Below are 57671 nucleotides of genomic sequence, written 5' to 3' on the forward strand. Positions count from 1 at the left end.
ACGGGGTTGTGCATCATGCACTGGCTTTTAACACACTGTTGAGTTCTCAAGAAACGGACGCGTACTCCCCAACCTGCGAGAGGCGCACATTTCGTCTTCCCAAGTGTATCAGATCCGCCCGATCCTTGTCAAATCGGCCGATCCGGTACGTTCCGGGCAACCCTGCTAACTTACCTGAACTTCTGACTCATGTCCAATCACGCGCGGACACAGCCCGAAGTTCGGGAGAGATCACTGGGTTTTGCCGGGCTAACTTGCCCCGCGTTGAAGACTCTAGCAGTCCTGGTGCGGGGGAAGACCCAACTTCGGTAACGAATAGGTCTTCCCCCGGTGTGTCTCGCTCAAACACCCAAGCCGGCGAGCTGCGCCTCGAGCCGCACGATGTCGGCCGCCGACTGCTCTGCACGCCCCCTGACCTTGGCGACGACGTCCTCGGGCGCCTTGGCCATGAACTGCTCGTTGCCGAGCTTGGCGGCGACCTGGGCCGCCTCCTTGCGCGCGACCGCCAGATCCTTCTCCAGCCGCTTGCGTTCGGCCGCCACGTCGATGGCGCCGGCAGTGTCGATCTCCACGGTCACCCCGCCGACGGTGAAGCGGGCAGTGGCGGAAAAGGCGTCAGACGGTTCAGTGAGCCGCAGGAGTGAGCGGATGGCCCCTTCCTGCCCCGCGAGAGCCGTGCCGGTCAGTCCGAGCCGCGCGGCCACCTTCTGGCCGGGCTTCAGCCCCTGATCCGAACGGAACCTGCGCACCTCCGTCACCAGCTCCTGCAGGGCGACGATCTCCGCCTCGGCCGCCGGATCGGTCCGGGCGGCATCGACCTGCGGCCACGCTGCCACGGCGACGGACTCGCCGCCCGTGACGGCTCGCCACAGCTCCTCGGTCACGAACGGCACCAGCGGGTGCATCAGCCGCAGCAGCGTGTCGAGCACGTGACCCAGCACCAGCCGCGTGTGCTCCAGCCCCTCACCGAGCTGGATCTTGGCCAGCTCCAGGTACCAGTCGCAGACCTCGTCCCACGCGAAGTGGTAGAGCAGATCGGACGCCTTGGCGAACTCGAACTCCTCGAAGGCCGCGTCGGCCGTGGAGATCACGCTCTGGAGCCGCGACAGGATCCACCGGTCGGCCGCCGTCAGGTCCAGGCCGTCGAGGGGGCCGGTAGTCGCGCCGTTCATCAGCGCGAAGCGGGTGGCGTTCCAGATCTTGTTGCAGAAGTTGCGCGAGCCGCCCGCCCACTCCTCGCTCACCGCGACGTCGGCCCCGGGGTTGGCGCCGCGCAGCAGCGTGAAGCGCGTGGCGTCGGCGCCGAAGCGCTCGATCCAGTCGAGCGGGTCGACCACGTTGCCGAACGACTTGGACATCTTCTTGCCGTATTGGTCGCGGACCATGCCGTGCAGCGCGACCGTGCGGAAAGGCGGCTCGCCGTCCATGGCGTACAGGCCGAACATCATCATGCGCGCGACCCAGAAGAACAGGATGTCGTAGCCGGTGACCAGCACGGAGGTCGGGTAGAAGCGCGCGAGCTCCGGTGTCGCGTCCGGCCAGCCGAGCGTGGAGAACGGCCACAGGCCCGAGGAGAACCAGGTGTCGAGCACGTCGGCGTCCTGGACGTAGCCGGCGGGCGGATCCTGGTCGGGGCCAACGCACACGACCTCGCCGGCCGGGCCGTACCAGACCGGGATGCGATGCCCCCACCACAGCTGGCGCGAGATGCACCAGTCGTGCATGTCGTCGACCCAGTCGAAGTAGCGCTTGGCCAGCTCGGGCGGGTGGATGCGGGTGCGGCCGTCGCGCACCGCGTCGCCGGCGGCCTTGGCCAGCGGCGAGACGTTGACGAACCACTGCAGCGACAGTCTCGGCTCGACCACCGTCTTGCAGCGCGAGCAGTGGCCGACCGAGTGGACGTAGGGGCGCTTCTCGGCGACGATCCGGCCCTCGGCGCGCAGCGCGGCGACCACGGCGGGTCGTGCCTCGAACCGGTCGAGCCCCTCGAACGGTCCGTGCGCGGTGATCACGCCGCGCTCGTCCATGATGGTCAGCGACGGCAGCGAATGCCGACGGCCGATCTCGAAGTCGTTGGGGTCGTGGGCCGGCGTCACCTTGACCGCGCCGGTGCCGAAGGCCGGATCGACGTGCTCGTCGGCGACCACGGGGATCTGCCGGCCGGTGAACGGCACCTCGACGAGCGTGCCGACCAGGTGGGCGTAGCGCTCGTCGGAGGGGTGCACGGCCACGGCGGTGTCGCCGAGCATGGTCTCCGCGCGGGTGGTCGCCACCACGATCTCGTCGGAGTAGCGGATGGAGACGAGTTCGCCGTCGTCCTCGCTGTGTTCGACCTCGATGTCGGACAGCGCGGTGAGGCAGCGGGGGCACCAGTTGATGATGCGTTCAGCCCGGTAGATCAGGCCGTCGTCGAAGAGCCGCTTGAAGATGGTCTGGACGGCCCGCGAGAGGCCGGTGTCCATGGTGAAGCGCTCGCGCTCCCAGTCGACGCCGTCGCCGAGCTTGCGCATCTGGCCGAGGATCCGGCCGCCGGACTCCTCCTTCCACTGCCAGACGCGCTCCACGAACGCCTCACGCCCAAGGTCGTGGCGCGACAGGCCCTCCTTGGCCAGCTCGCGCTCGACGACGTTCTGGGTGGCGATGCCCGCGTGGTCCATGCCGGGCAGCCACAGCGTCTCGCGGCCCTGCATGCGGGCCCGGCGGGTGAGCGCGTCCTGGATGGAGTGGTCGAGCGCGTGCCCGATGTGCAGGACGCCGGTCACGTTGGGCGGGGGGAGGACGATGCTGTACGGCTCGCGCGGGCTGCCCGGGTCTGCGTGGAAATAGCCTTCGGATACCCAGCGCTCGTAGCTCCGGGTCTCGACGTCGGCCGGGGTGTACTGGGTGGGCAGCTCTGGCGTTGTCACAGTGACCAATTCTAGGGAGGTGGTGGAAAGCGAAACGCCCCAGGGAGTTCGTCTCCGCGGGGCGCTTGCCGTAAGGGAAGGATCAGGCGGACTTTTCCCGCGGCGTGCGCTGCTGTTTCGCGGCGAGCTGGTCGCGGGGTACGAGCGTCGGGATGGCGTGTTCGAGCACCGACTCGCGGGTGATGACCACCCGGGCGACGTCCTGGCGCGACGGCACCTCGTACATCACCGACTGGAGCACCTCTTCGAGGATGGCACGCAGGCCGCGCGCGCCGGTGCCGCGCAGGATCGCCTGGTCGGCGATGGCCTCGAGCGCGCCGTCGGTGAACTCCAGCTCCACGCCGTCGAGCTCGAGCAGCTTGCGGTATTGCTTGACCAGCGCGTTGCGCGGCTCGGTGAGGATCTGGATGAGCGCCTCGCGGTCGAGGTTGTGCACCGAGGTGATGACCGGCAGACGGCCGACGAACTCGGGGATCATGCCGAACTTCAACAGGTCCTCCGGCATCACGTCGGAGAAGATGTCGGCCATGTCGACTTCTTCCTTCGACCGGATGATGGCGTTGAAGCCGATGCCCTTCTTGCCGATGCGCGACTCGATGATCTTTTCCAGACCGGCGAAGGCGCCGCCACAGATGAACAGCACGTTCGTCGTGTCGATCTGGATGAACTCCTGGTGGGGGTGCTTACGCCCGCCCTGCGGCGGCACGCTCGCGGTCGTGCCCTCCAGGATCTTGAGCAGCGCCTGCTGGACGCCCTCACCGGAGACGTCGCGAGTGATCGACGGGTTCTCGCTCTTGCGAGCGATCTTGTCGACCTCGTCGATGTAGATGATGCCGGTCTCGGCCTTCTTGACGTCGTAGTCGGCGGCCTGGATGAGCTTGAGCAGGATGTTCTCGACATCCTCGCCGACGTAGCCCGCCTCGGTGAGCGCGGTGGCGTCGGCGATGGCGAAGGGCACGTTGAGCATCTTCGCCAGCGTCTGCGCAAGCAGCGTCTTGCCCGAGCCCGTGGGGCCGAGCAGCAGGATGTTGCTCTTGGCCAGCTCTAGACCGTCGTCTCTACCTCGGTCGCCGGACTGCACCCGCTTGTAGTGGTTGTAGACCGCCACCGAGAGCGCCTTCTTCGCCTTGTCCTGACCGATGACATAGGCGTCGAGGAACTCGTAGATCTCCCTCGGCTTGGGCAGGTTGTCCCACTTGAGCTCAGAGGACTCCGAGAGCTCCTCTTCGATGATCTCGTTGCAGAGATCGATGCACTCATCGCAGATGTAGACGCCTGGACCGGCAATGAGCTTCTTGACTTGCTTCTGGCTCTTCCCGCAGAAAGAGCACTTCAGCAGGTCTCCCCCGTCGCCGATGCGTGCCACCCCAGATACTCCTTTGCGTGGGACCGCCCTGCTCCCGCGATCCGTATCCTCCGGACCGGGTCCGAACCGCTCAGGTTTCGACGTTACCGTCTTCTGGGCCCTCAGTGAGCCCCCTGGCGGCGAGTCGCACCGGAACGTGCCCTATTGGGCAGCGCTCCGGTGCGTCACATCTCATCAGGAAGCGACGGCCTGAGCTCGTTTCTTCCGCGACGGGATGATGTCGTCGATCAGACCATACGCCTTTGCCTCGTCCGCGTTGAGAATTTTGTCGCGTTCGATGTCCTTTCGGACTTCCGCAGGGCGCTTTCCGGAGTGCTTCGCCACGATCTCCTCCAGGAGGGAGCGCATGCGAAGGATCTCGCGGGCCTGGATCTCGATGTCGCTTCCCTGGCCGCCGCCCTCGGTGGACGGCTGGTGGATGAGCACCCTGGCGTTGGGAAGCGCGAACCGCTTGCCGGGAGTCCCGCCGGCCAGCAGCACGGCCGCGGCGGAGGCGGCCTGCCCCAGGCAGACGGTCTGGATCTCCGGCCGGACGAACTGCATCGTGTCGTAAATCGCCGTCATGGCGGTGAAGGAGCCACCCGGCGAGTTGATGTAGATGCTGATGTCACGGTCGGGATCGAGCGACTCCAGCGTCAGCAGCTGAGCCATCACGTCGTTGGCCGACGCGTCGTCGATCTGCACTCCGAGGAAGATGATGCGGTCCTCGAAGAGCTTGTTGTACGGATTCATCTCCTTCACGCCATAGGACGTGCGTTCGACGAAGGAGGGGAGAACGTACCGGCTTTCGATGTTCACTTCAACTCCCCTAGGAGACGGCGCCTTGCGAGGGCACCTGCCTCGCGCTGCGCACGACGTTGTCGATGAAGCCGTAGTCCTTGGCCTCTTCGGCCGTGAACCAGCGGTCTCGATCGGAGTCGGCCTCGATCTGGTCGAGCGACTGGCCCGTGTGCTGCGCGATCCGCTCGGCCAGGGTCTTCTTCACGTAGAGCATCTGCTCCGCCTGGATGGCGATGTCGGCGGCGGTGCCGCCGATGCCACCGGACGGCTGGTGCATCATGATGCGCGCGTGGGGCAGCGCGTAGCGCTTGCCTCTCGCGCCCGCCGACAGCAGGAACTGCCCCATGGAGGCGGCCAGCCCCATGGCGACCGTGGCCACGTCGTTGGGCACATATTCCATCATGTCGTAGATGGCCATGCCGGCGGTCACCGACCCGCCAGGCGAGTTGATGTAGAGCCAGATGTCACGGTCGGGATCGTCGGCCGCGAGCAGCAACAGCTCGGCACAGATGCGGTTGGCGATCTCGTCGTTGACCTCCTGCCCCAGCACGATGATGCGCTCGCGCAGCAGGCGCTGGTAAAGCTGGTCCTCAAGCCGGAAGGACGAGCCGTTCTCACGGCCTCGCGACTCAGGCTGATAGAAGGTCGGCGGGCTGGTCACAGCGTCACCTTCCGATGCGTCGTAATCGATTGGCTTTGCTTGTGACCCTAACGCGCGGGGCACACAGCTCATGCCCGGTCCGCCTACTGTTCGCTGACGGCGCAGGTAAGGCCGCCCAGAGCAGCGCGAAGCCCCCGAACCGTCCGGATCGGGGGCTTGGTGCCGTTTCTGGGGCTAGGCGTCGGCCTTCTCCTCGGCCGCCGGCTCGTCGGCCGGCTCCTCGGTGGGCTCCTCGCCGTTGATCTCGGTGTAGATGGCCTTGAGGTCGACCTCGTTGCCGTCGGTGTCGACCACCTTGGCGGCGTCGCCGATGACGGACTTGGCCTTGTCACGGACGATCTCGACCATCGCCAGCGTCAGCTGGTCGTTGTCGGCCAGGTGCTGGGCCAGCTGGTTGGGCTGGACGCCCATCTCCATGGCGCGGCGGACGACGAAGTTGGTCAGCTCCTGCTCGGAGACGCCCAGGTCCTCGCTCTTGACGATCTTGTCGAGGACGAACCCGACCTTGATGGCCTTGGCGGAGCTGCTGTCGAACTCGGCGAAGCGCTCCTCCTCGGTCGTCTGGTAGAGGCGGAAGAAGGCATCGCGGCTGAGCCCGCTCTCGGCGATCTGGTGCTCGAGGTTGTGCTTGCGGGCGTCGACCTCGGCCTTGAGCGCGCTGTCGGGGATCGGCATCTCGATCTTGTCGAGCAGCGAGTCGAGGGCCTTCTCGCGGGCCTGGACGACCTGGTCGACCAGCTTGTTGCGGCGGGCCTGCTCGCGGATGCTGTCCTTCAGCTCGGCGAGCGTGTCGAACTCGCTGGCCAGCTGGGCGAACTCGTCGTCGAGCTCGGGCAGGACCTTCTCCTTGACCGTCTTGACGTTGATGATGACGTCGGCTTCCTCACCGGCGTTCTCACCACCGACCAGCTCGGTCTTGAAGGTCTTCTCGTCGCCCGCGGACATGCCCGCGAGGGCGTCGTCGAGACCCTGCAGCACGGAGCCGGCGCCGACCTCGTAGGAGACCTCGTTGGCCTGCTGCTCCTCGATGTTGGCACCGTCGATCTCGGCACGCAGGTCCATGACGACGAAGTCGCCGGCGGCGGCCGCGCGCTCGACGCCGGTCAGCGTGGCGAAGCGCTGGCGCAGCGCGTCGAGCTGGCCGTCGATGTCCGCGTCGGCGACCTCGGCGGAGTCGACCGTGACCTCGATGCCCGCGTATTCGGGGACCTCGAAGGCGGGCCGGACGTCGACTTCGGCGGTGAACTCGACCTGCTCGCCATCCTCGATCTTGGTGATCTCGATGTCGGGCTGGCTGACCGGGAAGAGGTCGACCTCGTCGACGGCCTGACCGTACAGCTTGGGCACCGCGTCGTTGAGAGTCTCCTCCAGCACCACCGCGCGGCCGAAGCGCTGCTCGATGATGCGGGCCGGAACCTTGCCAGGGCGGAACCCGGGGACGCGCACCTGCTGCGCGACCTTCTTGTACGCCGCATCCAGGCTCGGGCGCAGCTCTTCGAACGGCACCTCGACAGTGAGCTTCACCCTGGTCGGGCTGAGCTCCTCGACAGCGGTCTTCACGGGGTGGTCTCCTTGATCAAGCTTCGAGTGATCGCGGGCGCGTCCAGATTTGGTACGGCTCACGCGCCGCGCCCACATGAGCGGCGCTGGGCATGCTCCGCCTTGGCGGGATCCAAGCGCCGTTCGCCAGTCTAGGGTAGATGCGTACCCAACAACGACGTGACGACCCTCAGAACTCCTCGGCGATCACCCGCAGGAGCTCGATGGTCTCGTCCGGCGTCGTGCTGACGGCGCAGAGCCGCTCCATCACCTCGGTGTAGCGGTCGACGTCCTCGCGTTTGTCCAGGTAGAGGGCGCTGGCGAGTTGCTCGACGTACACCACGTCCGGCAGGTCGTGGTCGGGGAAGCGCAGGACGCTGAACGCGCCGCCCTCGGCGCTGTGGCCCCCGAAGCTGAACGGCATGACCTGGATGGTGATGTTGGGCTGGCGCATCAGATCGATGAGGTGCTCGAGCTGGGCTCGCATCACCTCGGCGCCGCCGATGGGGCGGCGCAGCGCGGCCTCGTCGATGACCGCCCAGAAGACCGGGCCGTCGGGCCGGTCGAACATGCGCTGGCGTTCGAGGCGGAGGTCCACCCTGCGGGCGATCTCCTCGGCGCCGATGCCGGCCGAGCCGGCCGTGACGACCGCCCGGGCGTATTCCTTGGTCTGTAACAACCCCGGAACGAACTGGACCTCGTAGGTCCTGATCCTGGCCGCGGCCTCTTCGAGGCCGACGTAGGCCTGGAACCACGTGGGCAGGATGTCGTTGAACCGGTGCCACCATCCGGGCTCGTTCGCCGTGGCCACCAGGTCGAGTACGGCTGCGCGCGCCTGGGTGTCCACCACCCCGTAAAGGGTCAGCAAATCAGCCACGTCGCGCTCCTTGAAGCCGACGCGTCCCAGCTCCATGCGGCTGATCTTGGATTCGGAGCCCCTGATGAGGTGGCCTGCCTCCTCGCGGGTGACGCCCTTCCCCTCCCTGAGCCTGCGCAGCTGGGAGCCCAGGAGGATGCGCAGCGCCGTAGGGCCGGAACCCGGCTGGTTCTGCGTCACTCTGCCTCCTATCAAGGTCCGCACACACAGTGACACCACATTGCCGGGTATGACAAGGTCTCAACCTGGTGTCCGATTCGGATACCCCTACCCGTAGCCGCTCATGCTGCTGCACATTGCACATGCACGTGCATTTGGGTCTTGCAGCGGCCGGGGATCGTGATCCATGATGGCCTAGTGCATATTGGGCCAAACATGCACGAACCCAGGAACAATCGGGAGGTATCGGCGGGATGGTGGAGGACCCTTTGGCCACTGCCGATTGCCTGCAGATCACCCGTGAAGTGGGGTTCGACAGCCTGTTGAGCTCGGGCAAGCCGTACACGACCTCGTGTCCGCTGCCCTTCCAGGCCGACTCCGTGAAGACCGCCAGGGACGTGACCCGTTCCACGTTACGCGGCTGGGGCCTGCCGGAGCTGGGCGATGACGCCGCGCTGGTCGTCTCCGAGTTGGTGACGAACGCGGTCAGGTACGCGATGTACGCGCGTGGCCGGCGGGAGATCCAGCTGCTGCTGATGCGGGTCGCCCCCCACGTGCTGCTGGCCGTGGCCGACCCGAGCGACAAGATCCCCACGCCCAAGGAGCCCGACTTCATCTCCGAGAACGGGCGCGGCCTTTATATAGTCGAGACCTACAGCCAATGCTGGGGCTGGGACCCGCTGGCTCGGGGCGGCAAAGCCGTGTGGGCCCTCTTCCGTACCGACTCCTGATTTATTACTCTTTCTTGGAGTGAAGGGGAGTACCTCCGAACACGCCTGATCGTCATGACGGCCCGCGCGGCCCGGTCAGGTGGGCCCTGTGTGGCGAGGGAGACCTTCCGGCCCAACGTCGTCGGCTGGAGGTTCCAAGGTGCGCATGCTCATCCCCATGGCCCTGCTCGCGGCCATCTACTCCGCCGTTCTGGCCGGTCTGGTCCTGATCGGGATTCCGGTCCTGTACGTCGCCCTCGGGGCGGCCCTCATCCTGCTCGTGCAGTGGTGGTACACCGAGGTACTGGCGCGGCGGATGACCCGGGCCCGGTACGTCACGGCCGAGCAGGAGCCCGAACTGCATGCCGTACTCGATCGGCTCTGCGCGCTGAGCGACGTGGCCAAGCCGCGGCTGGCGATCAGCCCCTCTCCCGCCCCGAACGCCTACACGGTCGGCCGCTCGCGGCGCAGCGCGACGATCATCGTCACCGAAGGGCTGCGCGCCCGCCTGGAGGCCGACGAGCTGACGGCGGTGCTCGCCCACGAGATCGCGCACATCCAGCACCGGGACGTGGCGGTGATGACGCTGGCGAGCTCGTTCGCGATCGCGCTGGCGGCGTTCGCCAAGGGCACAGGGCGAGCCGCGGTGGAGGCTCCGGGGCTGTTCTTCGAGGAGTTCCCCTTCGGGCTGTTCGTCGGGCTGGCGATCCTGACGGGCGGGGCCGCCGCGGGGCTGGCCAGTTACCTCGCGCACCTGCCGCTGCGCTGGCTCAGCCGCTCCAGGGAGCTGGCCGCCGACCGCGCCGCCGCCGACCTGCTCGGCCAGCCGGGACTGCTCGCCTCGGCGCTGCTCAAGGTGCACGCGGAGGACGGCATCCCGCTGACCGACCTGCGGCGCGGGGTGCCGGCGTTGGGGCTGGTGGCCTGCCGTACGAAGAAGGGCTCCCTGATGGCCACGCACCCGCACGTGCACGTACGGGTGCGGCGGCTCATGGGGTAGTTCCTATTACTGGGCGGTCGGCGTGGTCGGCGAGTCGAGCCAGTCGTCGACCAGGGCGGTGAAGTCGTCGCCCGTCCGCTCGTTCAGCCACCTCACGAACGATGCCCGGTCCTGCGTGGTCCCCTTGTGCTCCTGCACCCAGGCACGCAGGGTCGCGAAGAACCGCTCGTCCCCGAGCCGCTTGCGGATCTCGTGCAGCATCACCGCGGGACCGTAGTACACGTTGCTCGCCCCGAACGCGCTCGCCTGGTAATGCCCGGGCGGCCCGAACTGGTTGCGCAGCCTCCCGTCGAGCGCCCGAGCGTCTTTGAGGTAGCTCTCCAGCTTCGAGCCGCCGTGCTCGGCGTACCACGCCCACTCGAAGTACATCGCGAAGCCCTCGTTCAGCCAGACGTCTCGCCAGGTCCGAGGCGTGACCGCGTCGCCGAACCACTGGTGCGCCATCTCGTGCGCCACCACGTTGGCGGTGAGGAATTCGGGGGCCAGCGTCACCATCTGCTGGGTCTCCATCCCAGAGTCGCTGGTGACGACCACACCCGCGCTGTTGAAGGGGTAGGGACCCAGCCGCTTCTCCAGCCAGCGCAGGATCGCCGGCGTCTGCCGTACGACGGGGAGGTACTCCTTCCGGTCACCCCGGCGCAGCCAGTACGTGATCGGGATCCCGCGCGGCCCCTTGGCGTCGAAGCGCTGGTAGCGGTCGACGGCGAGCAGCGTGACGTAACTGGCCACCGACTCGGTCGACCGCCAGAGGTAGGTGTTCCCCTTACGGCCTTCGAAGCGTCCGTGCGCCACCGCGGCCCACCCGCGCGGCACTGTGACCGCCACGTCGTAGCGAGCTTCGTCGGACGGGTGGTCGTTCACGGGGAACCAGGTGAAGGCCCCGTACGGCTCCTGCAGCGCCCATGCCGACCCGTCGGCGGCCGAGCGCAAGCCGAGCTTGCTCGTGTCCGATCGGTACTGCCCCGTGCGTACAGGCTTGGGAACCCCGTGATAGCGGACGGACACCTCGACCCGCTTGCCCGCCGCCACCGGCGAACCCAGTGGAATGACCAGGCGGTCGCCCGGGTGCCGGGCCTTGACCGTCTTCCCGGCGACCGTCACCCCGTCCACGCGCAACGCGCGGCCGAAGTCGAGCGAGATCTTGTCCAGCTTCTTGACGGCTCTGACGGTGAGCCGGGCCGTACCGGTGAGCAGGCGCTTGGACGGCTTCCAGTCCAGCTTCAGCCCGTAGTGGAGAACGTCGATCGCGGGGTTGCCGTAGGCGGGGTAGACCGGGTCCGCCACCGGCTCCGAGAGCCCCTTGTCGGGAGCGCCCGGCACGGCTACCGCCGCGGTGAGTAAGAGGGAAATGATCGAATGCACCGCGCCACGGTAGTACGTCATGCTTTATGGCGATATAGAACTCCTGGTAAGCGTCATTTCCCTCAGCTCTTGTCGTAGACCCCGGCGGACCACGTTCCAGGCCTGGCTCCCAGGTCGGCGGCCAATTCCAGGGCGACGTCGTACCTGATCAGCTCCTGGGCCGCGTACCTGCCGTTGCAGGTCCCCTTCCGCTTGTCGGGCACGGCGCAACCGTCCAGTGACGCCTGTCCGATGAGCTCGGTGGGAGGGAAGACCCATACGCGGATGGACTGGCGTCCGTTCAACCATCCGGAGGGAAGCGACCGCCGGTTGTAGGTGTGCCGGGCCGTGCCGCCCTGGCACCGGCTGACCTGCCCCGCGCGGCTGCCCCTGACGGCCGTGACCACCCACGACCGCGGGTTCGCACAGATGACGGCCACGGTGGTGGCGTGGCTGGTCGGCTTGATCTGGAGGTCATGTCCGGTCGCGGACATCGAGTTCATCACAGCCGCGACCCTGGTCAGGCCGTCCAGAGTGGCCGGCGGATCGGGCACGCGCGCCGGTAGCGCGGAGGCCGCGCTCGACGGGCCGGCCGACGTGACGAACTGGGCCGCCGGTGCGGGCGCCAGGGGCGTCACCGCCCCCGGCAGCACCCACACCACGGCGGTCGCGGCGGCCCCCGCCAGCACCGCGCCCACGCTCCACCGGGCGAACCGGCCGCGCCTGCCTCTCCGTACGATCTCGGCCACGTCCATGTCCCCTCCGGGTCCGTACGTCGTACGCTCGGCGAGCAGCTCGCGCAGGTCGTCTTCGGTATGGTTCATTGCTCCACCTCCATCAGCTGGATCGTCGGATGCACCCGCAGCCGCGTCAGCGCCCGCCCGAGCTGGGTCTTCACCGTGCCCAGAGAGCAGCCGAGCACGTCGGCGCACTGCGGCAGCGTCAGGTCCTCGAAGTAGTGCAGGACGATGACCGCCCGCTGACGGTCCGACAGCCCTCTGATCGCCGTCCAGAGCGCGTCCTTCTCACCGAGCTCGCGGGCGAAGTCGCCGCGGGCGGTCGCGTCGGGGAGCGACTCGGTGGGCACCTCGCCGCGCCATCGTCTGCGCCACCAGGAGGCGTGCGTGTTGGTCAGGATGCGGTAGACGTACGGGTCGGGATCGCCCTTGATGCGGCGCCACGCCTGCCATGCCCTGGCCAGCGTGGTCTGCACCAGGTCATCAGCTGTGCTCCAGTCGCCCGTGAGCACGTAGGCGATACGGCGCAGCCGACCCGACCGGGCTGTCACATACTCCGCGAATCCATCCATCACCGGTCATTACTCTCTGGGGGCCTGAACCGGATGACAGCCGCGGCAGGGATTTCTGGCCGCGCCTCCAATATTCGTGGCCATCCCGGCTCCCAGGGCGGAGGCGGCCGACTACCAGGCGTCTACACGGATTGGTGCTGACGAGTGCCGGTCACCAAAATTGGTAGATCTTTCTACACATAGTTCCCCTTATATGACTTTTCCGACATCGCCTTGACCTGGTCTTTCACTCTCGACAGAGTCCCCCGCCGCCTCTTTAGAGGCACTTGACCTGCGGAAACGGCAAGGTACTCTCGCCCTACCACAAGCTTCCGGTTTAGCCACAGCAGTCCATAGTCATAACTCTTGTCAGGATCTGTATGGGTAAATCCGGCCTCGTCCCGGAGGTCCCACACTTCCATGACGCACCAAACTGCCCCGACCGCTCCACAGGCAGCCGATGACCACGCGAGCCAATCGGCGGGCCGGCCCTCTCAGCTGCCGCCTTCGGACACCGAAGGCCGCCAGGACTCTCATGGGAACCACCAGGGCACTCAGGAGAAGCCGACCGGGCCAACGAGCCCCGACCAAGACGGCACCAGCCGAAACGGCTCCCACCAGGAGGGCGTCGATTTGTCACCGACAGCGACCCGTCCTGCGCCTGAACCAACCCGGGCCTCGGACACGCCGCCATCCGCGACCGCACCGGCGCCGTCCTCCGACACACCCACGACCGCCGCCCCTCAGCCAACCTCCGACGCACCCACAGCCACCTCGACATCCGACACGCCTTCCCCCACGCCCACCCCCACTGCGTCGGACTCGTCCTCCCCCACTGCCACCCCTACGCCGTCTGACTCACCGTCATCCACCCCCACCGCGTTCGATTCGTCATCAGCCACCCCCACCGCCACAACATCCGACTCGCCCTCGTCCACGAGTACCGCCACGACGTCCGCCTCGCCATCAGCCGCGGCCACCTCCGAAGCCGAGCCGACCGCCACCTCCACCGATGCGACGACCACCACTTCGTCCTCGCCCGCACCAACCACACCCTCCACAACCGAGCTCGCCGTTGCGGAGGACACCGCTGCCACGCCGACGACGTCCAGCACCATGGCTCAAACAGCCCTCCCCACACACCTCAACGCCGCGATCACCAACCCACTGCCGAGCTTGTCGACTCCAACGATGATCACCTCGGCCGTGGTGGTCGTGGCGGCCCTGCTGGCTGTGCTCGCAGTGCTCGTGGCCAAGGCCCGCCGCGGGACCCGCTTGGCCACCGCCGGATACGCGGAACCCATCCCATTCACGCCCGACCCTGACCACAGCACCGCCGAGCCCGACGAGGGCGACCAGTGGAGGCGGCAACTCCTGGAAGCCATCGAGGCCGCCGCCTCCGACCAACAGGAAAATGTTCTACCCGGCGCACCCTACGGACAGGAGGACCCGCGACCCGAGACCAGTTCGCCCAGACTCGGCTCCGGCACGGACCCTCAGGAGACCGCCGCCTGGACTCCGCCCTTCGAGCCCCTCAATCCCCCCGGCCCCCTGGAGTCGCTCTTCAACTCCGAACCAAGCAATAGCGTCGTCAACCTCCCGGAGGCCTCCCCGTTCGACCCCTTCGCCCCGGCCGAGAGCGACCCCGAGTCGGATTACCACGGACGCAGGCGGCGCAGCGAACACCCCGCCACCGATGAGGGTGCCGACGACGACACCCCGCCGGGAGACAGCGGCCACTCCACCCCGTAGCCGGCGGCGAAGGCGCCCAGCCGGGACACCCGCGCTGGGCGGCCACCGCCTGCTCGACGATCGGGAATACGTCAGCGCTGCCCCTCCGATGCCTCCGTGCGCGGCTGTGCCGCGCTCAGTACGCGCCAGAGGGGACACGAAGCCCGGAGCCCCACGAGGACCCTCACGCTGCCCGCAAGATACGTGAACGTCCTGCTGGAGCTGCGGGCCGCATGGATCAGTTAGCAAGGAGACTCATGGTCGGAGCACGGTCCGGTGTTCGTGTCCGCCGCAGGGGGGGTGAGGTGCCTCGCGGATTCCGGACAGTCGGCCGCGGTAGGCGATCGCCTCGGGGATGCACGCCTTTCACGTCGGCGGCGCGTTGGTGCAGCCGACGCGCGTGGTCGCCTTCCTCGGACGACAGGAGCCACGAGATCCGGCCCGTGTCCAGGTCCACCGCTGAGCACGCGCATGCCTAACACAGCCGCTTGGTCATGCACCGCCGCTGCCACCGCGCCGACCGTAGGTATGGCCCTATACCAGGCTCAATGAAGTTGCCGAGATTTGCCCCGTTCGGCATGGCTTCTAGTGGCTTCGTGCTCGCTCGCCAACTACGGCCAGGGTGTGCAGTCGATCCCACGCCCGCAGATACTTTGCGATCTCGGTGGGGTCGGTGATCGTCAGGTAGCCGGAGACCAGCTCTACGGTCACCGATTCCCCGTCGGTGACGTCGGACGACGAACCTTGCGAGGGATGATGCCGAGGGATACCGATGGCCGACGCATCGTTCGGCGGCTCGCCTGGAGACGATGACGATCTTGGTTAAGTTGATCTTTTTTTATAGATCCTTTACTGCTATCTTCTGTCCTAAATGTCAGCTATTCGGGTGTTCCGCGCTGTCCAATGCGGAACACACACATGCCTACAGGCAGGAGAGCGCACCTAGTGACGCAAGACTTAGCGTGACGCAAGACTTAGCGAGAAGTGGCTTAGCCCATCTATCGAATGGGAAGCAGGTGCGAGGACCCCTCGCACGGGCGGTGACCGCCGGCATCGCGACCGCTATGGTCGTCAGCCTCACCTCCTCCCCCGCGTGGGCCGACGAGCCGACACCCGCACGCAACCCGGCCAAGACCGAAACTGCTGCTTCCAAGGGCGACGCCACCCCGACCGTCGACGAGATCATCGAAGCTGCCAAGAAGAAGGCCAGCAAGTCCGGCAAGCGCGTCGAGATCCCGGAGCGCGATACCGAGACGACGACGCTGTTCGCCAACCCCGATGGTAAAACCCTGCGTATGGAGATGCACACGCAGCCCATCCGGGTAAAGAAGTCCAGTGGAGACGGTTTCACGCCGATCGACACCACGCTGGTCGAGAAGAACGGTGCCATCAAGCCCAAAACTGTCAAGGGTGACCTGACCCTGTCAGCGGGCAACGACACACTCGTGGCGAAAAGCAAGGATGCCCAGGGCACAGCGGAGATCTCTGCGCCGAAGAAGCTGCCTGTGCCTACACTCGATGGCAGCAGCGCTACCTACCCTTCGTTATACGGCGACGGTATCGATCTCGTGGTCACCGCCACTCCTAATGGTTTTCGGCAGAAGATCGTCCTTCGCAAGCGAGTCACGGGACCGGTCAGCTTCCGAGTCCGGGCGACGCCGCCGAAGGGTAAGACCCTTACCAGTGACGCCTCTGGCCAACCGGTGCTGCTCGCCGAGGACGGCAAGACCAAGACGGCACTGCCTTCCGCCCTGCTGCTGGACGCCGTGGCTGCAGACCCGAACGGCGCGGTCGACGCCGGAAGGGTTGGTAAGGCGACCGTCAGTGTGGAAGCGGACAATGAGACCCTGGTCTACGCCCCAGACAACGCGTTCCTCGCCGACACCACCGTCGCCTACCCGGTGACGCTGGCCGCACTCGACAGCGACTGGTGGGAGCCGGAACTCGGGAACGACACCTTCGTCAACAACAAGGACTATCCAGACGGCTACGCCAACAGCGGCCTGGACCGCCTCCTTGTCGGGAAGTCCAATTCTGGCACCGTCCGCTGGCGCGGCTATATCCGCTTCGCCGAGATCCCGGAGGACTCCCCACTGCGGGGCGGGACGGTCGACAACGCCGACCTAGTCCTGTGGAACTACCTGTCCAACGACTGCGGCCTGTACGTCGGATCGGGAATCACTGCCTACCGCGTCACCTCACGTTGGGACGTCTCAACGCTCACGTGGAGCAACCAGCCTCCGGTTACCACAGAAGGGGCCGACACGGAGTACGGCGCCTACAGCACCGACTGCACCGGCTCCATGAACTACGCCAACGATCTCATCCACTCAGTGGACGACATCGTGCAGGCGTGGGCGGGGGGAGAGCCCAACTACGGTTTCCAGCTCACTGCGGGAAGCGAGTCCGACCTGACCAACTGGCGCAGGTACCGGTCGAAGGAACAGACCGACGGCTACCCCGCGCACGGTCCACAGCTCACGGTGGACTTCACGCCCCCAGTGACTACGCGGACGCTCCTGTACTGGTCGGAAAGCGGTCCCGCGCGGAGGTCCGCTCCTTCTCCTCAAGAGGCGCTATCGCTGGCTCAGGGCTATTACCCCAATGTGCCGGATCTCCCCGCGCTCACCGATGACGAGGCCGTCCAACTGGAGACCGAGCGCGGCAGTCCATACCTAGTCGGGCCCGAGCAACTCCAGCCGCTGGAGGGCGAGGACTGGAGCCAGCCGGATCCGTTGGGGGACGAGAGGGCGCCCCGGGTGACCAGCGTCACCCCGGTTGAGGGAACGACCGATGCGCCCGCCTCCACCAAGGTGACGGCCACGTTCGACGAGCCCGTCACCGGCGCAGTGATCTCGGTTGAGGACCCGACCGGCTCTTCGGTGCCGGGCACGGCCGAGATGGACGCCACCGGCAAGACGCTGACGTTCGCCCCCGAGCAGCACCTGAAGGTCGGCGCAGCGTATAAGGCCGAGGTTCGCGACGCGAGGGACGCCTCCTCCAATCGAATGGACGACTACCCGTGGTCCTTCTCCATCGGCGGCCTGGCGGCGAGCTGGACGTTCGAGGAGGGAATGGGTACGTCCACCTCCGACTCCTCAGGTAACGGCCACACGGCGACGCTGAACAAGACAGCGTCCTGGATAGCCGGGAGGAGCGGAAACGCCATTTCGAACGCACCCACCCAGGCGCTCGACACCGCCTCGAAGAAGGCCGCACGCCAAGGAAAGGCCATCGAAGTCACCGACGCGACGTCCGCCACCAGCGTCACGTACGCGATGCCGGACGGATCGTTCAAGACGGAGATCACGGCAGGTCCGGTACGGACCAGGCGCGGCGGCGCATGGGTACCCATCGACACCACGCTGACGGCCCAGGACGGCAGATTGACACCGAAAGTGATCGCCGATGGTGTGGCGGTTGAGCTATCTGCCGGTGGCACGGATGCGTTTGTCAAAATGACAGCCGATGGGAAGTCCTACGCGCTGCGCTGGCCGACGCCGCTGCCCAAGCCGACCATCAAGGGAAGCGTTGCCACCTACACTGATGCCGCCGGTGTAGGTGCTGACCTGGTGGTCGCCGTCTTGCCGACCGGGTTCCGGCATGATGTGCTGCTGCGCCAGCGGCCCGCCAAGCCGCTGGAACTGCGGATCGGCGTCGAAGACGATGGTCTGACCCTGACCGAGGGCAAGGGCGGACGGCTACTACTGAAAGGAAAGGACAACAAGCTTCTTGCTTCGGCCCCGCAACCGCTCATGTGGGACGGCAGCGCCGAGGGCCGTCTCCCGCTAGCCAAACACGCCAAGGTCACCACTGAGGTCGTCACCAAGGACGGCCGGACAGAACTCGTGCTCAAGCCAGACTACCGATTCCTGTCCGACCCTGCCACCACCTACCCCGTGCGGGTGGATCCGACAACGACGCTGCCATTCAACACCGACATCGAGGTGAACTCCGACAGCGACGCAGACTTCCCCGCCGACCCGACCGGCCAGTACCTGCAGGTCGGCACGCGGGCTGGCGGCTACAAGTACCGGGTGCACCTGAAGTTCGACACAGCGACCCTGCCCGGCTCGACGGTCACCGACGCCAAGCTGTCGATGAACACTATCGAGGCCCCCAGCTGTGGTGCCACGGTCAGCACGGGCATCCAGGTCGCCCGCCTGACTAGCGCCTGGGATCCGGACAACGTGCACTGGGTCAACAAGCCCACGCTTACCACCGAGGACGCCTCGACCAACACCAAGGGCGTCAACCAGGAGTGCGCGACCTGGCCGGACTCGATGGAGTGGAATGTCACCGGCATCGCCCAGGACTGGGCCGCCGGAGTCGCCAACCACGGCCTGGTGCTGAAATCGCCCGGCGAGAACAACGTCAACAACTACCGGGTGTTCACCGCCTCCGAAGACACCGACTTCAACGTTCCGCCGAAGCTGACCATCACCAGTTCTGGCCCGGCATCCGCGCCGACCGTCAGCGGACCGGCCATCACCCCGGCTCAGAATGTCAATGGCGCCACGGTGACCAGTTCGCTCACCCCGCAGTTGGCCGCCACCGTCGCTGACACCACCGCGGGCGCGCTGACCGGCCAGTTCGAGGTGGAGCATGATCCTTCCGCGTCCGGGCAAGGCGCTGGCCAGATTTGGACCGGCACCTCGGCCGCGGCCGCCTCTGGCAGCCAGGCCATGGTGGCCCTCCCGACGGGAAAGCTTGCCGATGGTTGGAAGATCCGCTGGCGGGTCCGTGCTGCCAATGCAGCTGCCGGGACTACCTCGGCATGGTCAGGCTGGCAGATCGCGACGGTGGACGTGCCGAACCCAACCGTCGGCCTGTTCCAAACCACGCCGTCGCAGGTAGTTGACGGTCAGATGGTCGCCAGCAGTCTGACGCCTGCCTTGCACACCACCGTGACCGACCCGGCCGCGCAGCCGGTGCGGGCCGAGTTCGAAGTCGAGCATGACCCGGCCGCCACCGGACAAGGCACTGGTCAAATCTGGACGGGCGGCGTGGACAACGTCGCTTCCGGGAGCCAGGCCAGCCTCGCCATTCCCAGCGGCAAACTGACCGACGGGTGGAAAATCCGCTGGCGTGCCCGCGCTGTTAATACGGGCACCACGGTCAGCTCGCCGTGGTCGGAGTGGCAAAGCCTGACGATCGACGTTCCCGACCCGGTCTCCCAGCCGGCGGTGACGGCACTGCAGGTCAATCCGTCCCAGGTAGTCGACGGTAAGATCGTTACGAGCACACTTACCCCGAGCCTGCTGGGGCAGGTCACTGACGCGGCTGAGGGCATGCTGCGGGCCGAGTTCGAAGTCGAGCATGACCCGGCCGCCACCGGACAAGGCACTGGTCAAATCTGGACGGGCGGCGTGGACAACGTCGCTTCCGGGAGCCAGGCCAGCCTCGCCATTCCCAGCGGCAAACTGACCGACGGGTGGAAAATCCGCTGGCGCGCCCGCGCTGTCTCGGCCACGGCAGCATCAGCCTGGTCGGACTGGCGACAGTTGGATGTCAGTCTGCCCAAGCCGACCGTTGGTGGGCTGGGACTCGAGCCGTCTGCCGTGGTTGACGGCAAGACCCTGGTCACCAGTCTGACCCCGACGGTGAAGGCCATCGTGACGAACCCGGCCGGGCAACCCGTCCGGGCCGAATTCGAGTTTGAGCATGACCCCGCGACGACCGAGCAGGGCAGCGGCCAAATCTGGACCGGCGGCGTCGACAACGTCGCTACTGGCACCCAGGCGAGCATCACCCTCCCTGACGGGAAGCTCGCCAACGGGTGGAAGATACGCTGGCGTGCTCGCGCCGTGGCGGCGGCGTCCACCTCCGCCTGGTCGGACTGGCAGACGGCCACGGTTGACCTAGTCGAGCCAGGCGAGGAACCACTCGCGACCACGGATGGCTCGGTGATTCACACCGACCAGAGCTTCACCGTCGCCGCGTGGCTACGGTGGGCCGACAAGGATGGCGACTACAGCGTCCTCGAACAGAAGGGCACCCACCAGGCCCCCTTCCGCCTCGGCAACACCTCTGACCATGGGCTGGTCTTCACGTTGACCAGCGCTGACAGCCCGGATGCGACGAGCGAGGGCGCGCTGTCCGACGTCAAACCGCCACTCAACGAATGGTTCCACCTCGTGGGCGCCTACGACGCCACTACCAAGACGGCTTCGTTGTATCTCAACGGCCAGCTCATCAAGACAACCCCGATCAGCTTCTCCGCCTGGCGCAGTGGCTCGGCGCTGAGCCTGGGCGCCAGCATGCGCGGCGATCTCGACGACACTCGCGCCTACCAGCAGGCGCTGACCGCTGAACAGGTAGGCGAGCTGGTGAATCCGCAATCCACCGACACAAGCGCCAAGAGCGCGAAAGCCGAAGCCCATGTTCCCACGGCCCAAGCCGCAGCTGACTTCAACTATGAGCACATGACGCTCGAACAGTGTGAGGCCGAACGTGACGCCCGGGTCGGGGAGAGCGGCACCTGGAACACCGGCAGGGGATGGGACAAGCTCGCGCCGTATGGCGGCTGCTGGAGCCGACATATGCTGTTCGTCATCCACGAGAAGACCGAGAAGTATCAAAAGTCATGTAACTGCAAGGTCTCAGTGGAGAATGTCGACGAATTCCTTAACTTCGATATGACGGTAGTCATGCACACCTACCTCGGCGACAGCACCGGGACCGCGGTCATAGGCGGGGCCGGGAGCGGCAGAGGACCCCGCGACATCAAGGTGTGGACCAGGGTAAACAATTTCTGGACCGAGGATGACGACTTCTTTGACGCCCTTCTCGGCCTGGACAACACCGACCCTGAGGAACTCGACAACACACTCAAGCTCGAGCTTGAGGTCACCGGTGGATCAACAGCGTGTTCGACCATCTACTCCTCCGGCGACAACGGCGGGCTCACGCGTACCGCGAGAATGAAAAAATGGATAGATGACGGAGACGATGTCTTCATCTTCCATTCACAGAACGGAAGCCCAAGCCGTTGCACCATCATGCCCTGGTTCATCTACAACAACCCGCTGATGCCAGGAAATCACGACCAGCAAGTGGTCGCGGGATGGGGCGAAGGCACCTGGCTGACCACGGGAAATCAAAAGCTGCGGGACAGTGCGCCGAGGGCACGCTGCGACAACATCCCGATGGGATCTGTGGCCGGAAATTACCATGGTGGTTGCGTTTTCTACGGTTCCAGCCGCGTTTATCGCATGTCGACCTCTAATTTCAATAACGGCGCCGTGGCCAGGCATATCAACACGGCATTCACCAGGCCGCAAGACACCGTGCCGTTTAAAACCGATGGCCCCAAGCACATCCCAGGAAACTGGAACGCCAGCCACTCCACCCCGGAAGGAAAAGCCCTAGAACGTATCTACACCAACACGCAGAGGTATAGGCAGAATGTCGCGGCGAAGGACACCGTTTGCGATGAGTTCTTCGACGACCGTCCGCGGAAGAAGACTGGAGAGATGGACGAATCGAGGTGGGAACAATGCGATGAATTCCCGTTCGCGTCCACGAAGCAAGGAGCCGGGTTCGACCATCCCGACTACGGCAAGAACAATTTCTCCGTGTACAGCGTTCTAGGTAGCCAGAACACGAGCGCTGGAAATGACCTCGGCATCTTCTACGCGAGATATCGTGTCTTGTCCAGCAACCAGTTCTGGGTTGCCATTCAGTGACAGACAGTGCGGGCGCCGCCGCAGTGGCGGCGCCCGCGCGCCGTGACCAGGAGGACGGGATGAGGCGCTCGGAGCGGCTGTGGCACCTGGCATACAAGTACGGCATGGGGGAGTCGTTCACCGGGATGTGGGTGGAAGGCCTAGAGACCGCAGAGGTCGCCAGGCGCATAAGCGCCGATACTGCGGCGAAAGAAAAGTGCCGGTGGGCGGACCTGCTCAAAGGCGTGAATATCGGCAGCGGAGTGGGAGTCGCCTGGGTCGGTCGCCTCAATGACAACTGGACGCAGATCCTCCAGAGAGGCGTTGAGTCCCTCGACGTCTTGCCGGCCCTATCGGCGGGCAACCGCCGAGCCCTTCTCGTGAGCTGGAACGTGAACGCTGTCGGAGATCTCGTCTATGCGATCGACGGCAACTATGCCACGGCGTTCAGCGTGACCCGGCCGGGCCGGCGCCGAGGTTCCGACCCCCACGCGCTCGACTTGTACGCGGAAGGGCTGCAGTTCGACGCCCAGGACTCATCCTGGGAGAACGACCCGGACCTACCCGCGGGATGGATGGAGTACTCCGCCTGGGAGGAGGCGCGACTGGAGGGAGACATTCCCGAAGACGACTACGAAGATATGCGACCGGAGTGGATGGATCTCCTGGAGTTCGCCGTCAACGGCTACAGTCCACCGCTGGCCACCTGCATCACGTCAGCGTTGGCTCTTGTGGGGCGGATCACCGGGCGAGAGCTGGACGAGGCATGGATGAACGGAGTCCATACCCGATTCCTCATAACCAGGCGTTAGACCACGAAGGGCCCCAAACCCGGACCATGGCTGTGAGGTGCGGCGATGTTCTGGTTTTCGTGGTCGAGCAACGGTCAGGGTTGGCAGGTCCGAGGCTTGTTACGCTGTGCCTTCCCCGCCGAGTGGACACAACGCGAACTGCGCCACAGCTTCATCTCGCTGCTCTCGGACAACGGCACCCAGCTTGAGGAGATCTCCCGCCTCGTCGTCCATAACAGCACGGCCGTGGCCGAGGCCGTCTACTGCAAGCAGATCCGACCCGTCCTCCAGGCCGGTGCCGGAGCCATGGATCGCGTCTTCGCGGTGCGGCGTGGAGCCGTAGTCACTCTGAAGGCCCCTTCCGATCATGGAAGGGGCCTTCAGAGTGGTCGGGGCGACAGGATTTGAACCTGCGACTTCTTGCTCCCAAAGCAAGCGCGCTGCCAAGCTGCGCCACGCCCCGTCTCGCCGGGTACGCACGCGCTCCGTGACTCCGGTACGCTTACGCCCTGACGACCGGATGAAGTCTAGACCAGACTTCGACCGGTTCGCGCGGACGTAGCTCAATGGTAGAGCCCTAGTCTTCCAAACTAGCTACGCGGGTTCGATTCCCGTCGTCCGCTCTCACGACGAAAGGCCAGGTCATCCCGTACGGGGAGCCTGGCCTTTGTGATCTTCGTTCTGTTTTGGCCATTGTGCGGCCGATCGCTTCCTCGGCTCGGTCTCGGGCACTTGCGCGATGGCCCGGTCGCGCTCCTGCGACCGGGCGCCACGTCCAGGCAGACGGGAAGCGTCAGGCAGGGGGCAGGGACGGGGTGCCGCGGGAAGACCCCGCGAGACGGTCTTGGACTTGACGCCGGTGACGAGCGGGAATCTGGTGGGCGTTCATCGACCGTTGCAACAGAGCGGAATCGAACCCGTGCGCGCCCATGTGGTCGAGGAGCGGGTCGTATCGATCGGCCCGGTCTCGTAGGAGCTCCGTGACCAACCGGAGTTCCAGCCGGACTACCGGCACCTGGTGAGAGCCGCAGGTGACCAGGACGTAATGCTGCCATGGGCCGCTGCCCGCACATTCCCAACCGTCCGAATCGACTTGCCGCTCGACGGTGCTGAGCTCCACTTCGACGCCATTCACCGCGAACCTGGTGAAGTATTGCGAAGATTCGGGGAGCCATGAGGCGGCATATAGGCAGGGGAACGAGGAGAGTGCCGCGGCGAACGTTTCTACGTCTTCTCGGCTGCCGAGCAGGATGTCGATGTCCCCGGCACGGAGTGGGACGCCTTGCAGGAGTGCGGCGCTTGTGCCGCACACGCGATACGCCAGGTTGCTGTCCGCGGCTCCGAGCGCGTCGAGGGCCATGTCTAATGTCGTGGTTACGTCCGTCAAGGTCAGTGATCTTGTTCTGTCGCCCATGCAAAGCAACGTAGCCATCAGGCGAGTGGGCGCGTCAGGCCTCCCGCGTACGCGATCTGCGCCAGAGGATCTTGTGGTGGTTTCGGCTGTTATCGCACTTCGTGAGCCAAGCTCGGTTACGCTCTTGATCTCGGTACCGGGCGTGCCCGATAGGGAGGCCGCATGGCGGACAAAGGGATCACGACGATAGGCCGGTGCTACGGCTGCAAGCGCACCTTCGGCTACGACCCGGAACGCGTCACGATGTTCCTGGTCGACCTCGACACCTCAGCTCCCGCCGGTACCCAGCGTGAGCCCACGCCGGAAGCCCTGGCTCGGTCGCGACGGGAACCTGTGTGCCCCGATTGCGTGCGCCGAGGGCGGCACGCCAGGCAGGACGACGGGCCCACGTGGCCACGCGGCACCGCCTGAAGGCTCCCCATGGTCACGCGGCACCGCCTGAGCGGCCCCAGCCACCGCCTGGGCGGTCCCAGGCCCACCTGAGCAGTCCCGCAACCGCCCGAGTGACCCCGGAAACGCCCCAGCGGTCCCGGCGCCGGCTGAGCGGTCACGGGACGAGCGCTTGGGCTTGGGTTGAGTTGCGGGACGAGCGCTCAGGGGTGGGTTGAGTCGCGGAGTGAGCGCGTAGGCTCGGGTTGATGCGTGCGCGAGCGATCTCCCGAGAGGCCCTGGTCGAGGAGCTGGCCGAGCGGATCGCGGGCCTGCCGCGCGACTCCTACGCGCGGGTCGCCGTCGACGGAGCGCCGCCCGCCCATCCCGAACGGCTGGCGGACGAGCTGGTCGCGCCGCTCAGAGCGCGGGGCAGGGCCGTGTTGCGGGTGTCCGCCGCCGATTTCCTGCGGCCCGCGTCTCTCAGGCTCGAGTATGGCCGGACGGACCCCGACGCCTTCTACGACGACTGGCTCGACACCGGGGGGTTGACCCGGGAGGTGCTCGGGCCGCTGGGAGCTCAGGGGACCGGCAAGGTGCTGCCGGCGCTCTGGGACAGCCGAGCCGATCGCGCGTACCGCCTGCCGTACCAAACCCTGCCTCAGGGGGCTGTGCTGCTGCTCGACGGGACGCTGCTGCTGGGCCGCGGGCTGCCGTTCGAGGTGAGTGCGCATCTGTGGCTGTCCGAGGGGGCGCTGGGGCGGATGACCGGGGCGGACGAGCGGTGGCGGCTGCCCGCCTACGCGCGCTACGAGCGGGAGGCCGAGCCGCTGCGGGCCGCCGACGTGGCGGTGCGCGCCGACCATCCCGCGCGTATGGCGGTCCTGATTGAGGGCGAGCGGTAACCGGCGCACACTGAGGTGGTGACTCTCAGCAACTGGTACAACATCGTTCCAGATCTGCCCGCGCCGCCGCCTCCGCCGTTGCATCCGGGCACGCGGCAGCCGGTGGGACCCGATGATCTGGCGCCGCTGTTCCCGATGGAGCTGATCGGCCAGGAGGTGAGCACCGAGCGGTACATCGCCATTCCCCAGGAGGTGCTCGATGTCTACCGGCTCTGGCGGCCGACCCCGCTGATCCGGGCACGCCGGCTGGAGAAGGCGCTCGGCACGCCCGCGCGGATCTACTACAAGTACGAGGGCGTCTCGCCCGCCGGGTCGCACAAGCCGAACACCGCCGTCCCCCAGGCGTACTACAACGCCCGCGAAGGCGTACGGCTGCTCACCACGGAGACCGGAGCGGGACAGTGGGGGTCGGCGCTGGCGTTCGCGTGTGCGCAGTTCGATCTGGAGTGCCAGATCTGGATGGTCCGCGCCTCCTACGACCAGAAGCCCTATCGGCGCTCACTTATGCAGGTGTACGGCGCGACGGTGTACCCCAGCCCCTCGACCGTGACCGGGGCGGGCAGCAAGGTGCTGGCCGACGACCCCGGCTCGCCCGGCAGCCTCGGCATCGCGATCAGCGAGGCGGTCGAGGTGGCCGGCGCGAACCCGGATGCCCGCTACGCGCTCGGTTCGGTACTGAACCACGTGCTCATGCACCAGACCGTCATCGGCGAGGAGGCGCTGGCCCAGCTGGAGGAGATGCCGGACCTGATCATCGGCTGCACCGGAGGCGGCTCGAACTTCGCCGGGCTCACCTTCCCGTTCCTGCGCGAGAAGCTGGCCGGCAACCTCGACGTCACGCTGCGCGCCGTCGAGCCCGAGGCGTGCCCGTCGTTCACGCGGGGCGTCTACGCCTACGACTTCGGCGACGCGGCGGGCTTCACGCCGCTGCTCAAGATGCACACGCTGGGTCACGGGTTCGTGCCCGATCCGATCCACGCGGGCGGGCTGCGTTATCACGGTATGTCGCCGTTGCTGTCGCACATGTACGAACTGGGCCTGTTCGAGGCGGTGACCAAGTCACAGACCGAGTGCTTCGAGGCCGGTGTGCGCTTCGCCCGTACCGAGGGCATCGTCCCGGCGCCCGAGCCGACGCACGCGCTGGCCGAGACCATCGCCGAGGCGCTGCGGTGCAGGGAGAGCGGCGAGGAGAAGGTGATCCTGACCGCGCTGTGCGGGCACGGCCACTTCGATCTGGCCGCCTACGACCGCTACCTGTCGGGGCGCATGGAGGACTACCCGCTCCCGCAGGAGCGCATCGACGAGGCCCTGCACGGTCTCCCGGGCTGAGCCGTCGCACCGGCCGAGGTGAAAGGAGCTCACCGCGGCCGGCCCGCCGTCAGTTCGCGTTCGGACGCTTGCCGTGGTTGGCCTTCTTCTTCTTGCGCGCCTTGGTCTTGCGTGATCGCTTCGCCATGGGTACCTCCAGTGATCGGTCCGTTTCCCAACGTCTCGCGCTGTGGTCTACCGCACAACCCGTACGACCTAACATTCCCCAACAAAGTCGTGTCATAATTTGGTGGAATCTGTTGGAAGGAGCGGGGGCGTGCTCGCACAGCAGCGCCAGCAGGCGATTCTCGAACGCGTGCGCAGCAGCGGCGGCGTTCGGGTGGCCGACCTCGTTCGCGAGCTCGGCGTCTCCGACATGACGGTCCGCCGCGACCTCGAAGCGCTCGCCGAGCGCGGGCTGCTGGAGAAGGTGCACGGCGGCGCGACCGCGCTGGGGCCCGGCTCGACCGAGGAGCCGGGCTTCACCGCCAAGTCCGCCCGCCAGCAGCAGGAGAAGGAGGCCATCGCGCGCCGCGCCGCCCAGTTCGTCCGGCCCGGCACCGCGGTCGCCCTGTCGGCCGGGACCACCACCTGGGCCCTGGCCCACCACCTCATCTCGGTGCCCGAGCTCACGGTCATCACCAATTCGATCCCGGTGGCCGACGTCTTCCACCGCAACCCGCGCGCCGACCGCACGGTCGTGCTGACCGGCGGCGTACGCACGCCGTCCGACGCCCTCGTCGGCCCGGTCGCGGTGGCCGCGATCCGGCGGCTGCATGTGGACACGCTGTTCCTCGGCGTGCACGGGATGAGCGTGCGGGCCGGGTTCACCACGCCCAACCTGCTGGAGTCGGAGACCGACAGGGAGCTGGTGCACGCGGCGCACCGGCTGGTCATCCCGGCCGACCACACCAAGTGGAACACGGTCGGCATCAGCACGATCGCCGATCTGACCGAGGCCGACGCGGTCATCAGCGACTCGGGACTGCCCGAGGAAGCACGCATGGAGCTGGGCGAACGCGCCGGCGAACTGATCATCGCGGAGGACTCGCAGTGAAACGCACCATCACCCACCTGGCCGACGGCCGAGAGCTGATCTACTTCGACCGGCGCGACGACGCCGACCGGAGCGCGATCGACCGGCGGGCGCTCGACCCCAGGCCGATGGCGTCGGAGCTGCGCTACGACCCGCTCACCGGGGAGTGGATCGCGATGGCGGGGCACCGCCAGACGCGTACGTTCCTGCCTCCGGCCAACGAGTGCCCGCTGTGCCCGTCGTCCGAGACGAGGGCTTCGGAGATCCCGGCGTACGACTATGACGTGGTGGTGTTCGAGAACCGCTTCCCCTCGTTTTCCGGAAATTTCGGGACTTATGGTGATGTCGGGGGGCTGAGTGAGGTCCGGCCGGGCGTGGGGCGGTGTGAGGTGGTGTGCTTCACCTCTGAGCATTCGTCGTCGTTCTCGCGGCTCTCCGACGAGCAGGTGGGCCTGGTCATGGAGGCGTGGGCCGACCGTACGGCCGAGCTGTCCGCGATCGAGGGTGTCGAGCAGGTGTTCTGCTTCGAGAACCGGGGCGAGGAGATCGGCATCACGCTGCCGCACCCGCACGGGCAGATCTACGCCTACCCGTACGTGACCCCGCGGACCAAACTCCAGCTCGGCGCGGCCGCCCGGCACCAGGGCGGCAACCTCTTCGCCGACGTGCTGGCGGCCGAGCGGGCCGCCGGGGTGCGCGTGGTGGCGGCCAACGAGCTGTGGACGGCGTTCGTGCCCGCCGCCGCCCGCTGGCCGTTCGAGGTGCACGTGTATCCGCACCGGCAGGTGCCGGACCTGGCCGCGCTGTCGGAGGAGGAACGCGCCGCCTTCGCCCCGCTCTACACCTCCGTACTGCGGGCGCTCGACGGGCTGTTCGGCGTCGCCATGCCGTACATCTCAGCCTGGCACCAGGCGCCGGTGCGGCAGGATCGTGACCTGGCCTATCTGCACCTGGAGCTGTTCAGCATCAGACGGGCGCCCGGGAAACTCAAGTATCTGGCGGGCTCGGAGTCGGCCATGGGCGCGTTCGTCAACGATGTCCTGCCGGAGGAAGCCGCACGCATGCTTAAATCACAGGTAGATCTCTAATTGGTTGCCGCTTGGAGTCGCATGACCTTGGTTTTACCACTAATATCCCTTTTCAGCGCCGACCTAAACGGTCGGTGCTGGCCTAATCCCGGGTGCGTGGCCCGGGAGCCGGGGACCCATCGCGTCTTGGGGTGAATCCACTCAGGTGGTAAGGCGGCATCTCCCTGCCCGAACCCGTCAGCTAACCCGGCCGGCATAGGGAGAGGAAACCCTTCGTGGCGGCTGCGTCCCCCTCGAGTCTCGCCATCGCTCTCATCACCACCGCTTCCATGGCCTTCGGCGCCTTCACGGCCACGCCCGCCGCTGCCGCCCCCAAGCCCAGCGAGGCCCAGCTCCGCGCGGAGCTGAAGCAGCTGGACAAGAAGGTCGACAAGCTCATCGAGACCTACAATCTCAAGCGCGTCGAACTCGCCAAGGCCAAACAGGACTCGGAAACGACCAAGAACCGGCTGGCCACAGCGGAGGCCCAGCTCATCACCGCTCAGAAACGCGTCACCGAGCTCGCGCGCCTGCAGTACCAGAACGGCACCGGCGCGCTGCCGAACCTCACCCTGCCGACCGATGCCTCCAGCGCGGCGTTGCTGGACCACCTCGCGGCCGAGCAACAGGCGGTCGTGCAGGGCGTGGCCACCGCCCGGGACGAGAAGAAGGCGGCCGCGGACCAGGCGACCGCCCTCGAGGCGAAGATCCGCGAGGACGCGGCCAACGTGGCCAAGCAGCGCGACGACGCGCAGGACGTCATCAAGGACATCCAGAAGAAGCTGAAGGGCCTCATCCCGTTCGGCCCCGGCCGCCGCTCGGACGGCAGCTGGGCGCCCGAACTGCCCTCAGGCACCGACAACATCACCGCCCGGATGCGGGTGATCCGCGGGCTGATCCAGAAGGACTTCGCGCTGCCGTACGAGGTGGGCTGCTTCCGCGCGGACGGCGGCGGCGGCGAGCACCCGCTGGGGCGCGCGTGCGACTTCATGATGAGCACCGGTGGCAGCATGCCCAGCTCCGCCAACCAGGCACTCGGCGACCGCGTGGCGGCCTGGGCGCTGGAGAACAAGGACAAGCTCGGGGTCAAGTACGTGATCTGGAAGCAGCGCATCAACCAGGGCTCGGGGTGGAGCTCGATGTCCGACCGCGGCAGCATCACCCAGAACCACTTCGACCACGTGCACATCTCGATGTTCTAGAAATGGGACGAATCGCATCTAATGAGCTATTCGCTCACTTGAAGATGGCGTTTGAGCTGGTCATCGACCCGCGAGGGTGATGTTCGCCCACGCCGCCCTGTGTGTCAGCGTATGGCTGTTCACCTCCTCTTTTCCGAGTTCGCCGGACGTCGAGTACCGGAGGGGCGGCTCCGGCGCGAAGATCCACCGCTGGCCCCTCGACGCGTCCACCGCCCTGCTCAAGACGGGCTCCGACGGTTTGGCTCACCCCCGAGGGGTGGACCAGCCCGGTGTGGGCACTCCAGGGCGGCGTGTTCACCGGCGGCAACGACATCGTCGTCGGGTTGTGTCCCGACGGCGCGCCTCCCGTCAGCTACATGCTGAGCGGCACGGCAAACATCTACGGCGACTACCGCAAGTCCTGCCTGCACCGCGTCACGGTCTCCGCCGACCGCGCCACGCTCGACGTCCACTACCTGACGACCGCACCCGGCAACGCGCAGAATGTCGCGTACTGGCCCGCGAGCGGAGATCCGTGGCTGGTCAACGAGTTCCGCGGGGACTATGACGGCGTGTACGGGAGCGACCGCCTGGTGCCGGCGTTGAGCTGCCCGGATCTCACGTGCTAAGAGCCGTGCCCGCCAGCCGGAACGGGAGCCGGTCGCGGCGCGGCCGTCGCCCTTGCCCTGACGTGGATGCCGCCGACCCTGGCCAGCATCGTCGACACATTGAGCAGGATGATCGCCGCCTTCAGCGCGTTCGCTCCCACGTCGTGCGCCGCCATCCAGCGGCCCAGTTCTGGACCGAACACGTGCATCGCGCCGTACGAGAAGGCGACCTTCGTCAGGGTGATGGCGACCCAGGCGGTCACGTAAGCAAGCCCGGCCCTGGAGTACACGGCCTGCTTGTCCGGCACGTACTCGAACCGCATGAACGAGATCGCGGCCAATCCCATCGCCAGGCCGAGCACGGTGGCCGCGGCTTCGAGCAGCAGCCCGGTGCCCGACAGCTCGAAGCCGTCGAAGAAGATCGGAACCAGCGCCGCCGCCCCTGCCACAGGGCGCAGGAGCCGGAACAGCCCCACCTTCCGCCGGCCGATGTCGCTTTCGATGGCGATCGCGAAGATGATCAGGTTGAGGAGGAATATGCTCACATCGCTCATGGCAGACGACGGTAGGTCGCAGGGCCGGGGCCGATCGTCAAGCCGGAGGTTGGTTCGCGTCAACCCGTGGGTTGAGAGTCGGAGGCGATCCCCCGCCGGTAGGCGTAACGGACGGCCTGCGCGCGGTCCCGCGCCCCGATCTTCGCGAAGATGCGGTTGATGTGCGTTTTCACCGTGGCCTCGCTCACGCGCAGCCGCTGCACGATCTCCCGGTTGGACAGCCCCGCCGCGACCAGCTTGAGCACTTCCAGCTCGCGGTTCGTCAACCCGTCCGGAGGCTCGGGGGGCGGAGCGGCGTCGAAGAGCGACTCGCGGACTCGCTTGGTGAGCAGGCTGCGTCCCTCAGCGGCGGCGGCCACCGCCTGGTAGATGTCCTCGCGTGAGGCGTCCTTGGTCAGGTAGCTGAGCGCGCCCGCGTGCAACGCCGCCGCGATCTCCCGCTGATCGGAGTAGGTGGTGAGCACGACCACGCCGGTCCGCGGGTGTTCACGACCGATCCACCGGATGGCCTCGACGCCGTCGAGTTCGGGCATGCGCAGGTCCATCAGCACCACGTCGGGACGGTGCGCCGCCACGGCCGCGACCGCGTCCGCGCCGGTGCCCGCCGTCGCGACCACCTCCACGTCGGGCAGCAGGCCGAGCAGGACCGCCAGTCCGTCGCGGACGACCGGGTGGTCGTCGGCCACGAGCACCTTGATCACAGCGGGATCCGCATGTCGACGTGCCACTCCTCTCCCTTGGGGGCCGCGCTCAGCGTCCCGCCCAGCCGCTCCGCCCGTTCCCTGAGCCCGCGCAGCCCGAAGCCGGGGCCGACCGGCGCGGCAGAGCCCTGGCTGACAACGCTCAGCGTGGCGTGTGTGCCGTAAGCGAGGCGTATGCGCACGGGGCTTCCCGGCGCGTGCTTGCGTGCGTTCGTGAGCGCCTCCTGCACCCCCCGATACAGCGTCAGGGCGACGTCGGCGGACAGCTCCGCGGATGCCGCCTCCATCTCCAGCTCCGCGGGCTTGCCGGCACGGTCGGCGTAGGCCGTGGCCAGGCCGGTCAGCAGCTCCTCCAGTGGCAGCGCCTCGTCCCGCAGCGCGAGAATGGCGCGCCTGGTCTCCACCAGCCCCTCGTCGGCCAGTTCCTGCGCCCGCCGGAGGAAGACTCTGATCCGCTCGTCCTCCGCCCCCTCCTCCACCAGCGCGTCCACCACCTTGAGCTGCACCGAGAGCGCCGACAGCGCGTGCGCCTGGATGTCGTGGATCTCCCTGGCGATCCGCGAACGCTCGGCCAGCGCCGCCGCCCTGGCCTGCTCCTGCGCCGCCCGTTCGGCGTTGCCCAGGAGCAGCTCTGCCTGCTCCGCGCGCTGCAGCACCTGCTTCCTGAACGTCCCGAGCAACACGCACGCCACCAGCACCGAGACGTGCGCGACCAGGTACGGCCAGGGCGGGGAGGGCCTCAGCGAGACCGTGGCCGCGACGGTCGCGAACGTGATCGGCAGGACCTGGCGCGGCGGCAGCCTGGCTCCGGCGTCGATGAGCGCCACGGCGGGGAACGCGACGGCCACGCCCGCACCCGCACCCGTCAGCGCGGCCCCCGCGACGCCCATCAGCAGCAGCGCCACGACCAGCGAACGGCGGCCGAGCCAGTCCGAGGCCAGCCAGAGCAGCCATCCCGCGCTCGCCGCCGCGAGCAGCCCGGCCATCACGACGGGACGGCGGTCGATCAGGCCGGGATCCGTCCGCATGATGGTGACCAAGAGGACCACCAGCCCGGCGAGCCGGACCGCGCGGAGCGGCCACGTGAGCCGCCCGCGGTGCGGGAGCGCGAAGACGAACATCTACCGCACCCGGATCGCTTCCGACACATTCACGCACCGAATGTACGGCACGCTCGGTGGTACTCCTCGACCCGGACGCCACCCGGTTCCATCCGTGACAGCCCGAAGCGGCAGGGCATTACAGCAGGTCAGTTAAGGGGCTGCCCGCATTTGGCGATTGGTGACACATCCGTTAACGGCACCCCAACATGCCGTACGGACCCCCAGATGCGCCAGCGCTCGACCTGGAGATCGGCTTTACCGTCTCAAATGGCACATCAGCGGCTCCCGCACAGATCCGCTCCGTGCCGGTGGGCCAGGTCAGCCGCGCTGGGCAAGTTACGCCTACCTCATCGATGAACACGTCATCCAGGTCACCGACGACCTCAGGATGGGCACGTTCGGTTACTGGCGCGAAGCCTCCCTGTGCGTCTTCGGCGAGGAACTCCTGGCGCACGTGGACGAAAACTGACCGCGCTTCTCGGCACCGTCCTGCGGCGCGGCGGGCGCCCGATCGGCAACGTCTGGAGCTTCGGTCCCTGACGGCCTGCCGCCCGGATGGATTCAACCTGATTGAGGCCGATCCTGACGACTGCCATTCACACACTCTGAAAAAGACTCTCCGCCGCTAGTGCCCGGACACCTTCTCGCATCTGGTGTGAGGGGGTGTTCGGGGTGACATAGGTCGCGGCGTACCTGGTGCTCACCGGACGCTGAAGGGGCTTCTGGTCGTGACACCATGGCGCCATGGCCCGACGGATACGCCTCTATCACCCTGAGGAAGACACCTGGTTCTACTACGAACTTGATGACCAGGAATGGGCCGTCCGACAGATCGATCTTCAAGGCCCTGACCAGCGCCCCACCACAGCGGCAGCCCTCGACGAAGTGTTCCGGCTTCGCGATCAGCACGGGTTGGCCGAGCTTCAGGCCTACGAGCGTCGTTTCGGCGTTCTCGCCGAAGGCAGCCTCGAAGGCTGGCAGGACGCCGATCAAGCCGCCGAGATCACCCGCCAGGAGTTCGAGGCGCTCTGGATCCAGGCCAGACAGCACCTCGCCCGGCCCGGGCTGAACGAGCCCACGGCGACGAACTCCGCCGCACTCGCACACGCGCTGAACGACCCCGCCGAGCCACCTTTACGCCCGCTGCCTGACCGCGTCGCAGACCTGTTGAAGTCGCTGAACTGCCCGCCCCGGTTGGCGGCCCACCTGCGTCTCGTCCACGACGTCGCCTGGCAGATCATCGACTGGGTTCAGCAGCAGCACCCCCAGCTACGCCTCGACCGGCACGCCGTGCTCTTCGGCGCCGCGACCCACGACATCGGCAAGTCCCTGCACGTCGCCGAACTCTCCGGCCCCGGCTCGGCGCACGAGCCCGCCGGCCGGGACCTGCTGATCCGCTACGGGTTCGATGACGCCCGCGCTCGCTTCGCGGCCACTCACGCGTCCTGGGCAGACACCGACATCACCCTCGAAGACCTGCTGGTGAGCCTCGCCGACAAGATCTGGAAGAACATGCGCGTCCCGGACCTCGAAGACCTCATCGTGACCCACCTGGCCCAGGCGACCGGCCGGCAGCCATGGGAGGAATACGCCGCCCTCGACGAACTCCTCACCCACATCGGTGGCTCCGCTGACCATAGGCTGACCTTCCAGGCCGCTTACCCGATCCACAGCTGAGACTGAGTCACGCTCGGCTTTCGGACCGACCTAAGAATTCCCACACTCTGAATAAGACCCTCCGCCAGCGGCGCGGCTCTTCCCCCTATGGCCGCCGAACCGTCGGTCGCAGGAGCAGGTCAGTCAGTGGGTGCCTGGTCTGGGGATGTGGACGCCGGCGGCGCGGAGCTTGGTCTCGACGAGCGCGATCCCATGGGCCGTGGCCGATCCCTCCTCTTCGCCGTAGTGGGCGATCAGGTGGTACCGGGCCGCGGCGTCGGTGTGGGCTTGCAGGCCGGTCACGATCTTCAGGTGTGCGGGGTTGGCGAGGAAGTGGTCGGCAATGGCAGTGGCGAGTTCGGCCAGGCGCGGGTCGTCCGGCTCCCATGCCGTGGCTTCGGTTGCCTGCTTGCTCAACGCGACGAAGCGGGGGTCGTCGAGAGCGTGCTCGACATGGGTGAGATAGTCGTCGAAGCCCTCGGGGACCAGAGCCCTGGCCAGCACCCAGCCCTCCCTGGTCGCCGCCACCTCGTCCGCGGGGAAGCCGAGGCCGGACAGCCGCTCCAGCAGCGCCACGGCGCGGTCGGGCAGCAGGGCCCGGTCTCCGTCGGCGAGCCGGTGCAGCATGTCGCGGCGCGCGGTCAGCTCCTCGATCCGTTCGGTGAGCTGCCGCTCGACGTCGGTGAGCGCGGCAGCGAACAACGCGGCGTCGGCGTCGAGCAGGAGGCCGGTCTCGGCCAACGGCACCCCGGCTGCGGCCAGCGTCCGAACCTGCACCAGCCGCAGCAGCTCGGCCGATCCGTACCTGCGGTAGCCGGAGCTGTCGCGTTCCGGCTCCTTGACCAGGCCGAGCTTGTGGTAGTGGCGCACCGTCTTCACTGTGACGCCGACGAATGCCGCTGCCTGCCCGATCGTGACTCCGTTCATCTGCGCAATCCTGCCTTGTGCTCGAGCTCGGCGACCAGGCAGATCACAACCGAGCATGTGGACAGGCCACGCCGAGGTCGACGAGCTCGGCGTGGCCCCGTTCGGGATTCTCCCTGGTGCACGACCGGAAGGGGGTGCCTCTGGAGGCGCGCCGGTCACAGGTGTTCAGTCCGACGGCTGAGCCGGATCGGCCTGCTCGCCGCAGAACACCTCGTTGACGAGCTTTTGCTGGGCGTTCTGGACCCTTGTTGCTATGGACAGGTCGGCGTCGTCCACCCAGTTCAGTACGGCGGTCAGCGTCTTGCTGCCATCGGGTGTGCTGTACATCAGCGTCATGGAGCCGACCGTGCCGCCGTTGTGGGTGATGACGGTGCCGCCGCAGTCCGTTTTCTGGACGAACACTCCCAGCCCATAGTCCATGTTCGGGAGGCCCGTGGCGTGCGGGGTGCACATCTCGGCCAGCAGCGGGGCCGGCAGGAGCTTGCCTCCTACCAGCGAGGAGATAAACGTGGCCAGGTCCTTGCTGGTCGAGATCATGTCACCGCCGGTGGAGACCCAGGAGGGGTTGTGGCGGGTGATGTCGATCGTCTTCTGCTGGCTGGCTTCCTCGTAGCGGTAGTAGATGTGGGCGTGCGGCTCGGGGATCTCCGGCGAGGCGTCAGGCACCACCGTGGCCGACAGCCCGAGCGGCCCCAGGATCCGCTCCTGCATCTCCTCGGCCAGCGAGCGGCCGGTGACCTTCTCGATCAGCAGCCGGGCCAGCACGTAGTTGGTGTTGGAATAGCTCCAGCCTGTTCCCGGCGCGAACCGGGCCGGCTTGGACAGCGCCAGCTGTACCAGTTCCTCGGGCCGGTAGGTGTGGAACCGGTTGTCCACCCACTCCTTGCCCGTGGTGCCGTAGGGCACGGGGATCCCGTGCACGATCGATCCGTCGTCGTAGACCTCGCCGGTGAAGTTGAACAGCCCGCTGGTGTGCTGCAGCAGCATCCGCACCGTGATCCGCCGGTCCAGTCCGAACTCGGGCAGGTAGTCGGCCGCCGGGGTGTCCAGCTCGATCTTGCCCTCGGCCACCAGTTGCAGCACCAGGGTCGCGGTGAAGGTCTTGGTGTTGCTGCCGATCCGGGCATGCCCGTTGACCGGCGGCTTGGCGGTCCCGCCCAGCTCGGCCACCCCGGCGCTACCGGCCCACTCGCCCCGCTCATCGTGTACGCGCAGCGACACTGCGAGGAAGCCGGACTCGACGATCTCCTCGATCGCCTTCCGCAGCTCCGGGCGATCCTGCCCGGCTGCGGCTTCCGGCACGGCCTTGCTGTCCGCAGCGGCCGCCCTGGCGGCGTCGAGGGCTTCGGTGATCTTGCGGGCCATCTCGGCCGTGGCGGGGCTCGGCCGGCCCTGGTACATCTGGGCGGTTTCGACAGCGATGAGAACGGTGCCGCGGAAGTTGTCGGCCTCGGCCGGATCCTGCTTCTTCAGCAGGCTCATGGCCGCGGTCAGGGCCGGCAGCACGCGGTCGGCGATCTCGGCCACGGACTTGCCGGCCAGGTCCTTGCCCTTGGGGTAGTCGGCGAGCACGTGCCCGATAAGACCGGTGGCCGAGCCCAGCGCGATGCCGCCGTTGGCGGCGATCTTGTGGGGCTGGCCGGCGGCGCCGGCGGCGGCCATCAGCGACACGGCGCCGTACGCGGCCGTCCGCAGGGTGCTCTTGTCCTGGTCGGAAAGGGTGATCGTCATGGTGGTTCGATCCTTCGAGTGTGTTATGCCCGGGGCGGCGTCGTGCCGCTGCGCCGAGCTTCCACCCTGACCCAAGGTCAACCTCAACTGTGATCTAGCTCACAGCGACATCGCGGGGGCAGCCCGCCGACCAGCGGGGACGCCGAGATCGACGTGGGGCGGGTGTTCTCGAAGGTGTTGGAGAAGTTCGTGAAGGGTGCTCTGCGACGGTCAGCCGGTGAGCGTGAGCGGGTTGATCAGGTCGGCGTAGACGAGCAGGCCGGCCATGATGATCATGACGAAGGCCAGGGCGTAGGTGAGCGGCAGCACCTTGGCGATGTCCACGTACGCGGGCTCGGGACGCCGCGTGACGCGGGCGTAGGCGCGCTTGAGGCCCTCCCAGAGGCCGCCCGCGATGTGGCCGCCGTCGAGCGGCAGCAGCGGGATCAGGTTGAACATGCCGATCGCCAGGTTGAACCCGGCCAGCAGGTTCACCAGGAAAGCGACCTTCTTCTCGCCCGACAGGTCGGAGGAGAGGATCTCGCCGCCCATGCGTCCGGCGCCCACGACGCCGACCGGGCCTTCGGGGTCGCGCTTGTCGCCGGAGAACGCGGCGTGCCACACGCCGACCATCTTCTGCGGCAGGTTCAGCAGGGAGTCGGCGACCCGGCCGGTGAGCTGGCCCATGTAGCCGATCACGACGCCGAGGCTCTGCTGCTCCATGACCTCGGTGGGCATGACGCCGAGGAAGCCGACGTTCTTGTCGATCTTCTTCGGGTCGGTGGGCGACGGCCGGTCCTGGGCGATGAGCGTCACGTTGAGGGTCATCGGCTTGCCGTCGCGGACGATGCCGACGGCGACGGGACCGGCGCCGTGCGAGCGGATCAGGCGGGTGGCGTCGTCCCAGGAGGCGATCTTCTGGCCGCCGAAGGAGACGAGCCGGTCGCCGGGCTTCATGCCGGCCTTGGCGGCGGGCGTCGGCTGGTCGGAGGCGCGGCAGTCGGTGCGCTGCTCGCTGATCGGGATCACGCAGGTGTTGGTCTGCGGGGACACCACCGGGGTCAGCGCGGGCAGGCCGATGCCAACGAGCAGGACCGAGAAGAGGATGAAGGCCAGCACGAAGTTCATGAACGGGCCGCCGGACATGATGATGACCTTCTGCCACCACTTCTTCCGGTAGAAGACCCGCTCCTCGTCGCCCGGCCGCACCTCTTCCTGCGCCGCGTCGCGGGCGGTCTCGATGAGCCCCTGGAACGGGCCGGTGGAGGAACCCCTGAGCTTGGTGGGATCGTCGCCGGGCCGTGGCGGCAGCATGCCGATCATGCGGATGTAGCCACCCAGCGGGATCCACTTGATGCCGTACTCGGTCTCACCTCGCCGGATGGACCAGGCGGTCGAGCCGAAGCCGACCATGTACTGGGGCACCCTGACACCGAAGATCTTGGCGGGCACGAAGTGACCGAGCTCGTGCAACGCGACAGACGCCATCAGCCCGATCAGGAAGACTACGATCCCCGCGAGGTAAAGCCAGTTCATCTAGTCCCGCTCCAGGGCAGACAGAAGGTCCCGACAGCCCCAGAGTAGTCGAAGTCATCACACCTCGATGGCTTGCGCACCCTTTGCCGCAGCGCCACATTCCGTTGACAGTACGCGATCAGGCGATCACTCTGGGGGATGACGGAGGTGGGAGCCTTGATCCGGATTCTGGTCGCCGAGCATCTGCCGCTGGTCCGGCGCGGTTTGGTGGCGTCGCTCGACGCGGAGCCCGATCTGCGGGTGGTCGCGGAGGTGGGAGACGCGGACGGCGTCCTGCCCGCGGCGGCCGCGTACGCGCCCGACACGGCGATCGTCGATCTGGACCTGCCCGGAGGGGGCGGCCTGTCCCCCGCGGCGCGACTGCGCGAGCGGGGCTGTCACGTACTCATCCTGTCGGCGCAGCCCAATCCCGGTCAGGTGCGCAGGGCGTTCGCCACGCACGCGCTCGGGTTCATGAGCCTCGACGTCGCGCCCGAGCAGCTCGCCGAGAGCCTGCGGCTGGTCGCCGCCGGACGCCGGGCGGTCGACTCCGATCTGGCGATCGCCGCTCTCCAGTCGGTCGCCAACCCGCTGACCAGGCGCGAGCTCGACGTGCTGCGGATCGCGGCGGGCGGGGCCCGATCGACGGAGATCGCCGACCAGCTCTTCCTGTCGGTGGGCACCGTACGCAACCATCTGTCGCGCATCATGTGCAAGACCGGGGCTCGCAATCGCCTCGACGCGGTACGCATCGCGAGCGACTCAGGCTGGCTCTGAGAGCCGGAGGCGAAGACCGGATCCCGGTGAAGCCGCGCCGCTCCGCCGGGACCCGGAGTGGTGAACCCTTCGAGGATCTCAAGGGCGATCAAGCGCTGCCAGTGACCTTGTTCACCCCTTGACCCGTGTGATTCGTCACGGGCGCCAGATGAGCACCAGCGCGCAGTCGTCGTTGTGACCCGACGCCATGGCGTTGACCAGGGCCCGCGCGCCGTCACGGAAGCCCGAGGGCAGCAGCCGCTCCGCCTCGCCGAGCAGCTTGTCGAGCCCGGCGTCGATGTCGCGCCCCGGCTGCTCGATCAGCCCGTCGGTGTAGAGCAGCAGCGCGTCGCCTTTGCGCAGGGTGCCGCTGTCGGGCTCGCAGTGCAGGTCGGGGACCACGCCGAGGACGACGCCCTTGGCCGTGGCGACCTGCCAGTTGCCCGTGCCCGCGTCGAACTTGACCACCGGCGGGTGGCCGGCCGAGGTGATCGTGTAGTCGCCCGTCGCCAGGTCGAGGCGTACGTGCACGGCCGTCACGAACCCCTCGTCGCCGCGCTGGCGGTGCAGGTAGGTGTTGCAGGCCGGCAGGAAGTCGACGCCCGAGCCGAGCAGCCCGCCGAACGTGCCGGACAGCAGCAGCGCCCTGGTGCCCGCGTCGACGCCCTTGCCCGACACATCGACCAGCGCGATCTCCACTTTGTCCTCGTCGCGCATGGAGACCAGGAAGTCGCCGCCGAAGGAGGAGCCGCCGGCCTGCTTGAGCACGACCTTGCCGCCCCAGTCCTTGGGCAGCGCGGGCAGCTCACCCTGGCTCCTGAGCCGGTCGCGCAGCTCCAGCAGCATGGCGTCGCCACGCAGCCCCTGCACGCCGAGCTTGCCCCGGGTGCGGGCCATCAGCAGCGCCAGCACCGTGGTGAAGCCGATCGTCACCATGAGCCCGAGGCCGATCTGGCCGACCCCGAGGGTGCCGGCGATGTAGCCGAGCGAGATGATCACCGCGACGAGCAGCTTGATCAGGCTGTTCAGCCGCAGCTGCAGGCCGCCCACCAGGAGGACGAGGATGAGCAGCGAGGGCGAGAACCACTCGGTCGAGATCTGCGCGGCGAGCAGTCCGATGACGAGCGTGAGCATCGTCAACGTGACCAGCAGGTTGCGGTCTCGGGCCAAGGAGCCCCTCCTGAGGAACCGGACGACGGACACCAGAAACGGCACCCGCACCAGGAGCGCGCGGAGCCGTGGCGGTATCTGCAGCGCCGAACGGGAACTCATGATGCGCCTGACTGTAGCGCTCTGGCCTCCCTTTGGGCAGCCCACTTGACCAAGGCCTTGATCATTAAGCACGTATATTGGGTGGCCCCTCCCCTTTGCCCGCTCCTACCGTGGACGGATGACGTATCCGATCCGTCCGGTGGACGAGGGCGAGTGGCCGAAGTTCGCCGATGTGCTCTCCGAAGGCTTCAGCTGGACGCCGCATCCCCAGGAATTCGAACGAGCCAAGGCGCAGACCGAGTTCGATCGGACGCTCGCCGCGTTCGACGGCGATCTCATGGCCGGTGTCACCGCGGTCTTCTCCTTCACCATGACGGTCCCCGGCGCGCAGATCCCCGTCGCGGGAGTGACGGCCGTCAGCGTGCTCCCCTCCCACCGCCGTCGTGGCGTCCTGTCGAGCCTGATGCGCAGGCAGCTGTCCGACGTGCGTGATCGGGGCGAGTCCGTCGCCGCCCTGTACGCCTCGGAGTCCGTCATCTACGGCAGGTTCGGCTACGGCAGGGCGTCGGCCGAGATGGGATTCAGCGTCGCGAAGCACAGCTCGGCCTTCGTGGCGAACGCCCCCACGGACCCCGCGCTGCGCCTCAGGGTGGCCAAGCCGGCCGAGGCCCGGGCCGAGTTCGAGCGGCTGTTCGCCTCCGTCGTGACCGCCCGCCCCGGGCGCTATATCCGTAACGAGCAATTCTGGGATGCTCTGCTGGCCGACGAGGAGTTCGACCGGCACGGAGACGGGGCGCTCCGCTCGGTGATCGCCGAGGACGACCGAGGCGTACGCGGTTACGCGCTGTTCAGGGTCAAGGCGAGCTGGGACGACAACGGCGTGCCCAACGGCTTGCTGAAGCTGACGGAGCTGGAGGCGGCCGACCCCGCCGCCCGCGCGCTCCTGTGGCGCAGCGTGCTCGACCGCGACCTGGTCTCCCGGGTGGAGGGCAGCCTGCCGATGGACGACGCGCTCCTCGCGCTGCTCGCCGACCCACGGCAGCTCCGGGCGAGCTGCGCCGACGAGCTGTGGGTACGCCTCGTGGAGGTGGACCGGGCGCTGACCTCGCGGGCGTACTCGTCGGCCGTCGACGTGGTGATCGAGGTCGAGGACGACGTGTGCCCGTGGAACGCCCGCCGCTGGCGGCTCAGCGCCGACACCTCCGGCGCGGAGTGCAAGCCAGTGGAGGACGAGCCCGACATGTCGCTGCGGGTCTCCTCGCTCGGCTCGGCGTACATGGGCGACGGCCTGCTCTCGGCGCAGCTCGGCGCGGGGCTGCTGCGCGAGCACTCGGCGGGCTCTGTACGCAGGCTCGACGCCGCCATGGCGTGGAGCCCGAAGCCGTGGGCGGGACTGTCCTTCTGACGTGGTCCCGTCAGACATAGGCCCGTCAGACACGGTCCCGTCAGACATAGCCCGGTCTAGACGCGGTCCCGTCTGACATAGCCCGGTCTAGACGCGGTCCCGTCTGACGTAGGCCGCTCAAGTGGGCCCCTCTGACGTAGGCTCGCGGGCATGGCACTGCAGAGTTTGCAGATCACCGCGATCACCGCGATGCGGGCCCGCGACGTGTCGCGACCCTCGAAGGAGCAGCAGGAGGCCGCCGACCGGCGGCCTCTGCGTGACGAGATGCCCAAACGCGAGCCCAAGCGGCGGGCTTAGGGCAGAGAGGGCAGCTGGCCGATCGTCTCGTAGGTCGCCACCTGCGCGATGCGGCGGGCGTGCCGCTCCGAGCCGGAGAACTGCGTGGCGAGGAAGGTCTCCACGAAGCCGGTCGCCTCGTCGTCGGAGTGCATGCGCGCGCCGATGGAGACGATGTTGGCGTTGTTGTGCTCGCGGGCGAGTCTGGCTGTGTCCTGGCTCCAGGCCAGGGCGGCCCGGATGCCGCGCACCTTGTTGGCGGCCATCTGCTCGCCGTTGCCCGACCCCCCGATGACGACGCCCAGGCTGCCCGGATCGCCGGCGACGCCCTCGGCGGCCCGCAGGCAGAACGCCGGATAGTCGTCCTCGGCGTCATAGACGAACGGACCGCAGTCGGTCACCTCGTGCCCGTTGTCCTTGAGCCAGGACACAAGGTGGTTCTTGAACTCATAGCCGGCATGGTCGGCACCGATATAGACACGCACGCGCCCAGTCTTCCACAGCGCCGCGCACGGGCCTCGCACCAGCGCGTCGGCTGGCTAGAGTAAGGACCCCATCGGTTAGCCAGTCCTTACGGAAGTTACGGAAGTAGAGCATCATGCGCGAGATCCGCGTCCTCGGCGATCCTGTGCTGCGCACACCAGCCGAGCCCGTCGAAGGCTTCGACCGCGAGCTGCGCCGCCTCATCGACGAGATGTTCGAGGCGATGTACGCGGTGGACGGCGTCGGCCTGGCCGGTCCGCAGATCGGCGTGCCGCGGCGGCTGTTCGTCTATGACATCAACCGCCGCAAAGGCCACATGATCAATCCCGTGCTGACCGTGGACGATCCGGAAGAGGTGCTGGACGAGGAGGGCTGCCTGTCGGTGCCCGACCGGCAGACGGGCACGCCGATCTACGCCCCGGTGGCGCGGGCGGCGGGCGTGACCGTCGAGGGGTTCGACCGGCTCGGCCGCCCGCAGCGCGTCAAGGCACGCGGCTCGCTGGCCCGCTGCTTCCAGCACGAGACCGAGCACCTCGACGGGAAGCTGTACGTCGACCGGCTGCCGAAACCGGAGGCGCGCAAGATCATGCTCAGAACGTAGGTTGGCGGTATGAGTGAACCTTCGGGACAGGAATCTTCGGGACAGGAATCTTCGGGAAAGGTCTTTTCGGGGAAAGGCGCGTTGGTCACAGGTGGCTCCCGGGGCATCGGCCGGGCCATCGTCGAACGGCTGACCTCTGACGGCGCCGAGGTGGTCTTCACCTATCGCGGCAACGCGGAGTCTGCCAAGGAGGTGGCCGCGGCTACCGGAGCGCATGCCGTACAAGCCGATCAGGCGAGCAGGGCGGATCTCGACCGGCTGTTCGCCACGGCCGAGGAGCTGCTGCCGGGGCTCGACATCCTGGTCGCCAACGCGGCGGAGACCGGGCAGGGGCTCATCGCCGATGTCACGGACGAGTCCTACGAGCGGGTGTTCACGGTCAACGCGCGTTCGGTGTTCCTGGCCATCCAGTGGGCCGGGCGGGTGATGCGCGACGGCGGGCGGATCATCAACATCTCCACGCTCAACACACGTGTGCCCGGCCCGGGGATCTCGCTCTACGCGGGGAGCAAGGCGGCCGTCGAGCAGTTCACCAAGGTCGCGGCGCGTGAGCTGGGCGGGCGCGGCATCACGGCCAACATCGTCTCGCCCGGCGCGACCGACACCGACATGCTGCACGGCAGCAATGCGCCGGAGGCGCTCGAACAGATCCCCGCGATGACCGCGCTGCGACGGCTCGGGCAGCCGGACGACATCGCGGCCGTGGTGGCGTTCCTGGCCGGGCCCGACGGGCGGTGGATCACCGGCCAGAACCTGCTGGCGGCCGGCGGGCTGCTCCTCTGAGTGCGCCCCTAGAGCTGCAGCGACTTGACCTCGAGGAACTCCTCCAGCCCGTGCTCGCCCAGTTCGCGGCCGATGCCCGACTGCTTGTAGCCACCGAACGGGGCGAGCGGGTTGAACGCGCCGCCGTTGATCGCGACCTGCCCGGTGCGCAGCCTGCGCGCCACCGCGACCGCCCGCTCCTGGGTGCCCGCCCACACCGCGCCGGCCAGACCGTAGGGGGTGTCGTCGGCGATGCGGACGGCCTGGTCCTCGCTGGTGTAGGGGATGATCGACAGGACCGGGCCGAAGATCTCCTCCTGCTCGATCGTCATGCCGGGCTCGACCGCGGCGAAGACGGTCGGCTCGACGTAGTAGCCGCGCGGGTGCGGGCGTTCGGTGCCCCCGGTCACCAGCCTGGCGCCCTCTTCCTGGCCCCGGTTGATGTAGTGGATCACGCGGTCGCGCTGGGCCGCGGAGACGAGCGGGCCGATGCGGGTGGTCTCGTCGAACGGGTCGCCGACGGTGTAGCGGCGCGCCGCGGCGACGGCGAGGTGGACCGCGTCGTCGTACTGGTCGCGGTGGACGATCATGCGGCTCCACGCCGAGCAGGTCTGGCCGGCGTTGATGAAGCAGTTGGCGACGCCGACCTTGACGGCGGCGCCCAGGTCGGCGTCGGGCAGGATCAGGTTGGCGGACTTGCCGCCGAGCTCCAGCGCCACCCGCTTGACCGATTCGACCGCCAGCGAGGCCACCCGGCGGCCGGCGGCCGTCGAGCCGGTGAAGGAGATCATGTCGACCTGCGGGTGCGCGGCCATGGCCTCGCCCACCACCGGCCCGCGCCCGCTGACCAGGTTGAACACGCCGGCGGGCAGGCCCACCTCGTGGAAGATCTCGGCCAGCGCGTACGCCGCCAGCGGCGCCACCTCGGACGGCTTGAGCACGACCGTACAACCGGCGGCCAGAGCCGGAGCGACCTTGCACACGATCTGGTGCAGCGGGTAGTTCCACGGGGTGATGGCGGCGACCACGCCGACCGGCTCCTTGAGCACCAGCGAGCTGCCGACGCGCGACTCGCGCGGATGGCTCTCGGCCAGCCGGGCGTAGCCGGCCAGCACGCCCGCGGGCATCAGCGTCTGCACCTTGAGCGCGAAGCCCAGGGGTGAGCCCATGTCGGTCGCGATGGTCTTGGCGATGTCGCCGGCGCGCTCGGTCAGCAGTTCGGCGGCGGCGGCCAGCAGCTTGCCGCGTTCGGCGGCGGAAGTGGCGGACCAGGAGGGGAAGGCGCTCCGCGCGGCGCGTACGGCCGCCTCGACGTCGTCGGGGGCGCCGGCCGGCACCCGGTCGATGATCTGTTCCGTGGCCGGGTTGACGACCTCGATGGGCTCGCCGGAGACCGAAGCGGTCCAGGCACCGCCGATGTACAGCTGACGCATAGCCCCCATCCTTGCGCGCCGGCCGTCGCTGAGCGAGGGCGTGGCGCCTCGTTCGGCTGCATCTTTCAGAACAGTGCTGCTCTTTCAGAAGAGTACGGCCGGACACACCGGATAGGCGCGGATTGCGCCGCTACAAGTCACTGCGAGGTGAAAAACAGCGGTGAAAGTCAGTCGAAGCTCGGCCGCCGGGTGCGCGAGCGCTTGAGCTCGAAGAAGTCGTCGAACTCGGTGACCAGCAGCACGCCGTCCCAGAGCCGGCCCGCGTCCTCGCCTCGGGGGATGGTGGTGACCACCGGGCCGAAGAAGGCGTTGGAGCCGACGCGGATGACGGGAGTGCCGACCTCCTGGCCGACCAGGGTGATGCCCTCGTTGTGCGACTTGCGGATGGCGTCGTCGTACTCGGTCGAGTCCATGGCCTCGGCGGCCAGACCCTTGTCGAGACCCACGGCCTCGAGCGACTCCTCGGCGATCACGCGCAGAGTGTCGATGTCCCGGCCCCGGCCCTCGTTGTGCAGGCGGGTGCCGAACTCGGTGTAGAGGCGACCGATGTACTCCTCGCCGAAGCGGTCGGCGGCGGTGGCGATGACCCTGATGAGCTTCGCGCCCCGGGCGCTCGACGCGCGGTATTCGTCGGAGACGTCCTTGTCCTCGTTGAGGACCTGCAGGCTCATGATGCGCCAGCGAGGCTCGATCGGGCGAACCTTCTCGACTTCGAGCAGCCATCGTGACGTCACCCAGGCAAATGGGCAGAAAGGATCGAACCAAAGGTCTACGGGGGTCGTGTCAGTCACGAGGGCCATAACCTGGGGTGTCGATGTCCTATTCCCCGCGTGGCAGGATACCGACAAACCTCCATAAAGTGGCGAAAAGAAGTGCGAAAAGGAGTGGAACTTGGCAGGCAACCTGACCCGGGACGAGGCTCGCGAGCGCGCCCGGCTGTTGAAGGTCGAGTCGTATGAGGTCGCACTCGATCTGACCGAGGGAGACGAGCGCTTCGAGAGTGTCACGACCGTCCGGTTCAGCAGCACCCGGCCGGGCTCGGCCACGTTCATCGACCTCCATGGCGCGCACGTGCGCAAGGTCACGCTCAACGGAGCCGACCTCGATGTCTCCACCTATGACGCGGAGAAGGGGCGCTTCCCGCTCCCCTCGCTGGCCGAGTCCAACGAGCTGCGCGTCGACGCCGACTGCGTCTACATGCGCAGCGGCGAAGGGCTGCACCGCTTCGTCGACCCGGTGGACCAGAAGGTCTACCTGCACAGCCAGTTCGAGACGGCCGACGCGCACCGCATGTACGCCTGTTTCGACCAGCCCGACCTCAAGGCCACCTTCAAGCTGACCGCGCTGGCCCCGGCCGACTGGGAGGTCGTCTCCAACGCGGCCGCCACGTCGGTCGAGCACCTGCCCGAGCAGACCGGCAAGCACGGCACGGTGCAGGCGGCCAGGCGCTGGCAGTTCCCCGCCACGCCGGTCATGTCGACCTACATCACCGCGCTGGTCGCCGGGCCGTACTACAAGGTGACCTCAGAGCACGACGGCATCCCGCTGGGCATCTACTGCCGCGCCTCGCTCGCCGAGCACCTCGACGCCGACAACATCCTGGAGGTCACCCGGCAGGGCTTCGACTTCTTCCACAAGGTGTTCGGCGTCCGCTACCCGTTCGGCAAGTACGACCAGCTGTTCGTGCCGGAGTTCAACGCGGGCGCGATGGAGAACGCCGGCTGCGTGACCTTCCTGGAGGACTACGTCTTCCGGTCCAGGGTCACCGACGCCGTCGTCGAGCGGCGCGCCGAGACGATCCTGCACGAGATGGCGCACATGTGGTTCGGCGACCTCGTGACCATGCGCTGGTGGGACGATCTGTGGCTGAACGAGTCGTTCGCCACCTACATGTCGGTGCTCGCCCAGGCCGAGGCGACCCGCTGGGGCAAGGGTGCCTGGACGACGTTCGCGAACGTGGAGAAGTCCTGGGCCTACCGCCAGGACCAGCTGCCGTCCACGCACCCGATCGCCGCGGACATCCCCGACATGCAGGCGGTCGAGGTCAACTTCGACGGCATCACCTACGCCAAGGGCGCCTCGGTGCTCAAGCAGCTGGTCGCCTACGTCGGGCTGGACAACTTCCTGGCCGGGGTGCGCGACTACTTCGGTGAGCACGCCTGGGGCAACACCGAGCTGAAGGACCTGCTCGGGGCGCTGGAGCGGACCTCGGGGCGCGACCTGTCGTCGTGGTCCAAGGAGTGGCTGGAGACCGCCTGGGTCAACACGCTGCGCCCGTCGTTCACGGTCGCCGACGGCCGCTTCGAGACCTTCGAGGTGCTGCAGGAGGCGCCGGCCGACTACCCGACGCTGCGCTCGCATCGGGTCGCGGTCGGCCTCTACTCGCTGGCCGACGGCGTGCTGACGCGTACCAAGCGGGTCGAGCTGGACGTGGTGGGCGCCAAGACGAGCGTCGCGGAGCTGGTCGGGGAGGAGCAGCCCGACCTGGTCCTGGTCAACGACGACGACCTGACCTACGCCAAGATCCGGCTGGACGAGCGGTCGCTGCGTACCCTGGTCGACGGCGGCATCGCCGACTTCACCGAGTCGCTGCCCCGGGCCCTGTGCTGGTCGGCCGCGTGGGACATGACCCGCGACGGCGAGATGTCCACCCACGACTACGTGAAGCTGGTCGTCTCGGGCGTCGGCACGGTCAAGGACATCACGGTCCTGCAGGCCGTGCTCCGGCAGGCGCGGATGGCCATTCAGCAGTACGCCGACCCGGCGTGGCGGGCCGAGGGTCTGTCGCTGCTGGCCACCGAGCTGCGTACGCTGCTCGCCACGGCGGCGCCGGGCTCGGACCACCAGCTCGCCTTCCTGCAGGCGTTCGCGCCCACGGCGACCGCCGAGGCCGATCTGGCGATCATCGCCGGCATCCTGGACGGCTCGGCCGTGCCCGAGGGGCTGACCGTCGACACCGACCTGCGCTGGACGCTCGTCCACGCGCTGGTGGTGGGCGGCCGGCTGGACGGCGCCGACATCGACGCCGAGCTGGCGCGCGACGCCACCGCCACTGGCGAGCGCTCCGCGGCGCTGTGCCGGGCGGCCATCCCGACGGCCGAGGGCAAGGCGGCCGCGTGGGCCTCGATCGTGGGCGGCAAGCTGGCCAACCACATCGCCCGTACGACGGTCAACGGCTTCCAGGATCCGCACCACCCGGAGCTGCTGGCCCCCTACCGGGAGAAGTACTTCGCGGAGATCGGCCGGATCTACCGGGAGTGGACGTTCGACCAGGCGCAGACGTTCACGGTCGGCTGCTTCCCCGCGCTGCTCATCGAGCCGGAGACGGTGCGGGCGGCGGAGTCCTACCTGGAGAAGGAGCAGCCGCCGCAGGCGCTGCGCCGGATGATCCTGGAGGGCGCCGACGGCGTCAGCCGGGCGCTGCGCAACCGCGCGAAGGACGCGTCCTAGCGCACAGCTCTTGAGAAGGGGTCTCCGGTGGCGGGGGCCCCTTTTCGCGTTCCCGGACTCTTGACAGCGGCGTGCTGCGGCTTCATATTTTCAGCACTAACTTTATTTCTAAAGAAAGTCGTTCTCATCACATGGCAGGCACTGATCGCGGTGATCTCACGAGGACGGCGATCCTCGCGCTTCTCGGCACCGTCGGGCCGCTGAGCCGCACCGAGCTGGCGCGCGAGCTGGACCTGAGCCCGGCGACCGTCACGCAGCTCACGCGCGAGCTCATGGGTTACGGGATGCTCGAGGAGCTCGACCTCAAGCCGTCGCGGGGCGGGCGGCCGGCCCAGCGGCTCGGGCTGGTGGGCAGCGCGGGCCGTGCGCTCGGCGTGAAGGTGACGGCCGACCATCTGGTGCTGGTCGACGTGCGGCTCGACGGCGAGGTGCTGGGGGCCTGGGAGTGCGCGTTCGACCCGTCCTCCCCTGAGGCGCTGGACCGGCTGGCCGACGCCGTCGAGGCGGTGGTCTCGGGCAGCGGGCGCGGGCTGACGGCGCGTACGTCCGCCTCGGCCGACCACGGCCAGGCGCCGCCGCTGCTCGGGATCGGCGTCGGGGTGCCCGGCAGCGTGGAGGACCAGGCGGTCGGCACGGTCAACGCGCCGACCCTGGAGTGGCAGGCCATGCCGGTGGGCGAGCGGCTGCGGCGGCGGCTCAAGCTGCCCGTGCTGGTGGAGAACGACGTGAACGCGCTGGCGGCGGCCGAGCGGCTCTACGGCAGGGGGCGGACCCACCGGGACTTCCTGGTGCTGACCATCGGGCGCGGCGTCGGCGCGGCGATCGTGGCCGACGGGCGGGTCTACCGGGGCGCCAGGGGCGGGGCCGGGGAGTTCGGGCACGTGCCCGTCGATCCGGCGGGGCCGGTGTGCGGGTGCGGGGCGCGCGGGTGCCTGGAGGCGTACGTCGGCTCGGCGGGGCTGCTGGCGGCGGCCCGCGCCAAGGACGGCGGCTCGACGGGGCTGCCGGCGGCGGCTCTCGCCAAGGACGGCGGTTCGGCCGGTCTTAGCGGGCTGGGAGCGGCCGGGGCGGCGGGCGATCCGGCGGCGCGGGAGGTGTTCGCCGAGGCGGGGGCCGTGCTCGGGCGGGCCACGGCGGGGCTGATCAACGTGGTCGATCCCGAGGTCGTGGTGGTGCTCGGCGAGGGGACGGCCGACTGGCCGCTCTGGCAGGTGGGCTTCGACCCGGCCGTCAGGGCGCAGCTGTATCCGGGGCGCAGGGACATCTCGATCGAGGTGGAGAGCTGGGACGACACCAGCTGGGCCCAGGGCGCGGCGGCCCTCGTACTGGCCACCCCCTTCGACGCCGCCGGGGCCGCCGGAGAGCAGGGCCGCCTGGTACGGGCCCGCCTGATCGGGACGACGCCATGAGCCAGTTACAGAGGAGCGAGCGCATGACCCTCACCGCCGTCCGGCCGAAGGCCGGGGGCACGCAGGAGCGGCGGGCGCCGCGGCGGCGATGGCGCTACGCCGGGACCGTGGCCGTGTTCCTGCTGCCCAGCCTGATCCCGCTGACGCTCTACACGCTGATCCCGATGGTCGCCTCCTTCTGGACGAGCCTCCACGAATGGGACCTCATCACCGAGATGCGCTGGGTCGGCCTCGGCAACTACATCGAACTGCTCGGCGACGCCGGGACGCGGGCCGCGTTCCTGCACACGCTGTACTTCATCGCCGGTTACCTGCCGCTCGTCTACCTGGGCGGGCTGGGGCTGGCGCTGCTGCTGAACCGGGCGATGCCGGGACGCGGGCTGCTGCGCGGCGTCTACTTCCTGCCCGTCATCACCAGCTGGGTCGTCGTGGCGCTGATGTGGAAGTGGCTGCTCAACCCGGCCAGCGGGGTCGTCAACTGGGCACTGGGGCTGTTCGGCGTCAGCGGGCCGGGCTGGTGGACCGATCCCGACTGGGCGATGCCGTCGATCATCTTCGCCTCGGCCTGGAAGGACCTGGGCTTCGTGATGATCATCCTGCTGGCGGGGCTGCAGGCCATCCCGAAGGAGTTCCAGGAGGCCGCCATGGTCGACGGGGCGAGCGCCGTCCGCCGGTTCAGGCACATCACCCTGCCGCTGCTGTCGCCGTCGTCGTTCTTCGTGGTGGTGATCTCGCTGATCAACGGCTTCCAGGTCTTCGACCAGGTGAAGATCATGACGGGCGGCGGGCCCGGCGGCGCGACGCAGGTCGTCGTGTCGCAGATCTACGACCTCACCTTCCGGTACGGCCGGGCGGGCGCGGCCTCGGCGCTGTCGTGGCTGCTGTTCGCCCTGGTGCTGCTCGTGACGATCGTGCAGATCCGGGGGCAGAGGCGGTGGGTGACCTATGGGTAAGGCGATCCGCTATCTGCTGGTGGGTCTCGGCGCGGTGGTCATGCTGTTCCCGTTCGCCTGGGCGGTGATCACGTCGATCACGCCGAGCGACGCGGTGCTGGCCGTACCGCCGGACTTCACGCCCGACAACGCGAGCCTCGACGCCTACGGCAAGCTGCTCGACACACTGCCCTTCTGGCGGATCGTGGCCAACAGCGCCTGGATCGGGGCGGCCTCCACCACGCTGCAGCTCCTCACCAGCGCGATGGCCGCCTACGCCTTCGCCAGGCTGCCGTTCCCGGGGCGGAGCGCGCTGTTCGCGGTCTACCTGGCGACGCTGATGATGCCGCTGCCCGTGCTGGTCGTGCCGCTGTTCATCGAGATGCGCACGTTCAACCTGGTCGACACGTACTTCGCGCTGCTGGCGCCGACGATCGCGTCGGCGTTCGGGGTGTTCCTGCTGCGGCAGGCTATCAACCAGGTGCCGAGGGAGTTCGACGAGGCGGCCGTGCTGGACGGCGCCGGACATTTCCGGATTTTTGTGTACGTTGTGCTGCCGCTGATCAGGCCGGCCCTGGCGACCTTCGCCATCTTCGGCTTCATGGCCAGCTGGAACAGCTACCTCTGGCCGCTGATCATCATCAAGTCGCCCGAGTTCATGACGCTGCCGCTGGGCCTGGCCACGCTGCACGGCCAGTTCACCACCGAGTGGGACGTGGTCATGGCGGGCTCGGTGATCAGCGTGGTGCCGATCCTCATCCTCTACGTCTTCGCGCAGAAGCACGTCATCGCCAGTGTCGCGCAGAGCGGGCTCAAGTAGTTGTGCACAAGTAAAGGAAGTCCCCCCATGTCACAGAAGATCAGGTCACAGAAGGTCCGGTCACAGAAGGTCCGGGTTGCCGCCTCCCTGGCGGCGGCCGCGTTGCTCGCCACCGCCTGCTCCCAGGGCTCGGCGACGAAGGCCCCGTCCGGCGAGGGCGGCAAGGTGACGCTGCGTTACTTCACGTTCTCGGCCGCGCCCGACCACGTGAAGGACCTGGACAAGATCGAGAAGGCCTTCGAGAAGGAGAACCCGAAGGTCGACGTGGTGGTGGAGACCGCCCCCTTCGACGAGTACTTCACCAAGCTCCAGACCAGCATCGCCGGCGGCACCGCGCCCGACACCTTCGAGCTCAACTACGAGAACTTCGTGACCTACGCCAGCGCGGGCTCCCTGCTCGACCTGGACACGGTGAAGGGCGACGGCGACCCGTCGGTGTACGCCAAGGAGTCGCTCGAGGCGTTCAAGCGCGACGGCAAGCAGTACGCGCTGCCCGCCTCGTTCTCCACGGTCGTGCTCTTCTACAACAAGGACCTGTTCGACAAGGCCGGAGTGGCCCCGCCGACGGCCGACTGGACCTGGGCCGACGAGCAGGCCGCCGCCGCGAAGCTGACCGACAAGAAGAAGGGCGTGTTCGGCGACTTCCAGCCGGTGCAGTTCTTCGAGTTCTACAAGACGCTCAAGCAGGCGGGCGGCGAGTTCCTGTCGGCCGACGGCAAGAAGTCGGCGTTCAACAGCCCGGCCGGGGTCAAGGCGGCGCAGTGGCTGGTCTCCAAGGTCGGCAAGACGATGCCGACCGAGGCGGAGATCGGCGGCACCGCCGACTACGACACGAACCTCTTCAAGTCCGGCAAGCTCGCCATGTGGCACAACGGCATCTGGCAGTTCGCCGGGCTGAAGGACGCCGCCTTCACCTGGGACGTCGTCGTCGAGCCCGGTGAGAGCGCCAAGGCCAGCGCCGTCTTCCACAACGCCGTCGCCGCCTCCTCCGGCACCAAGCACGGCAAGGAGGCCTGGGCCTGGGCCCGGTTCCTGTCGTCGTCGAACACCGCGGCGACCACCCGCGTCGCGTCGTCGTGGGAGCTGCCGCCGGTCGCCGACCAGGCGGTGCTGTCCGGCTATCTCAAGGACCCCAAGCCCGCCAACCGTCAGGCGGTGTTCGACTCGCTGAAGTCGATCGCGCTGCCGCCGGTCATCAAGCGCCAGCAGGAGATGCAGGACGCCGTGACCAAGCAGCTGACCGAGGCCGCCGCCGGACGCAAGCCGGTGGAGGAGGCGCTCAAGACCGCCGCCGCCGAGGTCGACGCCCTGCTCGGCTGAGTTGCCCGCCCACTCATCTCAGGAGATCGGTTCCCGTGACCCTCGTGTCGCACAGCCTTGACGTGATCCAAAGGCTCCAGTCCCCCACCGGCGCCTACCCGGCCTCGCCCACCTTCTCCGCCTATCGCGGCTACTCGTGGCTGCGTGATGGGGCGTTCATCGCCGAGGGGGTGAGCAGGCACGGCGACGCCGCCGGTGCGGACGCCTTCCACACCTGGTGCGCCCGGGTGATCGGCGACCGGGCGGGACAGGTCGACTCGCTCGTCTCACGCGCGGGACGCGGTGAACCGGTCTCGCCCGCCGAGATGCTGCCGACGCGGTTCACACTCGACGGCGTGGACGGGGACGTCGACTGGTGGGACTTCCAGCTCGACGGGTACGGCACGTGGCTGTGGGCCCTGCGCGAGCACTCCTTCCGGCACGGCCGGGCGGTCTCAGGGGTGGAGAAGGGGGTGCGGACGGCGGCCCGGTATCTCACCTCGTTCTGGGACATGCCGTGCTACGACTGGTGGGAGGAGCACGTCGAGCAGCGGCACGTGGCGACGCTGGGCGCGGTGCACGCCGGGCTGCGGGCGGCCGTCGCGCTGGGCGTGCTGAGCGGGGCCGAGTCAGAGTCGGCGGGGCGGGCGGTGGAGGGCATCGCGGCCCTGGTGGCCGCCGAGGGCATTTCGGGCGCCACCTCCGCCACGGCCTCCAGCACCGCAGTCTCCAACGCCGGGCCATCCGGCCTCGCGGCGTCCGGCGCCGGGGCTTCTGGCGCCGGGGCTGCGAAGTCCGGATATCTCACGAAATGGCTGGGCAGTGAGGCCGTGGACGCCAGTCTGCTCGCGTGCGTCGAGCCGTTCGGGCTCTACGCGGCCGATCATCCGGTCGGCGCGGCGACGGTGGCCGAGGTGGAGCGGCAGCTCGCCGTCGACGGCGGCGTGTACCGCTACCTGGCCGACACCTTCTACGGCGGCGGGCGCTGGGTGCTGCTGGCCGGGTTCCTCGGCTGGAACCACGCGCGGGCCGGGCGGCGCGCGGAAGCCCAGCGATACCTGGACTGGATGGCGGCCCAGGCGACCCCCGAGGGTGACCTGCCCGAGCAGGTGTCCGACCGGCTGCTGGCGCCCGACCGGCTCCAGGAGTGGCTGGACCGATGGGGCACCGTGGCCACGCCGCTGCTGTGGTCGCACGGGATGTACCTGATCCTCGCCGACGAGCTGAACAAGCTGGATCAGCTGGACGAGCAGAGTGGGCTGGACGAGCAGAGTGGGCTGGACGAGCAGGGGGTGCGGGCATGATCCGGCATCGGCCGTACGGGTCCGGGCACCCGTACGCCACAACCGAGGACCAGCGCGTGCCCGCCTGGCCGATGGACGGCGAGGCGGTGGAGCTACGGGTGCGAGCCTCGGCGAAGGTCGTCTCGGTGGTGTGCGAGTGGGTCACCGACGGTGCGGCGCCGGTGGACCTGCCGCTGACCCAAGCCGGGGACCACACCGGTGATGCGGCCGAGGCGGTTGACGGCGGGCACCAAGCCGGGACGGTTGACGGCGGGCGCCTTGCTGGCGAGGTTGACGGCGGGCACCAGGCTGGCGCGGTTGACGGCGGGCATCTGGCTGGCGCGCAGGCCAGGGCGGCGCGGGCCGCCGCCGGATCGTGGGTGGCGCGCTCACCCGTGTTGCGCGCCGGGCAGCACTACGCCTACCGGTTCCGGGCCGCGCTGGACGGCGGTGGGAGCCGTACCAGCAGGTGGTTCGAGGTGACGGCGGCGGCGTGGGGCCGGAGCGGCGGGAAGCTCGTCGTGCGCGGCGCCGACCGGGTGGTGCCGGGGAGCGTGCGGTGGTTGGTCGGCGGCGACGGGGCGCGGCGGGTGCGGTTCGAGCTGGCGCTGGCCGACGGTGAGCACGTGGTGGGGTTCGGCGAGCGGTTCGACGCGGTGGACCAGCGCGGGCGGCGGCTGGACGCGGTGGTGTTCGAGCAGTACAAGGCGCAGGGGGCGCACGGCAGGACGTACCTGCCGATGCCGTTCGCGCTCGTCGTCGGCGGGGCGGCGAGCTGGGGGTTCCACGTCGAGACCTCCAGGCGGACCTGGTACGACGTCGGCGCCTCCACCCCGGACCGGCTGGTCGTGGAGGCGGAGGTGGGGCCGGACGGCGAGCCCTCGGTCCGGCTCTATGACGGCGTGACCCCGGCCGAGGTGTTGCGGGGCTTCCTGGAGGAGGTGGGGCGGCCGACGGAACTGCCCTCGTGGGTGTTCCGGCTGTGGGCCAGCGGCAACGAGTGGAACACGCAGGAACGCGTGCTGGCCGAGATGGACCGGCACCGCGAGCACGACATCCCCGTCGGGGCGCTGGTCATCGAGGCGTGGAGTGACGAGACGACGTTCACGGCGTTCCGCGGGGCCGAATACGAGCCGTCGGAGGAGCCGCACCGGCTGGCGGACTACGCCTTCCCGCCGGACGGGCCGTGGCCGGATCCCAAGGGCATGGTGGACGAGCTGCACCAGCGGGATATCAAGGTGCTGCTCTGGCAGATCCCGCTGCAGAAGATGCGTCCGCACCCCCGGCACCAGGCGGCTGTGGACGCCCGGCAGCTGGTCGAGCACGGCTACGGGGTCAGGGAGAGCGACGGCCGGCCGTACCGGAACCGCGGCTGGTGGTTCCCGCTGGCGCTCATGCCCGACCTGTCCTCGCCCGAGGTCCGCGACTGGTGGACGGCCAAGCGCGCCTACCTGGTGGACGAGGTGGGCGTGGACGGGTTCAAGACCGACGGCGGCGAGCACGCGTGGGGCCACGACCTGCGCTACGCCGACGGGCGCAGGGGTGACGACGGCAACGGCCTGTTCCCCGTGCATTACGCGCGCGCCTTCGGCGAGCTGCTGGAGCGGCACGGCAAGGCGCCGGTGACGTTCAGCCGGGCCGGGTTCACCGGGTCACAGCCGCACGGCGTCTTCTGGGCCGGGGACGAGGACTCGACCTGGACGGCGTTCCGGTCGTCCATCAGGGCCGGGATCACCGCCTCGGCCTGCGGGATCGTCTATTGGGGCTGGGACCTGGCCGGGTTCTCCGGTGACCTGCCCGATGCCGAGCTCTATCTGCGGGCGGCCGGGGCGGCGGCGTTCATGCCGATCATGCAGTACCACTCGGAGTTCAACCACCACCGCCTGCCCCTGAGGGACCGCACGCCGTGGAACGTGGCTGAGCAGACCGGCGACGACCGGGTGCTGCCCGTCTTCAGGCGGCTGGCCAAGGTGCGCGAGCGGCTCGTGCCGTACCTGGCGGGGCAGGCCCGCCAGGTGGTCGGCGGCGGGGCGCCGCTGATGCGCGGGCTGTTCTTCGACCACCCGGACGACCCGCGCGTCTGGGAGCATCCGCTGCAGTACAAGCTGGGCGACGCGCTGCTGGTGGCCCCGGTGACGGCGCCCGGGGTCGCGGAGCAACCGGTCTACCTGCCCGAAGGGGACTGGGTCGACGTCTGGACCGGCCGCGCCCATCGCGGCGGGCGCGACATCACGCTGCCCGCGCCGCTCGACCGTCCGCCGGTCCTCTGCGCGGCGGAGCACTGGCCTCATCTCTCACCCGTGTTCGCCACCTGATAGGAGCTCCCCCGTGATCCGGTTACGGTCGGGCGTCATCGTCGCGGTGATCGCCCTGCTGGCCTCCCTCGTGACCGTCCCCGCGTACGCGCTCGACGGCATCTTTCACAACCCGACCGGGATCGACGACCTCTACTCCAGCGAGCCGACCGAACGCGCTCCCCGTGACCCGATGGCCGGGGACGCGGTCCAGATCAACGCCACCACCTGGCCCATCGAGTCCGGCCAGACCGTCTGGGTGACCTGGACCAAGAACGGGACCGCCCAGACCCCGATCGGCGCCGCCTGGGACCACAACAACGGCAACAACAGCTACTGGAAGATCAACCTGGGTACCTTCGCCCGGGGCGACAAGATCTCCTACT

Annotated in this window: 51 protein-coding genes, 2 tRNA genes and 1 riboswitch (1 of these 54 running past the window's edge); of the genes, 29 read left to right on the plus strand and 24 right to left on the minus strand. The window is 68.1% G+C overall.

Annotated features, from left to right (window positions below; genetic code table 11):
* Nucleotides 1–341 precede the first annotated feature (341 nt).
* From ACIBO2_RS11495 to ACIBO2_RS11520, 6 genes are all read right to left on the minus strand, one after another.
* Nucleotides 342–2915: a valine--tRNA ligase gene (locus ACIBO2_RS11495; RefSeq protein ID WP_397296642.1), complete on the minus strand. Its 2574-nt coding sequence runs from the start codon at nt 2913–2915 to the stop codon at nt 342–344.
* 73 nt (nt 2916–2988) lie between these two features.
* Nucleotides 2989–4272: an ATP-dependent Clp protease ATP-binding subunit ClpX gene (clpX, locus tag ACIBO2_RS11500; RefSeq protein ID WP_225292608.1), complete on the minus strand. Its 1284-nt coding sequence runs from the start codon at nt 4270–4272 to the stop codon at nt 2989–2991.
* 174 nt (nt 4273–4446) lie between these two features.
* Nucleotides 4447–5070 carry an ATP-dependent Clp protease proteolytic subunit gene (locus tag ACIBO2_RS11505; RefSeq protein WP_214637437.1) on the minus strand — a complete coding sequence of 208 codons (624 nt, stop codon included), beginning with the start codon at nt 5068–5070 and terminating at the stop codon, nt 4447–4449.
* Between the two features lie 10 nt (nt 5071–5080).
* Nucleotides 5081–5713, minus strand: coding sequence for an ATP-dependent Clp protease proteolytic subunit (locus ACIBO2_RS11510; protein WP_358556500.1), 633 nt, complete (start codon nt 5711–5713; stop codon nt 5081–5083).
* Nucleotides 5714–5887: 174 nt separating this feature from the next.
* Entirely contained in the window at nt 5888–7273 is a 1386-nt protein-coding gene (gene tig / locus ACIBO2_RS11515; protein WP_358556497.1) for a trigger factor, read from the minus strand.
* 169 nt (nt 7274–7442) lie between these two features.
* Entirely contained in the window at nt 7443–8309 is an 867-nt protein-coding gene (locus tag ACIBO2_RS11520) for a helix-turn-helix transcriptional regulator (RefSeq protein ID WP_225292604.1), read from the minus strand.
* Nucleotides 8310–8557: 248 nt separating this feature from the next.
* Between ACIBO2_RS11520 and ACIBO2_RS11525 the strand changes: the two genes are divergently transcribed.
* Nucleotides 8558–9019 (plus strand): ATP-binding protein, encoded by a 462-nt coding sequence (locus ACIBO2_RS11525; RefSeq protein WP_357644731.1) that lies wholly within the window; start codon nt 8558–8560, stop codon nt 9017–9019.
* Nucleotides 9020–9164: 145 nt separating this feature from the next.
* Nucleotides 9165–9998, plus strand: coding sequence for a M48 family metalloprotease (locus ACIBO2_RS11530; RefSeq protein ID WP_358556494.1), 834 nt, complete (start codon nt 9165–9167; stop codon nt 9996–9998).
* 6 nt (nt 9999–10004) lie between these two features.
* On the opposite strand, the gene ACIBO2_RS11535 is transcribed toward ACIBO2_RS11530, so the two are convergent.
* From ACIBO2_RS11535 to ACIBO2_RS11550, 4 genes are all read right to left on the minus strand, one after another.
* Nucleotides 10005–11360, minus strand: a complete 1356-nt coding sequence (locus ACIBO2_RS11535) for a M1 family metallopeptidase (protein ID WP_358556491.1) — start codon at nt 11358–11360, stop codon at nt 10005–10007.
* Nucleotides 11361–11422: 62 nt separating this feature from the next.
* A complete protein-coding gene (locus tag ACIBO2_RS11540; RefSeq protein ID WP_397296651.1) occupies nt 11423–12163 on the minus strand; it encodes a hypothetical protein in 741 nt (246 codons plus the stop codon).
* Nucleotides 12160–12648 (minus strand): SigE family RNA polymerase sigma factor, encoded by a 489-nt coding sequence (locus ACIBO2_RS11545; protein ID WP_358556485.1) that lies wholly within the window; start codon nt 12646–12648, stop codon nt 12160–12162. The genes ACIBO2_RS11540 and ACIBO2_RS11545 overlap by 4 nt, the downstream gene beginning before the upstream one ends.
* Before the next feature lie 722 nt (nt 12649–13370).
* Entirely contained in the window at nt 13371–13745 is a 375-nt protein-coding gene (locus ACIBO2_RS11550) for a hypothetical protein (RefSeq protein WP_358556482.1), read from the minus strand.
* 73 nt (nt 13746–13818) lie between these two features.
* Here ACIBO2_RS11550 and ACIBO2_RS11555 point away from each other — a divergent pair, with 73 nt between their 5' ends.
* On the plus strand, nt 13819–14379 hold the full coding sequence (locus ACIBO2_RS11555; protein ID WP_397296655.1) for a hypothetical protein: 561 nt from the start codon (nt 13819–13821) through the stop codon (nt 14377–14379).
* A gap of 564 nt (nt 14380–14943) precedes the next feature.
* On the opposite strand, the gene ACIBO2_RS11560 is transcribed toward ACIBO2_RS11555, so the two are convergent.
* Nucleotides 14944–15069, minus strand: coding sequence for a hypothetical protein (locus ACIBO2_RS11560; protein ID WP_358556476.1), 126 nt, complete (start codon nt 15067–15069; stop codon nt 14944–14946).
* Between the two features lie 329 nt (nt 15070–15398).
* On the opposite strand from ACIBO2_RS11560, the gene ACIBO2_RS11565 reads away from it, so the two are divergent.
* Genes ACIBO2_RS11565 through ACIBO2_RS11575 form a run of 3 tightly spaced genes read left to right on the plus strand, consistent with a single transcriptional unit; the run spans nt 15399 to nt 23224 of the window.
* Nucleotides 15399–22046, plus strand: coding sequence for a DNRLRE domain-containing protein (locus tag ACIBO2_RS11565; RefSeq protein ID WP_397296658.1), 6648 nt, complete (start codon nt 15399–15401; stop codon nt 22044–22046).
* A 59-nt stretch (nt 22047–22105) separates the two neighbouring features.
* On the plus strand, nt 22106–22837 hold the full coding sequence (locus ACIBO2_RS11570) for a DUF6461 domain-containing protein (protein ID WP_397296661.1): 732 nt from the start codon (nt 22106–22108) through the stop codon (nt 22835–22837).
* 45 nt (nt 22838–22882) lie between these two features.
* Complete coding sequence (locus tag ACIBO2_RS11575; RefSeq protein ID WP_358556467.1) at nt 22883–23224, plus strand: hypothetical protein; 342 nt, start codon at nt 22883–22885, stop codon at nt 23222–23224.
* Here ACIBO2_RS11575 and ACIBO2_RS11580 read toward each other — a convergent pair.
* Nucleotides 23203–23279: transfer RNA gene (locus ACIBO2_RS11580), tRNA-Pro, on the minus strand. The two genes, ACIBO2_RS11575 and ACIBO2_RS11580, sit on opposite strands and share 22 nt — an antisense overlap.
* 89 nt (nt 23280–23368) lie before the next feature.
* On the opposite strand from ACIBO2_RS11580, the gene ACIBO2_RS11585 reads away from it, so the two are divergent.
* Nucleotides 23369–23439, plus strand: a tRNA-Gly gene (locus tag ACIBO2_RS11585).
* A 170-nt stretch (nt 23440–23609) separates the two neighbouring features.
* Here the strand turns inward: ACIBO2_RS11585 and ACIBO2_RS11590 are convergent.
* Nucleotides 23610–24230, minus strand: a complete 621-nt coding sequence (locus ACIBO2_RS11590; RefSeq protein WP_358556464.1) for a hypothetical protein — start codon at nt 24228–24230, stop codon at nt 23610–23612.
* 162 nt (nt 24231–24392) lie between these two features.
* Between ACIBO2_RS11590 and ACIBO2_RS11595 the strand changes: the two genes are divergently transcribed.
* From ACIBO2_RS11595 to ACIBO2_RS11605, 3 genes are all read left to right on the plus strand, one after another.
* A complete protein-coding gene (locus tag ACIBO2_RS11595) occupies nt 24393–24641 on the plus strand; it encodes a hypothetical protein (RefSeq protein ID WP_357953459.1) in 249 nt (82 codons plus the stop codon).
* Between the two features lie 227 nt (nt 24642–24868).
* The gene (locus ACIBO2_RS11600) at nt 24869–25504 is read left to right on the plus strand and encodes a uridine kinase (protein WP_358556461.1); all 636 of its coding nucleotides are present in this window, start codon (nt 24869–24871) and stop codon (nt 25502–25504) included.
* An 18-nt stretch (nt 25505–25522) separates the two neighbouring features.
* Nucleotides 25523–26833 (plus strand): TrpB-like pyridoxal phosphate-dependent enzyme, encoded by a 1311-nt coding sequence (locus ACIBO2_RS11605; protein WP_358556458.1) that lies wholly within the window; start codon nt 25523–25525, stop codon nt 26831–26833.
* Between the two features lie 49 nt (nt 26834–26882).
* Here ACIBO2_RS11605 and ACIBO2_RS11610 read toward each other — a convergent pair whose 3' ends face one another.
* Nucleotides 26883–26960 carry a 50S ribosomal protein bL37 gene (locus ACIBO2_RS11610; protein WP_372455117.1) on the minus strand — a complete coding sequence of 26 codons (78 nt, stop codon included), beginning with the start codon at nt 26958–26960 and terminating at the stop codon, nt 26883–26885.
* Nucleotides 26961–27089: 129 nt separating this feature from the next.
* Here ACIBO2_RS11610 and ACIBO2_RS11615 point away from each other — a divergent pair, with 129 nt between their 5' ends.
* The 4 genes from ACIBO2_RS11615 to ACIBO2_RS11630 all read left to right on the plus strand — a co-directional run bounded on the left by ACIBO2_RS11615 (nt 27090) and on the right by ACIBO2_RS11630 (nt 30725).
* Nucleotides 27090–27869, plus strand: coding sequence for a DeoR/GlpR family DNA-binding transcription regulator (locus ACIBO2_RS11615; protein ID WP_397296666.1), 780 nt, complete (start codon nt 27090–27092; stop codon nt 27867–27869).
* On the plus strand, nt 27866–28936 hold the full coding sequence (gene galT, locus ACIBO2_RS11620; RefSeq protein WP_397296669.1) for a galactose-1-phosphate uridylyltransferase: 1071 nt from the start codon (nt 27866–27868) through the stop codon (nt 28934–28936). Before ACIBO2_RS11615 ends, galT begins: the two co-directional genes overlap by 4 nt.
* Nucleotides 28937–29005: 69 nt before the next feature.
* A riboswitch (cyclic di-AMP (ydaO/yuaA leader) is annotated at nt 29006–29146 on the plus strand.
* Nucleotides 29147–29151: 5 nt separating this feature from the next.
* Nucleotides 29152–30117: a hypothetical protein gene (locus ACIBO2_RS11625; RefSeq protein ID WP_358556453.1), complete on the plus strand. Its 966-nt coding sequence runs from the start codon at nt 29152–29154 to the stop codon at nt 30115–30117.
* Nucleotides 30118–30386: 269 nt separating this feature from the next.
* The gene (locus ACIBO2_RS11630) at nt 30387–30725 is read left to right on the plus strand and encodes a hypothetical protein (protein WP_397296672.1); all 339 of its coding nucleotides are present in this window, start codon (nt 30387–30389) and stop codon (nt 30723–30725) included.
* Here the strand turns inward: ACIBO2_RS11630 and ACIBO2_RS11635 are convergent.
* Genes ACIBO2_RS11635 through ACIBO2_RS11645 form a run of 3 tightly spaced genes read right to left on the minus strand, consistent with a single transcriptional unit; the run spans nt 30722 to nt 33080 of the window.
* Entirely contained in the window at nt 30722–31258 is a 537-nt protein-coding gene (locus ACIBO2_RS11635; RefSeq protein ID WP_358556447.1) for a hypothetical protein, read from the minus strand. The genes ACIBO2_RS11630 and ACIBO2_RS11635 overlap by 4 nt on opposite strands.
* Before the next feature lie 59 nt (nt 31259–31317).
* On the minus strand, nt 31318–31959 hold the full coding sequence (locus ACIBO2_RS11640; protein ID WP_397296675.1) for a response regulator: 642 nt from the start codon (nt 31957–31959) through the stop codon (nt 31318–31320).
* Nucleotides 31956–33080, minus strand: coding sequence for a sensor histidine kinase (locus ACIBO2_RS11645; RefSeq protein ID WP_397296678.1), 1125 nt, complete (start codon nt 33078–33080; stop codon nt 31956–31958). The genes ACIBO2_RS11640 and ACIBO2_RS11645 overlap by 4 nt, the downstream gene beginning before the upstream one ends.
* A gap of 160 nt (nt 33081–33240) precedes the next feature.
* Between ACIBO2_RS11645 and ACIBO2_RS11650 the strand changes: the two genes are divergently transcribed.
* Complete coding sequence (locus ACIBO2_RS11650) at nt 33241–33531, plus strand: DUF2716 domain-containing protein (RefSeq protein WP_358556438.1); 291 nt, start codon at nt 33241–33243, stop codon at nt 33529–33531.
* A gap of 275 nt (nt 33532–33806) precedes the next feature.
* Nucleotides 33807–34739, plus strand: coding sequence for an HD domain-containing protein (locus tag ACIBO2_RS11655; RefSeq protein WP_358556435.1), 933 nt, complete (start codon nt 33807–33809; stop codon nt 34737–34739).
* Between the two features lie 123 nt (nt 34740–34862).
* Here the strand turns inward: ACIBO2_RS11655 and ACIBO2_RS11660 are convergent, their stop codons facing one another.
* From ACIBO2_RS11660 to ACIBO2_RS11670, 3 genes are all read right to left on the minus strand, one after another.
* Nucleotides 34863–35645, minus strand: a complete 783-nt coding sequence (locus tag ACIBO2_RS11660; RefSeq protein ID WP_358556432.1) for a MerR family transcriptional regulator — start codon at nt 35643–35645, stop codon at nt 34863–34865.
* A 165-nt stretch (nt 35646–35810) separates the two neighbouring features.
* Nucleotides 35811–37376 (minus strand): serine hydrolase domain-containing protein, encoded by a 1566-nt coding sequence (locus tag ACIBO2_RS11665; protein WP_397296683.1) that lies wholly within the window; start codon nt 37374–37376, stop codon nt 35811–35813.
* 210 nt (nt 37377–37586) lie between these two features.
* Nucleotides 37587–38891, minus strand: a complete 1305-nt coding sequence (locus tag ACIBO2_RS11670) for a M50 family metallopeptidase (protein ID WP_397296686.1) — start codon at nt 38889–38891, stop codon at nt 37587–37589.
* A 147-nt stretch (nt 38892–39038) separates the two neighbouring features.
* Between ACIBO2_RS11670 and ACIBO2_RS11675 the strand changes: the two genes are divergently transcribed.
* Complete coding sequence (locus tag ACIBO2_RS11675; protein WP_397296689.1) at nt 39039–39647, plus strand: response regulator transcription factor; 609 nt, start codon at nt 39039–39041, stop codon at nt 39645–39647.
* Nucleotides 39648–39782: 135 nt separating this feature from the next.
* On the opposite strand, the gene ACIBO2_RS11680 is transcribed toward ACIBO2_RS11675, so the two are convergent.
* A complete protein-coding gene (locus ACIBO2_RS11680; protein WP_358556421.1) occupies nt 39783–40898 on the minus strand; it encodes a PP2C family protein-serine/threonine phosphatase in 1116 nt (371 codons plus the stop codon).
* 118 nt (nt 40899–41016) lie between these two features.
* Between ACIBO2_RS11680 and ACIBO2_RS11685 the strand changes: the two genes are divergently transcribed.
* Both ACIBO2_RS11685 and ACIBO2_RS11690 read left to right on the plus strand, forming a co-directional pair.
* Nucleotides 41017–42243, plus strand: coding sequence for a GNAT family N-acetyltransferase (locus tag ACIBO2_RS11685; RefSeq protein WP_358556419.1), 1227 nt, complete (start codon nt 41017–41019; stop codon nt 42241–42243).
* A 150-nt stretch (nt 42244–42393) separates the two neighbouring features.
* Nucleotides 42394–42540, plus strand: a complete 147-nt coding sequence (locus ACIBO2_RS11690) for a hypothetical protein (protein ID WP_219537467.1) — start codon at nt 42394–42396, stop codon at nt 42538–42540.
* Here the strand turns inward: ACIBO2_RS11690 and ACIBO2_RS11695 are convergent.
* A complete protein-coding gene (locus ACIBO2_RS11695; protein ID WP_358447749.1) occupies nt 42537–43004 on the minus strand; it encodes a ribose-5-phosphate isomerase in 468 nt (155 codons plus the stop codon). The two genes, ACIBO2_RS11690 and ACIBO2_RS11695, sit on opposite strands and share 4 nt — an antisense overlap.
* Nucleotides 43005–43117: 113 nt before the next feature.
* On the opposite strand from ACIBO2_RS11695, the gene def reads away from it, so the two are divergent.
* A complete protein-coding gene (def, locus tag ACIBO2_RS11700; RefSeq protein WP_358556415.1) occupies nt 43118–43603 on the plus strand; it encodes a peptide deformylase in 486 nt (161 codons plus the stop codon).
* 81 nt (nt 43604–43684) lie between these two features.
* Nucleotides 43685–44386 (plus strand): SDR family oxidoreductase, encoded by a 702-nt coding sequence (locus tag ACIBO2_RS11705; RefSeq protein ID WP_358556412.1) that lies wholly within the window; start codon nt 43685–43687, stop codon nt 44384–44386.
* A gap of 8 nt (nt 44387–44394) precedes the next feature.
* Here the strand turns inward: ACIBO2_RS11705 and ACIBO2_RS11710 are convergent, their stop codons facing one another.
* Both ACIBO2_RS11710 and ACIBO2_RS11715 read right to left on the minus strand, forming a co-directional pair.
* A complete protein-coding gene (locus ACIBO2_RS11710) occupies nt 44395–45798 on the minus strand; it encodes an aldehyde dehydrogenase family protein (protein WP_358556410.1) in 1404 nt (467 codons plus the stop codon).
* 167 nt (nt 45799–45965) lie between these two features.
* On the minus strand, nt 45966–46598 hold the full coding sequence (locus tag ACIBO2_RS11715; RefSeq protein ID WP_358556407.1) for a disulfide bond formation protein DsbA: 633 nt from the start codon (nt 46596–46598) through the stop codon (nt 45966–45968).
* Between the two features lie 91 nt (nt 46599–46689).
* On the opposite strand from ACIBO2_RS11715, the gene pepN reads away from it, so the two are divergent.
* The 8 genes from pepN to ACIBO2_RS11755 form a co-directional block, all read left to right on the plus strand.
* Complete coding sequence (gene pepN / locus ACIBO2_RS11720; protein ID WP_397296696.1) at nt 46690–49248, plus strand: aminopeptidase N; 2559 nt, start codon at nt 46690–46692, stop codon at nt 49246–49248.
* A 131-nt stretch (nt 49249–49379) separates the two neighbouring features.
* Nucleotides 49380–50657: an ROK family protein gene (locus ACIBO2_RS11725; RefSeq protein WP_397296699.1), complete on the plus strand. Its 1278-nt coding sequence runs from the start codon at nt 49380–49382 to the stop codon at nt 50655–50657.
* Between the two features lie 23 nt (nt 50658–50680).
* Nucleotides 50681–51610 carry a sugar ABC transporter permease gene (locus ACIBO2_RS11730; RefSeq protein WP_358556398.1) on the plus strand — a complete coding sequence of 310 codons (930 nt, stop codon included), beginning with the start codon at nt 50681–50683 and terminating at the stop codon, nt 51608–51610.
* Nucleotides 51603–52409 carry a carbohydrate ABC transporter permease gene (locus ACIBO2_RS11735; protein WP_358183134.1) on the plus strand — a complete coding sequence of 269 codons (807 nt, stop codon included), beginning with the start codon at nt 51603–51605 and terminating at the stop codon, nt 52407–52409. The genes ACIBO2_RS11730 and ACIBO2_RS11735 overlap by 8 nt, the downstream gene beginning before the upstream one ends.
* Before the next feature lie 27 nt (nt 52410–52436).
* Nucleotides 52437–53729 carry a sugar ABC transporter substrate-binding protein gene (locus tag ACIBO2_RS11740; RefSeq protein WP_358556395.1) on the plus strand — a complete coding sequence of 431 codons (1293 nt, stop codon included), beginning with the start codon at nt 52437–52439 and terminating at the stop codon, nt 53727–53729.
* A 35-nt stretch (nt 53730–53764) separates the two neighbouring features.
* Nucleotides 53765–55012 (plus strand): glycoside hydrolase family 15 protein, encoded by a 1248-nt coding sequence (locus tag ACIBO2_RS11745; protein ID WP_397296702.1) that lies wholly within the window; start codon nt 53765–53767, stop codon nt 55010–55012.
* A complete protein-coding gene (locus tag ACIBO2_RS11750; RefSeq protein ID WP_397296705.1) occupies nt 55009–57306 on the plus strand; it encodes a TIM-barrel domain-containing protein in 2298 nt (765 codons plus the stop codon). The genes ACIBO2_RS11745 and ACIBO2_RS11750 overlap by 4 nt, the downstream gene beginning before the upstream one ends.
* A gap of 13 nt (nt 57307–57319) precedes the next feature.
* Nucleotides 57320–57671: the 5' portion of a TIM-barrel domain-containing protein gene (locus tag ACIBO2_RS11755; protein ID WP_397296708.1), read on the plus strand. The gene runs 2921 nt beyond the window's last position; the window shows 352 of its 3273 coding nt (coding positions 1–352); its start codon is at nt 57320–57322; its stop codon lies off the right edge, out of view.

Origin of the sequence: Nonomuraea sp. NPDC050022 (assembly GCF_044460705.1) — a bacterium.
Lineage (GTDB): Bacteria > Actinomycetota > Actinomycetes > Streptosporangiales > Streptosporangiaceae > Nonomuraea.

Coding starts and splice junctions, on each gene's coding strand:
- ACIBO2_RS11665 (WP_397296683.1), bottom strand. CDS start 37,376: ATGACGATCACCCTTTCCGACCAGGACAAGAGCACCCTGCGGACGGCC.
- ACIBO2_RS11530 (WP_358556494.1), top strand. CDS start 9,165: ATGCTCATCCCCATGGCCCTGCTCGCGGCCATCTACTCCGCCGTTCTG.
- ACIBO2_RS11660 (WP_358556432.1), bottom strand. CDS start 35,645: ATGAACGGAGTCACGATCGGGCAGGCAGCGGCATTCGTCGGCGTCACA.
- ACIBO2_RS11725 (WP_397296699.1), top strand. CDS start 49,380: ATGGCAGGCACTGATCGCGGTGATCTCACGAGGACGGCGATCCTCGCG.
- ACIBO2_RS11600 (WP_358556461.1), top strand. CDS start 24,869: ATGCGTGCGCGAGCGATCTCCCGAGAGGCCCTGGTCGAGGAGCTGGCC.
- ACIBO2_RS11635 (WP_358556447.1), bottom strand. CDS start 31,258: ATGAGCGATGTGAGCATATTCCTCCTCAACCTGATCATCTTCGCGATC.
- ACIBO2_RS11570 (WP_397296661.1), top strand. CDS start 22,106: ATGAGGCGCTCGGAGCGGCTGTGGCACCTGGCATACAAGTACGGCATG.
- ACIBO2_RS11610 (WP_372455117.1), bottom strand. CDS start 26,960: ATGGCGAAGCGATCACGCAAGACCAAGGCGCGCAAGAAGAAGAAGGCC.
- ACIBO2_RS11545 (WP_358556485.1), bottom strand. CDS start 12,648: ATGGATGGATTCGCGGAGTATGTGACAGCCCGGTCGGGTCGGCTGCGC.
- ACIBO2_RS11715 (WP_358556407.1), bottom strand. CDS start 46,598: ATGGCCCTCGTGACTGACACGACCCCCGTAGACCTTTGGTTCGATCCT.
- ACIBO2_RS11690 (WP_219537467.1), top strand. CDS start 42,394: ATGGCACTGCAGAGTTTGCAGATCACCGCGATCACCGCGATGCGGGCC.
- ACIBO2_RS11685 (WP_358556419.1), top strand. CDS start 41,017: ATGACGTATCCGATCCGTCCGGTGGACGAGGGCGAGTGGCCGAAGTTC.
- ACIBO2_RS11550 (WP_358556482.1), bottom strand. CDS start 13,745: ATGGTGCTGGACGTCGTCGGCGTGGCAGCGGTGTCCTCCGCAACGGCG.
- ACIBO2_RS11645 (WP_397296678.1), bottom strand. CDS start 33,080: ATGTTCGTCTTCGCGCTCCCGCACCGCGGGCGGCTCACGTGGCCGCTC.
- ACIBO2_RS11670 (WP_397296686.1), bottom strand. CDS start 38,891: ATGAACTGGCTTTACCTCGCGGGGATCGTAGTCTTCCTGATCGGGCTG.
- ACIBO2_RS11590 (WP_358556464.1), bottom strand. CDS start 24,230: ATGGGCGACAGAACAAGATCACTGACCTTGACGGACGTAACCACGACA.
- ACIBO2_RS11540 (WP_397296651.1), bottom strand. CDS start 12,163: ATGAACCATACCGAAGACGACCTGCGCGAGCTGCTCGCCGAGCGTACG.
- def (WP_358556415.1), top strand. CDS start 43,118: ATGCGCGAGATCCGCGTCCTCGGCGATCCTGTGCTGCGCACACCAGCC.
- ACIBO2_RS11655 (WP_358556435.1), top strand. CDS start 33,807: ATGGCCCGACGGATACGCCTCTATCACCCTGAGGAAGACACCTGGTTC.
- ACIBO2_RS11710 (WP_358556410.1), bottom strand. CDS start 45,798: ATGCGTCAGCTGTACATCGGCGGTGCCTGGACCGCTTCGGTCTCCGGC.
- ACIBO2_RS11730 (WP_358556398.1), top strand. CDS start 50,681: ATGACCCTCACCGCCGTCCGGCCGAAGGCCGGGGGCACGCAGGAGCGG.
- ACIBO2_RS11575 (WP_358556467.1), top strand. CDS start 22,883: ATGTTCTGGTTTTCGTGGTCGAGCAACGGTCAGGGTTGGCAGGTCCGA.
- ACIBO2_RS11595 (WP_357953459.1), top strand. CDS start 24,393: ATGGCGGACAAAGGGATCACGACGATAGGCCGGTGCTACGGCTGCAAG.
- ACIBO2_RS11680 (WP_358556421.1), bottom strand. CDS start 40,898: ATGAGTTCCCGTTCGGCGCTGCAGATACCGCCACGGCTCCGCGCGCTC.
- ACIBO2_RS11555 (WP_397296655.1), top strand. CDS start 13,819: ATGATCACCTCGGCCGTGGTGGTCGTGGCGGCCCTGCTGGCTGTGCTC.
- ACIBO2_RS11750 (WP_397296705.1), top strand. CDS start 55,009: ATGATCCGGCATCGGCCGTACGGGTCCGGGCACCCGTACGCCACAACC.
- ACIBO2_RS11740 (WP_358556395.1), top strand. CDS start 52,437: ATGTCACAGAAGATCAGGTCACAGAAGGTCCGGTCACAGAAGGTCCGG.
- ACIBO2_RS11735 (WP_358183134.1), top strand. CDS start 51,603: ATGGGTAAGGCGATCCGCTATCTGCTGGTGGGTCTCGGCGCGGTGGTC.